The sequence below is a fragment of the Vibrio sp. EA2 genome (genome assembly GCF_033042495.1).
Classification (GTDB): Bacteria; Pseudomonadota; Gammaproteobacteria; order Enterobacterales; family Vibrionaceae; genus Vibrio.
The window spans coordinates 288,358-346,028 of sequence record NZ_JAWLID010000002.1 but is presented as its reverse complement, the minus strand read 5'-3'; the positions used below and the strand labels follow the sequence as shown (position 1 = coordinate 346,028).

Below are 57,671 nucleotides of genomic sequence, written 5' to 3'. Positions count from 1 at the left end.
ATTTACCTTCACCAAACGCGAGCGACAGCTCGTTAACAGAAAGGTTAAACCCTTTGTTAAACAAAGTATCGATGTGAGGTAACAGGCTGTTAATTTCTTGCTCACTCAACACGGCTGAGTTCTGATAAATCGCCATAATCTTATCGAACGATTGGCTATCTACATCTGCAATGGAAAAATCGAGCTTAAAGTTGTCAACATCCGTACCATCTGTCAAACGCATGGTTTGCGCTGCAAGATTAAACTGGCTATTCAGCTTCTCCCCCGCCTCATCCGTCGCAGTGTTTCCACTGTAGTTCGCATTTTCAATTAAAAATACTGGGGTCATGGCAGCGTCAACCACATCCAGCTTCTCTAAAGAAAAGGCCTGCTCGCCTAACCAGTAGCCTTTAACTTGCTTACCTTTGCCCTGCCCGGTTAAACCGTTCAAATGCAGTTCATCACCATTGACGAAATCAACCTGAACATAAGGGACAGAAACCTGGTAATTGAGATCGCCCAAAACCGTCACGTTACCGGATACTTTCGCCGGACTCGTCGAGATCGAAAGATCTTCGGCTTCATTTCGATAATGCCAACTATCTAAGTTGAGTGTAAATGCGGTATTACCATTGAGCTGAGTCTGACTACGTAAAGTAAGCGGCACAAAGTCGCTCTCTACTAATTTTGAATCCGCAGTAAGACTTGTCAGCCCATGACTCACATCGCTGGTTACGTCAAAGGTTGTTGGCACGTTGTCACGAATTAGTTGTGTCTTTAACTCAGGGTCAACCACCGTATATCGGGTTAACACAACCGAAGACAGGTACCCGCGTTGGTACTCAATCACTTCTCCTTTGATCATTTCATCGTTCATATTAGCGATACCATCTTCAATGATGGACTGACCAATTTGACCAACTGCAAGTGGCCAACAGAGCGCGAGTGAAATTGCACCGCCAATGGCGCCAAGTTTTTTCAGATTTTGCATAACGTCACTTTCTAGGTATTTGTATTCAGTCTAACCCAAACCCTTGGTGGATAAAACATTGAGATAAATCAGACTATTGATGCTTATTCTAGACCATTAATCAGGAATCATACTCAGCTCGCACTCATTCAATAGTTTTATTGATAAGGTTTTCTCGGAGAAGTTTTAATCGGAGCTCAAATACCTGTGAATCGCTACGCTGTATTGTGTCTCGACAACAACCCAATCAGTGCTGAACAGTTTCGATTGGAGCTGTCTGCTTTCGCGAGCAAATTTGATATTTTTTCTGTTGAATCCATTGAAGAAGCACAAAGTGCACTTGAATATCTCGAACAACAGAATCAGACGGTCGCACTCGTCATTGCCAGCCACCATGCTCATTTTAACGGCGTGGATTTTCTGATTGGCCTTGACCGGGCACCACATACCGAGAGCGCGCGAAAAATCCTCATCAGCTGCTCCTCAGATATCCAAGCGATCCTGACTGCCGTCAATGAAGGTCGACTAGACCACTGTCTAACCAAGCCCCTCCCAGATAAGGTTTTATTTAATACCGTTCAAAAGGAGCTAACGCAGTTTATTTTACGCTACTGTCATGAGGACTTGCTTGGCTATAGTCAGGTACTGGATCAGCATAAATTGCTTCGAGCCCACATTGAAAATCAGATGCAGAAATATCAAGCGGGATTTCTGCATGACGACTACCATGAAATGCCAGATGAAGAGCTTGCAGAGCAGGTCATTTCTGCCTTACAGCAGTTTTTCAAACACAGTGACGATACCCACGCTTGCCGAACCTACTCACCAGAGCATCTATTGACCGTTGAAGGTGAACCCAATAACTTTCTCTGGTTTATTACCAACGGAGACGTTGCGCTATATAAGAAAGACGAGCAAGGCGTTCAACGAGAAGTCGTTCGCTATACAAAAGGTAATATTGTCGGCAGTATGTCATTCGTAACGGGTGAAAACTCCTTTTCTACTGCCCTGACATTATCCAAGACGGAAGTGATCAAACTCGACCGGAAGGTATTCCACAGTGTCATGCAGAGTGATTCTAATCTACTGCCGCTATTCACCAATTTGCTACTTCGCCACTTTAATCGACGTTTGCAACGCAGTATTAATACCAAGCTGCAACTGCAAAAAACGCTTGAATCGTTAGAATCGGCGCATCAGCAATTAATAGAGCGAGAGAAAATGGCGATGCTTGGTCAGTTGGTTGCGGGTGTTGCCCATGAGCTCAATAATCCTATTGCAGCGATTTTAAGAGGGGTAGAAAACCTCACTCACACCCTCGAACATTTACTCACCGAACTTCCGGCTCACGATGTACAGAGCAAGGGCATACAACTGCTGTCTCAAGCACAAAACGCTAAGCCTGCCTCTACCGCGGAATTAAGAGCACGAGTGAAACAACTCAGCCCTACCCTGCCCGATCGCACATTAGCCAAAAAAATCGTGAACTTGGGCTTAGAGTCAGAAAGAGAGTTACTGACCCAGTTAGCGAAAAAACAAGCGAGTGCTTGTCAAATACTGGGCACGCTGGAGCAATATCATAAAGCAGGTGCTTCACTACGTTCCATCAACGTATGCGCAGCTCGCATCGCCGACATGGTAAAGAGCTTAAAGGGTTATGCGCGCGCCGACGATGAAAGCATGCATTACGCTGATATACACGAAGGGATTGAGGACACTCTTGTTATCTTTGAAAACAAGTTAAAAGTTCACCAAGTCGCAACCGACTACGAAAAGTTACCTCATATTCTTTGCCAGCCTATCGCTTTGCAGCAGGTTTGGACTAACCTGGTTTCGAACGCGATTGACGCTTTTCCAGATAAAGGCGTGTTAAAAATCCAGACAAGGCTGGTAGAAAAGGATAACAAGCGATATGCCGTTATTTCATTCGAAGATAATGGATGCGGCATTCCAGAATCACAAAAGACGTCGATTTTTGAACTCAACTTTACGACCAAAAAAGAAGGCAATTTTGGCTTGGGGATCGGGCTATCTATCTGCCAACAAATCGTCACCGCTCACCACGGGTGGATTGAAGTTGAATCAGAACTCAACAAGTACACTCGTATGACAGTCTGGCTGCCAGTCATCGAAGAAGGAGATGAAATATGACAAAGTATCTGATTTTATGTGTCGATGACGAAAGAGAAGTCTTGGATAGTGTGTTGCAAGATTTGGCTCCCTTCGAAGAACACTTCACTTTAGAAGGCGCAGAATCCGTCACTGAAGCAAGACAAGTTATCGAAGACATGGCGGAAGAAGAGGTAAAGCTCGCGCTCATCTTATGTGATCATATTATGCCGGAGCAAACCGGGATCAGCTTTTTAATCGAGCTGAGCCAGAATGCCGACGCCAAAAGTGCGCGCAAAGTATTACTAACCGGTCAGGCTGGGCTGGAAGACACCGTTGAAGCCATCAATCATGATAGCTTGGATTATTACATTGCCAAACCTTGGAAAGGAGATGAACTCAGACAGGTCATTTTGTCCCAACTGACTGCATTCGTGATTGAAAATGATGAAGATTTATTGTCTTGGACGACCATTCTCGACTCAGAAGCCATTCTCAATGCAATGGCAGAGCGTAGAGCCAGTTTTGGCGAGTAAATATAAGTAACCAGAGAGCGCCACACGAAAGACATGGCGCATTTTTTGCTTAAACCAAACAGCAATGAGTTAATTGACAAAACATCGACACATTTATGTTGGTCGTAGACCTTTCTTTTGATTATGATGTCGGACAAATTAGATTACGGTTCAAGTGCTTGCTTGAATTCATGGAAAAATAAACAAGGTTTATCGTTAGTTATGCGTAAGACACTATTAGCCACAGCCCTATTGTTAGCATCAAGCCACGCCCTAGCTGCAAACGGCAATACGCCAGCAACTATGAGCAACTTTAGCTACGACTACTTCGAAGCTCGTATTGGCGCAAGCCCGGTGACATTTGGTGCTGGCGTTAGCAAATCAATTCACCCAAATGCACACGTCGTGGCTCGAATCGATTCTGAGTTTGAAAGCGACTTTGATTCTGCTGCGGGTTTTGGTTTTCATTCACCGCTTAATAACTGGGCAGACCTAACTGGCGAAATGCTAATGCGTGTTGTCCAACCATCTCACTCAAGCAGCACTGATGTGGGTATGGAACTAAACCTAGGCGTTCGTCAATGGTTGGGACCTCAATTAGAAGTGGGTGGTAAAGTTGGCTACGTTTCTATTGATGATAACGACGACTGGATGGGCGCGGCCTATGCACGTTTCCACTCAACTGAGTTGTTCTCTCTAGGTGCAGAAGCGCGTATTAACGACTTCTACGGCGATCAAGTGATGTTCACTACACGCTTCAAGTTCTAATAAGCACAAGCGAAAAACAAAAACCGAGGCATTAGCCTCGGTTTTTTATTTGGTAGAAATAACTCACTCTAATAAAGTGCTCAAAAGTATCAACACCCCTTTTCTACTTTTGACGCTTACTTTTACGAATCGCTAACGCCAAACAAAAGTCAATCACTGCGCGGATCCGTCACCTTAATCACACAGTTCCAATAACTGCTTTTTTCGTGGCTCTTGAATAAGCTTCCAGTGTACTCCATCAGTAGCACCAGCAAACTTCCACAGCAGTTTAACATCGACATCGTTGCCGTAAGCCTGTCTTACTTTATTGAACACTTCTACAGGTCCGAGTTCCAAAAATGCTTCAACATCATCAACGCCGGCCTTTTTCACCATGCGTTCAAGCGTAAGTTGCATATTAGGCAGATCTCTCAGCCGTCTACTCGCGGACGATTTTTGGTATTTGCGTTCCTTAACTGACTTCTCAATTGACTTTTGCAACAGTTCATCCAATCCAGAGAAACCGGATTCGAATAGTTCTGTTACATCGTAATAATTAACGGTTGCCGTCGTTTGTCTTTTGACGTGCTTATATTTTTCACAATTTAGTTGTATCAGCGCTTCGTCTAGCCCATTACCACCGCGTAAATAGCAGCAGTCATTGCTAACAAGAGCGAACATAGCGTCATCGCAAAATAAACCGATGCCACCAAACATGGAACGTTTCTGATATTGACTAAAATTGCGTACGTATTTAAAAAAAGCTTGGTCTGTCATGTCCATTGACCTCTTTAATCTGAATAAATTACCCCGATTAGCGATGTCACCAGATGAACAGCAGCTTGTAGCGAATTATAAAATGTCGATTTGTTGGCGATATATTTGTGAGTTGTGCTTACCAACTCACCCAATCATACTTAACGCAGAAAAATAAGTTAGGACTTAAGTCACATATAAAAAAGTATAAATCCCTCATACGTGATTGATTTCACAGTTATCTCTCTTTTAGTGGTATTTTTTTGACACCTTTCTGCCGCAAGTACTATTTCATCATGATACATACGGCAATTATGAAGACAGAGTACGCATTTCATTGATAATCCGCGTAATGTAAAGGTACACTGTACCAAAGATTATAAGTACAACGTCATAATGGAACACCTATCATTTTTTTGGCTACCAAATAATAAAGATAAGCTTTTAAAAGCACTAGAATCCGAATTCGCCCAATTGGTAGAGCAATCGATCACTATCGGTAAAATTTCATTACCTCCGATACCTGATGCCGTGCTCAAAATTCAGCAGTTGTGCCAAGAAGAAAGCACAACTATCGCTGATGTTGCCCACTGTTTATTAGAAGACCCAGGATTAGCCGCGGTTGTGGTTCGGGTCGCAAATTCGGTGATTTTCAATCGTAGAAACATTACCTGCAACGATCTAACCACTGCGGTCTCACGTTTAGGCATTCTTCGAGTACGTGACATTGTTACTGCTCAGGCAATTGAGCAAATGAAACACTCACTAAACCTAACCAAAGAATGTAACCAGATAATGGTGAAAAGTGCAGCGGTATCCCGTGAGCTTGGTGCCGTGATGGTGTTAATTGTACAAGAGTTCCGCAAGCACGATCCCGTGACTTATGGCCACCTTGAACAAGAGAAAGCGTTGTTAGTCGGCTTGCTAGCAGATATTGGTCTGTTTTGCCTTATTAATGAATACAATATGTACATCGAAAGAGGCAATTACTTAGACCAAGATATCGCATTACAAATCTTCCAAACTCGATGCTCTGCGACCAGTAAAATGGTGTTAGAACGCTGGGGATTCGATGACGATTACAAAGAAGTTTCATCGAACGAAAAATTCGTAACATCACGCCCAGATGTCAGTTATTTAGACATTGCCAGAATTGCACATCACTTATTGATGTTTCGGAGTCAAGATGAGCGAATTAACGAACATGAAGTGGAATTCAATCTGACGGGTGCAGAAATCCTATATGACCTCAGTAATATGAGTGACCAGGACTTCCATCAGGAAATGAGCACGGTTTTGACAGCCAGCGGCTTGTAGACCTGTTTTTTTATATTAAATGTCATTCACAGTTATGGTGTCACTCAAGGTTGGGTGAACGGTTATCTGTGGCAAATTTTAGGCTTACCTCACTAAGGAATAATGGAGTTTTATGTTCTCAGGGATGCTTTTCATTTTTGCCCCACTCGTTGTCGGGTACTTAATTCCTATTTCTCGCGACACTTTACTCGAGAAGATTAACAAATCTACGTCTTACCTTATTTACGTCATCCTGTCGTTGATGGGGTTAAGCTTGGCAGCGCTGGATAACCTGGGCAGCAATTTACAAAGCATTCTGCTTTATGCGAGCACTTTCTTCATCTGTTTAAGCGTGTGTAACCTTTTAGCATTGCCTCTTGTCGATAAGATAATTCCTCTCAAAACCGATCAAAGCCACAGTAAGTTACCTCTTTCTTCTATGGCTTTGGAGTCAGCAAAACTGATCCTGGTCGTCGGCGGTGGCTTAGTCGCCGGTTTAATTCTTCCGATTGATCTGTCCTGGGTAGACACAGCAAGCGAGTGGATACTGTTCCTCTTACTGTTCTTTATTGGTATTCAATTACGCAACAGTGGCCTTACACTCAGACAGATTTTGTTAAACAAGCAAGGTATGGCCATCGCTGCCGTTATCATTGTTACTTGTATGCTTGGTGGCGTAATCGCTTCATTTGTCCTGGATCTTCCCCTATACAAAGCGTTGGCCATGGCATCTGGATTTGGTTGGTACTCATTGGCAGGTATTTTGATGGGAGACGCGTTTGGTCCAGTATTTGGCGGTGCCTCTTTCCTGCTCGAACTAACGCGCGAATTGGTAGCCTTAGTTGCCATCCCACTCTTTATCCGCCGTTACCCATGTACCGCTATTGGCTATGCTGGCGCAACAGCAATGGACTTCACTTTGCCAGTCATCCAGACAACGGGGGGCGTACGCTGTGTACCCGTTGCCATTGTTAGTGGCTTTATCTTAAGCTTGCTCGTACCAGTGATGATGCTTTTCTTTGTATCACTTGCTAGCTAGATCGCAGGTTTTGTCTTTAACATCCATTACAATACGGCAAAAATTTAAAAACCTAATTAACGTTGCAGTCGTCGATATACAAACGACACCTTAATTCGCAATTTGAATCAACAGCCCAAGATGCTTTTTGCACAATACAAATTAAGGCTCATTCATTACTGGTGAGATTCAACGTTAATTAAAGAATAACGATTAGAAGGAAGAAGAATGAAACGCTTTGTCGTTGCAGCGCTCCTCGCTACAAGCTCAACTTTTACGTTTGCCGCTGACCAACAATGTCTGGCCAATAAGTACGATGGCTATGTCGATGCTTCTCTACAGTGGTATCAAGATCTCGTTGACCTGACCGTTGCTCAGTACCCTGAACTTGATGATGTAAGTCAGTGGTTCCTAGATGGTCGTAAGCACCACTTTGAGCTCAACCGTGAAGCGGTACACTATTTTCTTAAGAATGACCCTAGCCGCGTAGCAACCGAGCAACCTATCGAAGCATGGTTAAAGCTCGAGCAGCACGACGTCAAACAACTGGCTAGTCGCAGTGACAAGCTGGGTGAAGCAGCACAAAAAACATTTAGTGACCGCCAATCAACCAATCATGAGAAGAACTACGACCTTCGTTCTGCTTTCGCAGATCTTCTAAGCCACCCTCAGAAAATTGACTCAGCGCTTAATAAGTACAATCAGTCAATTGAGAAGCTCGAAAAACAACAATGTGAATAATTGTCTATTTGCGAATAATCCGACAGTATCGGTTCCAAGGCTTGGCCTCAGAGCACTAGAAATCTGAGACAAGCCTTAAAGTGTTGCATCGAGTTAGGTCTCCTTCATAAATGGTCAAAAATGACCTATAACAGGCTATTACTAACATGCGACTATTAAGAGACCTGGCTGCTTAAGGATATTTGCCTATGACCAAACTTTCATTTCATCAACATGGTCTTGCATAATTAAAACGGGACTTTGAAGCCGTTTTGGTTTAGATTGTGCCGCTCGCATTACCCAAATTACTACAAATGATTCTTTGCTATGGTTAAGGAACAAAAAACCGCTGACGTTAGTTTTGAGAGCTTGCTGAAGATCTTCACTGTCCCTGAAGGTCCGGACTCGACGTTAACAAAAATTGAAGAGGGGCTCTCTCGAAACCTGAATCAATTTCTTCGTGAACACATCGTGGCAGAAGAAAAGCCTTTACGTGAAATAGAGAAAGACTTTTCTTCTGCTCAGATTCCTGAGCAACCCGAGTTTGTGTCAGACCATACCGAGCACTTGCTAGACACGTTGGTGGCGCACTCGGTTCATACTTCAGCACCAAGCTTCATCGGTCATATGACATCGGCACTGCCTTACTTTTTAATGCCGTTGTCTAAGATAATGATTGCGCTTAACCAAAACTTGGTGAAAATCGAAACGTCGAAAGCGTTTACACCACTAGAGCGACAAGTGCTAGGCATGCTGCACCGCTTAATCTACGCTCAGTCGAATCGGTTTTATGACCAATGGATGCACAGTGCCAACCATTCTCTTGGCGCGTTTTGTTCTGGTGGCACAATCGCTAACATCACTGCCCTTTGGGTTGCCCGAAATAAGGCACTAAAGGCGAACGGTGACTTTAACGGCGTAGAGAAAGAAGGCCTATTCAAAGCCATGAAACATTACGGCTATGAAGGTTTAGCTATCTTGGTTTCTGAACGTGGCCACTACTCACTTAAGAAATCGGCAGATGTATTGGGATTGGGTCAGGAAGGCCTGGTCGCAGTAAAAACAGACGCAAATAACCGAATCGTTGTCGATGATCTCAAAGAAAAAATCGTCGAACTGGAAAAGCAAAATATTAAGCCAATAGCTGTCGTTGGCGTGGCAGGTACGACCGAAACTGGTAATGTTGATCCGCTAACTCAGATAGCTGAAGTTTGTCAGCAGCACGATTGTCATTTCCATGTCGATGCAGCTTGGGGTGGTGCCACATTAATGTCTAATCATCACCGACATCTACTGAATGGTGTTGAGCTTGCTGACTCAGTGACGATTGACGCACATAAGCAGCTTTATATCCCTATGGGTGCGGGCATGGTTCTGTTTAAAGATCCGGATGCTATGCGATCCATCGAGCACCACGCTCAGTATATCTTGCGTAAAGGTTCTAAAGATTTAGGTAGCCATACCCTAGAAGGCTCTCGCTCGGGTATGGCGATGTTAGTGTATGCGGCAATGCACATTATTAGTCGACCAGGCTATGAGCTGTTAATCGATCAAAGTATAGAGAAAGCACGCTACTTCGCGGATTTAATTAACAAACAGGACGATTTTGAACTGGTTTCTGAGCCGGAGCTATGCTTACTCACCTACCGCTACTTACCACCACACATCCGTGAGGCGCTAGAGCAAGCACAAGGTACGCAGAAAGAGCAATTGAATGAATTAATCAACCAGCTCACTCAGTTTATTCAAAAGCGTCAACGCGAAACCGGTAAGTCATTTGTTTCTCGTACCACGCTTAACCCGGAACAATGGGATCGCCTGAGCACTATCGTCTTCCGGGTAGTTCTGGCAAACCCGCTGACCTCGACCGACATCTTTGATGCTGTTTTGGACGAGCAAAGAGTTATTGCGCAACAAGCACCAAATTTAAACGCGAAAATCCAAGAATTAGTTTCTAAGATTTTGGCTTCTTGACGATAATAACGGGTTACATGAACTTGAAAATTTCTTTCTTTTTAATGTAACTCACTAATCATTATTGACTAACCAGAGTTACAAATCTCAAATTCCCCATTCATTTCTGTAGTTTTCAGAAAATTTTGTTTGAGGTTTGTCAAATTCTCACTAAATAGTAACCGTAATTGGTTTAGTCGAATTAAGGATAAGGTTTATACTGAATCTATGGCGCTGGTAGCTTTCGTTAACGCCCCTCACTACCGAGAAACCCATGGGTTTCTATCCGTTAACAGAGCCAGCGAGTTGTTCTCTATACCCTCGTGAACACTATGAATACATTAGAAAAAATTCAAAAAAATCTGGAGAATTTCAGTAAATCTGAGCGCAAAGTTGCAGAAGTAATTATGGCGTCTCCACAAACTGCTATTCACTCGAGTATTGCCACGTTAGCTAAAATGGCCGACGTAAGTGAACCCACTGTAAACCGCTTCTGTCGTCGACTGGATACAAAAGGCTTTCCAGATTTTAAACTTCACTTGGCACAGAGCTTGGCTAACGGTACTCCGTATGTAAACCGTAACGTCGAAGAAGACGATGGTCCTGATGCGTACACGCATAAGATTTTCGAATCTACGATGGCTTGCCTGGATGTAGCGAAAAACAGCCTGGATGCGATGCAAATTAATCGTGCTGTCGATTTGCTGACTCAAGCGAAGCGTATTTCTTTCTTTGGCTTAGGTGCATCCTCTGCGGTTGCCCGAGACGCACAAAACAAATTTATTCGCTTTAATATTCCAATCACTTGCTTTGAAGATATCGTCATGCAACGCATGAGCTGTATTAATTGCAGTGATAATGATGTGATTGTTTTGATCTCTCATACTGGCCGTACTAAAAGCCAGGTCGAAATTGCGAACCTTGCTCGTGAAAATGGCGCTACGGTGATTGCGATTACAGCGAAAGACTCGCCGTTAGAAAAGGCAAGTTCTTTGGCGATTACGCTCGATATTCCTGAAGATACGGACGTATACATGCCAATGGCTAGCCGCGTTGTACAGATGACGGTGATCGATGTATTGGCAACAGGCTTTACGCTTCGTCGAGGTACGGGCTTCCGTGAAAACCTCAAACGAGTGAAAGACGCACTAAAAGACAGTCGCTACGATAAACTCAGTCAGTACTAATTATGGTTATAAGGGGAGCAATTCAGCTCCCTTTATTATTCCCTGTTCCCTAATATTCATAAACGCTTTATTCATCTACGCTTGTCAGATCCGTTCTTGATTCCAGCACCTCGACAGAGCCAGCTTGCGGAACACCTTTCACATCAACGTTGTCACTGCAATCACATACTTGTTTAAGAATGTAGACAAGACGCTCCTGATTCAGAGGTAATGGATTCCCCTTAATCGCAACAGACTTAAGTGCATCACTCGCTACCTGCTCAAACGAAGTCTGACACACGCCAAATTGTCCAAGAGAAGGTAATTCTAACTTATCAAGTACCATTTTCACCCAAAGCACGCCATCATGTTCATGCGCATTTGTACGACCTGTAACAAGCTGGGCAAGCTTTCTATACCGGTTAATCACGTCGGTTCTGCCCGCTGTTTTCGCGACGTTGATATTCTCTTGCATCACATGTGGCGCTAAACGCGCGGTTATCACGCTATGAGGTGCGTTAAGCTTTCCACCGAGTGCCGAAGCCAGGCCATGCGCAGCACCAAGTTTTGCATTAGTGATAGCCATACCACCGAGCAAAGCCGCAAAGGACAAATCAGATCGTGCTTTATGGTCGTTATGTTTACACCCTGCGATGACTGAGCGACTTAACCGGCGCAAGCCTTCTTCACACACCATATCTGTTAACGGGTTTGGCTCACCACACACATAGGCTTCCATTAAATGGGTAAACGCGTCCATTGCACCACGCCCAGAGGTGTATGGATCCGTGTCATAAGTTAACGTCGGGTCGACAATCGCAACGTCCGCGAGCATATCCGGGCTTCTAAGGCTGACTTTCACTTTATCTTGCCCAGATTTTAATACCGCATTTCGAGTCACTTCAGACCCCGTACTTGCGGTAGTTGGAATCGCGATAAAATGCAGAGGTTTTGCCTTTAGCGGTACATTTCTGCCAACGACTTCAACATAGTCATAAACATTGCCATGGTTAGGAATAATAGCCGCTAGCGCTTTCCCCATATCAAGCACGCTACCTCCACCAATAGCAATAACCATATCAGGCTTAAATTTTCGGCCCAGTACCGCGGTCTCCTCCACCATGGTGATATTTGGCTCACCAGTAATCGCGACATGCTGATATCGCATACTCTGTGCTTTGAGGTAATTAAGAATCGGCATTGCCCTTTGCTTGTCCTGGCCTGTGACCAACAATACGCTGTAGCCGAATTGGTTGATGATGGATAACGAAGACTGTAAAGCACCTTCACCGAAAATAATCCTGGTTGCAGTCATGAACTGAAACATACACTTCCTCCTACAAACAATAACTGCCAATAGATTGCTACGATTTACAGTAAAAAAAGTTGACCAATTCCACCTTGCCATCAATAACCCTATAAAACATATGCTTTTATGCGGTAGTTCACATAGTGAATATAAGAAGATTTTTTGTTCAATAGTTTTAGCCTATGAAACCAAGAGGCAATTGCTACTTTATTTCCGTATTTGGATCGGGCATAGTTAGCCAAGTGAAAGAGAGCCACTTAACCAACGCGTTTTTGTCTGCTTTCAAAAAAGAATAGATTTAGGAGAAATTAAAATTATGTTCGTTGTTATCTTCGGTCGCCCAGCATGTCCTTACTGTGTTCGTGCAAAAGAGCATGCAGAAACGCTAAAAGCAAAACGTGATGACTTTAACTACCGTTACGTTGATATTCACGCTGAAGGCATCTCTAAAGCAGACCTTGAGAAAACAGTAGGCAAACCAGTTGCAACTGTTCCTCAAATCTTCATCGACCAAGAGCACATTGGTGGTTGTGATGAGTTTGAAGCTTACGCGAAAGAGCACCTAGGTCTATTCGACGTAGCGTAATAACAAACTAGAATTTCTTAAAAGCCGCTTCATATTGCGGCTTTTTTATTAGTTTTCATAGAGTTATTTCCCTAAGTCAACTAATGGAAAAACATAAAAAAATTCACTTATCTTTTTGCTATATTTAGTTACAATTCCCCACTCTAATCTTTCTTGGCACACACTATACCGAGCCACACAGTGAACATAGACGTCGTATATCTTCTCGAACAAAACCCTATCCTTCTAATCTTCGTCGTATTAGCCATCGGCCTTGCCTTCGGAAAAATCCGATTTGGTAAATTACAACTAGGTAACTCCATCGGAGTTCTCATCACTTCACTTATCATGGGCCACTTGGGCTTCTCTTTTAATGCTGAAGCGTTAACTATTGGATTTATGCTATTTATCTACTGCGTAGGTATTGAAGCAGGTCCCAACTTCTTTGGTATCTTTTTTAGAGATGGTAAGCATTACTTTATTCTCAGCATGACCGTTCTAGTTACCGCGGTCTGTTTAACTTATGGATTAAGCCACTATTTTGGGCTCGATTTCGGGCTTTCAGCAGGTATGATGGCGGGCGCATTAACCGCAACCCCTGTACTTGTGGGTGCACAAGATGCACTTAACTCAGGTTTGGCAACGATACCACGCAACATGGACTTTTCTCTGGTATTAGAAAATTTATCCGTTGGTTACGCAATGGCTTATCTGATCGGCTTGATCAGCATGATCATGTTCGCCAAGCTGTTGCCAAGGCTGCAGAAACAAAACCTGTCTGACTCAGCACAACAAATCGCTCAAGAGCGTGGTCTGGGTAATTCAGGGCAACGAAAAGTCTACCTGCCGATCATTCGTGCGTATAGAGTGGGGCCAGAATTGGTCGACTGGACTGACGGTAAAAACCTCCGTGAACTGGGCATCTACCGCCAAACAGGCTGTTACATTGAGCGAATTCGCCGTAATGGTATTCTCGCCCACCCTGATGGTGACGCCATCCTCCAAGAAGGCGATGAAATTGCACTGGTTGGTTTCCCGGATAGCCACGCTCGACTGGATTCCAGTTTCCGCAACGGCAAAGAAGTCTTTGATCGCAACTTGCTGGACTTGCGCATTGTTGAAGAAGAAATCGTGGTAAAAAGTGACGCGATAGCTGGTAAACGTCTATCCGATCTTAACTTGTCTGAGTTTGGCTGTTTCCTGAACCGAGTCGTACGCGCGCAGATTGAAATGCCAATGGATTTAGACATCGTGCTTGCTAAAGGTGACGTCCTTCAGGTCAGTGGGGAAAAGAGTCGAGTGCATGGTCTTGCGGAGAAAATCGGTTTCATATCGATCCATAGTCAAATGGCCGATCTACTGGCATTTTGTAGCTTCTTCATTCTTGGCATTATGTTTGGCCTGGTCACAATGACCTTTGGCCAGGTGTCATTCAGCTTGGGTAATGCGGTAGGCTTACTGCTTTCCGGTATTACCTTGGGATTCTTGCGTGCCAACCACCCTACTTTCGGTTATGTACCACAAGGAGCGCTGAACATGGTTAAAGACCTTGGTTTAATGTTCTTTATGGTAGGTATTGGTCTAAGCGCCGGTGGAAAAATGTTCGAGCATCTGACGCAGGTAGGTCCGAAAGTCATTGGCTTAGCCTTTATTGTCAGTGTGGTTCCTGTGGCACTGGCGTATGTAGTTGGCGCTTACGTCCTCAAAATGAACCGAGCATTGCTTTTCGGTGCCATTATTGGTGCTCGCACGTGTGCGCCAGCCATGGATGTGGTTAACGACTATGCGAAGTCGACCATTCCGGCACTTGGTTACGCAGGTACATACGCAATTGCGAACATCTTAATGACATTAGCGGGTACGATTCTCATCATATTGAGTTAATTAGGCAAACATCAAACATAAAAAAGGCGCTCAATGAGCGCCTTTTTTACTATATAAATTTTAGAAACGACCTAAACAATAGCCATTAGATTTGGATGAAATCTGCTTCTACTGCTGGGTTTACGTCTGCTTCGTAATCCACACCGTCAACACCAAAGCCGAATAGCTTCAGGAACTCTTCTTTATACTCGACGTAGTCCGTTAGCTCTTTTAGGTTTTCAGATGTAATTTGTGGCCATAGGTCACGACAGTGTTGCTGGATGTCTTCACGAAGTTCCCAGTCGTCCAGACGAAGACGGTTCATGTCGTCCACCTCTGCCGCAGAGCCATCTTCTTTGTAAAGACGTTGGCTGAACATACGGTAGATCTGTTCCATACAACCTTCGTGTACGCCCTCTTCGCGCATCTTCTTGAATACCATTGCAATGTACAGTGGCATTACAGGAATGGCAGAACTTGCCTGAGTCACAACAGATTTAAGAACTGCAACGTTCGCGCTGCCGCCGTTTTCTGCTAGTTTCTCATTTAGCGCTGTTGCAGCACGATCCAGATCCATTTTCGCTTTACCTAGCGCGCCATCCCAGTAGATTGGCCAAGTTAGCTCAGTACCGATGTAGCTGTATGCAACTGTTTTACAACCATCAGCCAGTACACCCGCTTCAGAAAGTGCGTTGATCCAAAGTTCCCAGTCTTCACCGCCCATTACGGTTACTGTGTCTTTGATCTCTTCTTCTGTTGCAGGCTCAACACTCGCTTCGATGATCACGTCTTTGTTGGTATCAACCGCGGTAGAAGTGTAAGTTTCACCGATTGGTTTTAGAGATGAACGAATTAGTTCACCCGTTTCTGGTAATTTACGTACTGGAGAAGCCAGTGAGTAAACCACCATATCAACCTGACCCAAGTCTTCTTTGATCAGCTCGATTGTTTTCTCTTTTGCTTCGTTTGAGAAAGCATCGCCGTTCAGGCTTTTCGCGTACAGACCTTCTTCACGTGCCAACTTTTCGAAAGCAGCAGCGTTGTAGAAACCTGCAGTGCCTGGCTTCTTCTCTGTGCCTTCTTTTTCAAAGAACACACCGATAGTTGACGCACCGCCACCAAATGCCGCAGCGATACGAGAAGATAGACCGTAGCCACTTGAAGCACCCACAACAAGAACGCGCTTTGGTGCGTTTTCAATTGGGCCTTGCGCTTTCGTGTAAGCAATTTGTTCTTTTACATTTGCTTCACAACCAACAGGGTGCGTTGTAGTACAGATAAATCCACGAATTCTAGGTTTGATGATCATATTCAACTTCCTTTAAAAAACCTTGTAAGGATAAAAGTTTCGCTCGGCGTTCGCATCTAATTTCTGTAAAAATGCTTCGAAAATGCAAGTGGTTGGAGCACTCTACTCTCATTTTTGAACGAGCTAAACAAAAAAGCACCTCAAAGAGGTGCTTTCATCGATAACTCAATTCGCTCGTTAAGCGGCTGAATTAAGATGTGACTTTTTTGGCGCATCCGTACGAAGTTCCGAAAAGTCGTGGCTAAAGTGGTCGACTTGAATCGCCTTGTAGCGTAATTTGTCTGCAGCTTTAATCTTATCAACTTCTTCCTGAGTTAAAACGTCAGCTTCTAGCGCTTGTTGTAAACGATCATTCAGCAGACCTTTACGAGCAACCTTACCATCTTTAACGCCCTTGATAAGCTTACGCTCTAAAGGTTTGATATCGTACATCGCTAGGAAAGCTTTCTCCATCAAACCGATATTGTCATCTTCTGCTTTACCTACATAGCATAGATGTGTCAAGCGATCACGCTGTGCACCAGGCGTCATCATCGCCTCTGCAATGCGCATGCTCAGCTCATCGCTAGGCTTGTTGAAGTGGTTGCCCAATGGGAATAGCAGCCCCTTAAGTACTCCACCAACGTATTTCACTGGGAAGTTAGTATAAGCTTCGTTTAGTGACTTAGCCGCATTGTACAAACAGTGCTGAACTGCGTAGTGGACGAAGTCTAGATCGCCTTGCTGACGGCCTTCATCTTCGTATTTCTTAAGTGCTGCTGATGCCATGTATAGGAAACTCAGACCATCACCTAAACGAGCCGAGATCATCTCTTTACGCTTCAGATCGCCACCTAGTGTCAACATAGCGAAGTCTGCACTTACAGCTAGATCTCGGCTTAGACGCGTGATGTCTTTGTAGTACTTCTTCGTTGGACCGCTCATTTCCGCTTTGATAAAGCGAGAACCTGTTAGTGCAGCACCCAATGCGCCAAATGTATTTCCGGTTGCATGCTTGATGTGTTTGAACAACAAGTCATCAAATTCTTTTGCGCCCTGCTCTGTATCTGGGTTTGCTGCGGCTTCCATCTCTTTTAGGACGTATGGATGACAACGCGTCGCACCTTGACCAAAGATCATTAGGTTACGAGTCAGGATGTTTGCCCCTTCTACAGTAATCGCAACTGGGATACCAACGTAGTGTTTCGCCAAGTAGTTCATTGGGCCATCTTGGATAGCGCGACCTGCGTGAATATCAAATGAGTCATTTAGAAGTGTACGTGCCATCTCAGTCATATGATATTTAGCAATAGCGGTTACGATACCCGGCTTCTCTTTCATGTCTAACGATGTGGTTGTCAGTGTACGTGTCGCTTCAAGCAGGTAGGTTAAGCCACCGATACGACCCATCGCTTCTGCCACACCTTCGAATTTGCCGATAGACATGCCAAACTGTTTACGCACGTATGCATAGGCACCTGTCGTTCTTGTCGTCAAGTGTCCAATAGCCGCGCCAAGTGCTGGCAATGAGATACCTCGACCCGCAGACAGACACTCAACCAGCATGCGCCAGCCTTTACCTGCGTAATCAGCACCACCAATCAACCAGTCCATAGGGATAAAGACATCTTCACCACGCGTTGGACCATTCATGAACGCTGAACCTAGTGGGTCGTGACGTTCACCAATTTCAACACCTTCGTGATCGGCAGGAATCAGCGCACAAGTAATGCCAACATCTTTCTTGTCGCCAAGCAAGCCGTCAGGATCCTGTAGTTTAAATGCCAAACCAAGAACCGTAGCAACCGGTGCTAGAGTAATGTAGCGTTTGTTCCAGCTAAGGCGAACACCAAGGACTTCTTCACCTTTGTGGTTGCCGTAACAAACGACACCCTGATCGGGAATGCCGCCCGCATCAGAACCTGCTTCCGGGCCAGTAAGCGCGAAACATGGAATATCAGTACCGTCAGCAAGACGAGGCAACCAGTAATCTTTTTGCTCTTGTGTACCATAGTGAGATAGAAGCTCACCTGGACCCAATGAGTTTGGTACCATTACCGATACAGCCGCACTGATGCTTCGGGTCGCAATGCTCGAAACAATCGTCGAGTTAGCAAGTGATGAAAACTCACGACCGCCATATTCCTTAGAAATAATCAGAGACAAAAAACGCTCTTTACGCAAAAACTCCCATACTTCTGGAGATAAATCTCGATCATCTTTAACGATCTTTTGATCATCAAGCATTTCAAGTAGCGTTTCGAGTTCATTATCCATAAAGGCTTGCTCTTCTGCTGTTAGCGTCGGAGTTGGATAATGGTGTAGGGTTTCAAAATTTGGTTTGCCGGAAAATAGCTCTGCGTCCCACCATACGCTACCTGCTTCCATTGCTTCTTTTTCCGTGCTGGACAGCGGAGGTAGTACTTTTTTAAACATCTTAAATGCTGGGTCACTAATCCATTTTCTTCGTAGAGAGCACATTGTTCAGATCCTTTTGTTCACGTCACCGTTTACGGCATTAATTTATTATTGGTTTAACTGTAAGCTTACTTGGTCTGGTCTATTACTTCGCTGACATACCTGCTGACAAGTAAGGAATTAACAAGTCGACGACCGACTTAATATCGGCTTCTTGACCGAATTTACTTTCCGCAAGCTCTGATAGTGCTTGACTGGATGCCATCGTGAAAACACACGTTCCCAGCGTGAAATGTAATCGCCAGAACAGTAGCTCTTCCGTTAGCTCTGGGTTTGCTTTCATGATAGAGGCAGTAAATAATTTCAATACTTCTTCGTAACGAGTGGTGATGAACCAACGCAAATGCCCTTGCACGTCCGTATAGCCTCGACCTAGTAACAGCATAAATAACGCGGTGCCATTTGGTCTGACTTCATTAAGTGTACTTAGTGGCAATCTTAGCGATTCAAACACTTCTTCCATTGTGTAGCTATCGCGTGTATTCAGCTCGATAAGAGAGGTTTTGATACTCGGCATCAACGCTTCTAAGTATCGGTCTAAAACTGCTCTAACCAGCGTCTTCTTATCGCCAAAGTGGTAATTTACCGATGCAAGGTTTACATTCGCTCTGCCAGTAATGGTTCTCAGTGATGTATCATTGAACCCATACTCTGCAAACAACCCTTCTGCGACATTGAGTATTTTTTCTTTTGTTGAAGTTCTCGGGGCCATTTTAATCACTCGTATTAAACAACTGTTTAAAATATACCTCCAAACAGTCAGGTTAACAAATGATTAACATCACATTTTCAAAATATATTCTTTCACTGACATTACCTAACGCTTTAAAAGCATAACTGTCGAACAAGGTTGTTCCCGTATGCACACGTTAAACACCAGGAGCGGAGATAATTCGGTGGCGTGCAGGAAACAACGGCAGGTGATACTCCCCAGAAATACAATAACTTAAATAGTCACCTCAAAATACTTGACCCGTCAGGAAAATAATTTTCAAAAAAATGGAACTGTTCGGTAAAAGCCAGGTCTGAATATATGTAACAACTAGGGCATTATAAGTTTCACTGGCCGTCAAACTTTTCCATCTGATTGTTACGTTGCTGCTTTTTTCTTATTAACTCCTATGTTTGTATCCGCCCAGTCAACATTTCGACTGGGCTTTTTTTCGTCTGTCACTTTTCTTCAGTACTTCGCTTTTCTGGCTTACAGACATAAAAAAACCTCCCATTTGGGAGGTTTTTCATTTACTTACGCGCTGCTTACGCTTGTGCCTTTTTTGGCAAAGATAGGTGCAGTAACACGTAGCCAAGTATTGCAGCTGTCGTTGACCCCATCAAAATACCCAACCTTGCGTAGGTATCGAACTCTGGACTCACATTTCCGAATGCGAGTGACGAGATAAAGATAGACATCGTAAAGCCAATACCACAAAGCACAGAAACCGCAAAGATATGTTTGAAACTGATACCTTCCGGTAGTTTCGCCACGCCAAGTTTCACTGCTGCCCAACTGAAGCTAAAAATACCCAGAGGCTTACCAAGCAGTAGACCAAGCGCGATACCCAATGGCAGCATTGAAGTTAGGCCAGATAGAGACACGCCTTCTAACGAAATACCTGCGTTTGCAAATGCAAACAGCGGAAGAATACCAAACGCCACGTATGGATGAAGTGCATGCTCCATATGTTTAAGCGGAGAATGTTCCCCCGGCTTACCTTGCAGCGGGATAGCAAAACCGATTACGACACCGGCAAGCGTCGCGTGAACACCTGACTTAAGTACGGCAAACCAAAGGATCGCACCGACAATCATATATGGTGTTAGTTTTGTCACCTTCTTGGCGTTTAATACGAACAGAACACCGGTCATGACGAAGCCAACTAACAATGCCATTGTCGATAGATCGCCTGTATAAAACAGAGCAATGATGACAACAACCCCTAAGTCATCGATGATCGCCAAAGCGAGCAGGAATACTTTGAGACTAACCGGGACCCTTTTACCCAGAAGTGCCATGATACCTAACGCAAATGCGATATCGGTTGCCGCTGGAATTGCCCAGCCAGAGACCGCTTCCGCGTCACTCGCATTAAATGCAACGTAAATAAGCGCAGGAGCCAGCATGCCACCTACCGCTGCAATTGCTGGGAAGATAGCTGTTTCTTTTGATTTCAACGCACCTTCAAGTAACTCGCGTTTAACTTCAAGACCGATTAATAGGAAAAATACCGCCATCAGGCCGTCATTGATCCAGTGAGACACTGACATGCCTAAAACATAAGTATGCAGAATAGATTGATAAGATTCGCCCAGAGGTGTGTTCGCAATGGTCATCGCAATCGCCGCTGCAATTACGAGAAGAATGCCTCCTGCGGATTCCATTTTGAAAAAGTCACGAATGACATCGTTCATACATTAACCCTTATATTTATTATCTTAATAAACGATAGACAAAGAATGATATGAGTTTATAGCCGTCAGATACTTTAGAATAATCGCTTGTGCAGAGTATAAACTTCGTTATTTCCGATGTTTAATTTGCAACACATCGTATTTTCCAATAGTAACTTTATGGTCATTACGTCTAATTGCATATCGCTTCTTTGCTATTTATTAATCAGTATTACTCACAATCCAGCATAACATGATTAAAACACTTATGATAAACGTCTGGAAACATCAAAGCTGAATACCAAACTATAGGCGTAAAAAAGCCACCTATATGGTGGCTGCATAAATAAAAACGCATTGTCGATAACTGAACGCTAATAGCCAGTCAATTGCATAAATCCCCACGCCTCATTAGAGCCAGATGCTGTGGTAGGGCCTTCCCAATAAGGAATGACAAACGGCAACCACATGCTGGTGTTAACAACACGTGTCGTCAGGTTAATATCGTATTCTGGTACGTTAATGAGCCATTGTAATGGGAGTCGTTTACCGTTCGATAAACTGGTCACTTGTATTGGTTGAATCACAACCTCTTTCTCTGTCAGGTTAATCACTTGACCAGAGCGTGTAGATAAGGTGCCAAATATGTGGGGCATTTGACCATGGTGACGATAGCGGCTGACCGTTAACGCTCTGCCATCATCTAAATTGAACGTAAACCAGTCCCAACCTTGTTGCCCGGCTCCGATTAACCCACTACCCCACTCTTTTTGTGTCCAGGCAGAGCCCGAAACGGGAATCCGTTGGCCATCAATATTCAAATGGCCTTTTACATTAAGAAAAGGCGCACTAAAACTAAATGAGGCAACCGACTGCAAAGCGTGTTTAACCTGGAAACCTCTATCACCGTTAACAACAAAAGGTCCGTTCGTCTGCGTATTAAGGTCAACGCTGAATTCATCTGTCGCGACGACGAGCTTGCCAGGAAAAGGGGTCGAGCCAAGTGAGCGCCAGTTCCAGTTGTCTATCCATAAACTAAATGGACGATTTTGCATCCCAGCCTGACCTATGCCACCTCGCGCAACACGCTGCTCCTTCCATACCTGGGTTCCATGACTGATAACGATATGTGAGATATACAACTGCGGATTTTGCCAGCCTCTTGTTTCACGTTCATCTGTCGCGACTCGAAAGTAGCTCCACTGAACGTTATAAACTCCACCATTCTTACCTTGCAGCTTGGCAAAGTAATTCCACCATTCGTGCTGGTAGTCTGGGTGAAACTTAAAATCTTCTGGCAGTGAGACATGTTTATCAGGTAAAACCGGTTCGAAGATAGTGTTGTTATCTCTGACCAGGATCGAGTTAGTTTCAGTTTCCTGAGTGACGGTTTCTTCTGGCCAAAATGGCGAGTAAACAAAGCCTATCAACAGAGTCACTGCAGCAATAAACAAACCCGTGGCTAAGAAGCGCTTTTTGGAACTCTTTTTTACCACTACAACGCATCCCTTAATGACTTCATCGGTGTACTTTTAATCATTCGAATTACAGGCAAAGCACCTGCTGCCATGATGGCCAGCATTGCCCATGCAATCGTCTTAGCGTATTCCCACGGGATTGTTTGTAATTCCAGTGACCAGCCAAAAGATTGCCTGATAATAATATCCACAATCACATGAGCTAATGCCCAACCAAGAGGCACTGCGATCAACGCCGATATCGCCCCGAACGCGAAGAGCTGTAAGCCGCCAAGTAAAACAAGTTCTTTACCTGACACGCCCATACATCTCAGTAGGGAGAAGTGGCGCTGCCTAGAAAGCTCACCTGCCAAGGTCGCAAAGAAGAGACCGAAAACCGCGATGATAAGAGTAATGTTACCCAGAGTACCTGCGATAGCAAACGTATGATCAAAAACACGCATTGCTTGGCTATAAATATTACTGTCATCAAAAATGCGGTCCTGAGATAAGCGGAACACATTTTCTAACCGGTTTTTCAGTCCTTCACCATTGACGTCATCTTCAAGAACGACGCCAAGCCCCACGTTCCCCGTACCTGCAAAAGCATACAGCCAGTTTCGGTGAGACATCATTACTTGGTTATAGGGGTTGCCGTAATCATAATAGACACCCGCAACTTGCCAGCCTTCACCAAGTGGCGCATGAAGATCAATAACATCACCGGGCCGAATATCAAGCTTCAATGCCATGGATTCGCTAACCATAATACTTTTGCCATGATGTAACTGATACCAGTAACTAGGCACACCCAGCTTAACCGTTAGGGAATCGAGTTCCCCTTCAGAAGCACCAGTGCTCACAACCTGCAGAACGCCCTTATCTGTAGGTAGATCTTTTTCCCAGCGCCACCACACAGAGTTCACTTCAGGCTGCTGTTGTAGCCAACCACTCATACGTGCCGCATTATTATTGTTCGGGTAAACATAGATGTCCGCCGCCAAACGTTGGTTCAGCCATTTGTCGGTCGTATCTCTGAAACTTCCTACCATGGTTTCAACACCGATGTTCGCTGCGAGTGCAAGCATAAAAGCCATGCTCGCAACCCCACGGTAACTCATACTAGCTGCAGCATCAGCGAAGAACCACCGGACACGTACCCAACGTAGCGAGTAGGAAAAACTTTGAAATAGATGCCACATGATAAATGGCATCAGGAGCGCAACACTTAACATCATCAGAGCGACGATGGTAAAGCCAATCTCCTGAGTTTTCGGCGCTTGGTATACGGCGACCGCGGCAACACAGAAAGCACACGCAGCCAATGCCTGCCAAGAGAACTCACGGCCAGCAAAACGCATCAGAGAAAGACGAGAGGATAAGCGAATTGGTTGTGATTTAAGTAGCCTTATCAGCGGCCACAAACACGAAATTAGCGCCCCCATCGCTGACATAATTAAGCTGTATATGCTTGACTTCCATGACCAACCGATAGATAAACCGACGTTAGCGTCATACAAATCGCTTAAACTTGCCGATACTGTTGGAATGAGTTCATTTGCGAGTATGACACCCAAAAAGTTGCCACATGCCCAAGCGACCGTCACGAGAATAGACAGTTCAAGTAATAAAGCTTGCGCAAGTTGAGTTCCGCTTACCCCCGCTTGACGTAATATCCCTACTAAACGTTGTCGCTGAATCAGCGACAAAGACATGGCTTGATAAAAGATAAACAGTCCAACTAAAAACGATAGCATTCCCATCGCCGTTAAGTTCATATGGAATGCTTTCGTCAGAGATTCTAGTTCGTTGCGGGTATTGTGAGTCAGTGTCATACCGTTTGGCAGCATCTTTTTCAATGCGGACAGCTTCTCTTCGGACATATCACCGCATAAGATAGAAGACAAACCAGCGCTGCGCTTCAACATGCGCAGTAAAGAGATATCCGTGATCAACCTCGTGCCTGAAAGCAGACTGTTTTGATCAACTTGAAGCGGCCCTAGACGGCCACCATCGTTCATCTCAATAAAGTCACCATCTTGCCAATTCATGTAAGAAGCCAAGTCTTGACTGATCAAGATAGGATAAGGAGGCTTCATAATTGACAGAATCGGCATGTCCCCTAATGACTTTCCTTGCTGGAGGGGGATCATAGCTACCGGGTCAATACCAACCAGCATCAGATTCATCTCTGACCTAGCGTCTAAATGGATCACATCAAACGGGGCACATTGATTGAAGCCTGCGCGTCGCAGCTGGATATAGAAACCCTGAGGAACTTTATTAGCGGAGTGCTTGGTACTGATTCGATAAGGTAACGGATTAGAGAAAAGTCTCTCACCCGTTGTATAGCTCTGTTTTGCATGCTGGTTAATCGAGGTAACGCCAACCAGAAGAGATACGCCTAAAGTTAAACCTAACCAGACGAGAATAATTTGCAGTGGGTAACGACGGTAATGACCGAGTAGTGCCTTAACTACGGGCCATAACATGCAGTTGTCCCCCTTGAAGTCGGATTTTACCTTCCATATGGTCAGCCACCTTCTCACTATGGGTTACCAGCAACAATGTGCAATTCAGTTGGCGAGCAAGCGTGGTTAATAAACGCATCACCGCTTCGGCATTTCGTTCATCCAAACTTCCGGTTGGCTCATCCGCCAACAAAATTTGCGGTTCCATGTAGAGAGCTCGTGCAATCGCCGCACGCTGTTGCTGACCACCAGACACTTCTTCGGGATAACGTCCAAGAAGAGGCATTAAGTCCAGTGCAGAAAGTATCTGACGCCACAAACCTTGATCTTCAGGTAAGCCTTTTAACTGGCGGCAAAAACGAATGTTATCCGCAATGTTAAGGGTTGGAAGCAGGTTGAATTGCTGGAAGATATTGCCGATATTGTTTCTACGATAGAGCGTTCTTAAATGCTCGGGAGCATCATGCATCGCAAAACCGACAAATTGGATTTCTCCAGAATCTACCGTATCAAGGCCAGCAATCAAATTGAGTAAGGTACTTTTGCCTGAACCACTCTCCCCCATGAGAGCGACTTGCTCACCACGTTGTAATGTTAATTCTGCCCCTTGTAAAACTGGGTGAAACTCTCCCCCATCTACATAGCCTTTACATAGGTCTGACAGTCTTAACATTAATATAGCCGCTCAACAGGTATTTAAAATCGGGGTATGAATCTACACTAAAATCGGACCAGTAGGAAGTATTTTGAATACTAGGTCACATTATCACATCGCAAATGCAACTCGATTCAAGTTATCAAACTATTTTTATTGAAATCAAAAGAAAATTCGTCTCACAAACCAGCCCTTTTTACTTTGGTGTACTTAACTCCCAATCAGGTTTTTCATCCACTTTTTACTTCTCATTCGTGGTAAGGAAATCGTCCACTTCACGACTTCCTCCGTTAAAAAGAGTAAATACACCCATTGCGGTTCCCAACCAAGGTAGATGGCCGCAAAGGCTGCGAGAGGGATACCAATCACCCACTGCGCCAGCACATCCTGATACAGGCAGAACTTAACATCGCCCCCCGCACGCAAAACACCAACAATAACCATCATAGGGATGGAGCGTAGGACAACACCAATCGCCAGAATCATCATAAATTGCTCAGACAAATGGCGTGTTTCTGGCGTCAAAGCGCTGAATGCATTCAATATCCACTGGTTTGAAACCAGTAAAATTAGGGCAACCATCACTGCGATCAACAGATTCAAGATCACCGTTGCCCAAGCCTGATAATAAACGGGATCAAAATTCTTTGCGCCTAACTGGTTACCTACCAAAACTGCAGCTGCATTCGATAAACCTATCATCATAGCCAAGGCTATCGATTCAACGGGGGTCATGACTGAGAGAGCCGCTAAACCTTGCACACCTGCTTGCCCCATAATGGCGTGATAAACAAACAACCCACCAGCCCAAGCCAGAAAATTAAACGTCGTTGGTAAAGACAAGCTGAGAAAACGCGTGATTTTTTCTAACACTAATCCCGCGCGGATGTCATTCCACCCAAATGCAAGAATGTGTTTCTTTGCCCATAAATATCCGAATAGACAGCTCACTTCGATCGCACCGCTGATCACAGTTGCAATAGCCGCCCCGGTAATGCCAAGGGCAGGAAAACCAAGGTGACCGAAAATTAACACCCAGTTCAACAATACGTTCGATACAATTCCAATACCGCTGAAGAAGGTACTTAAGCCCGGTTGGTGCATCGCTCGTAAGCCAACAGCCATACTGGCAACACAAGCCACAGCGAACATACTTGCGGATGAAACCACTAAATAGTTTGCCCCGAGATCAATCACCTGCTGAGAATCTGTGGTTAGGCTCATGATGGGATCAGGAAAGATCACGAATAGTAAAACCGCCATCGCTGCAAACACCATTGCTATTACCCACGTCAGGGATGTACTTTCCCTTACGCCCGCTTTGTCTCCGGCTCCCCAGTATTGAGCGGTTAACAATGCACCACCCGTCGTGACGCCGACTAACATAATGGTGGTGACAAATGTGGCACGAGCAGCCACTCCAACGGCGGCAATTTCAGCCTCACCAAGCTGCCCAAGCATTAATACGTCAACCAGACTACGACTGGAAAACATGATGCTCTGCAGAGTGATAGGAAGTGCTATCGCGAACAAACGGCGTAAGAACGCCTTATCAGCGTGAATTGAGAGTTGAGAAAAAAACGACACGAGCACTCCAGCGACAACTTATTGATAGAATGGGGAAAGTGTCTCATGATTATACCTAGTGACGATTATTCCACCAGCAATAAAAGGATAAAGAATGAAAAAGGTGTTGGTACTGGGCGCGTCTGGCTATATTGGCTCCCAACTTCTTCCCCGCTTGCTCGACAAGGGTTACAGTGTCACTGCAGCAGCGCGACATATTGATTATCTGGAGTCACGAGCCCGACCTCACCCTAACCTCACTCTAAAATATCTGGATTTGGCCGACGCTGAAGCAACGTTATCGGTTGTGAATGATTTTGATTTGGTGTTTTTTCTGGTTCACGGAATGGCTCAGGGCGATGACTTTGTCGAATACGAGCTTAATCTTGCCCTGAACTTCAAACTCGCCTTAGAAAGAAGCACGGTCAAACACGTCATTTATCTGAGTGCCATTCAGCCGCAAACCGGTAACTCTCGTCATCTAGCCGCGCGAAAAGCAACCGGGAAAATCATTCGCCAGTCTGGCGTGCCAGTCACGGAATTGCGTGCCGGCGTGATTATTGGCCCAGGCTCTGCCGCGTTTGAGATAATGCGTGACTTCGTTTATAACCTGCCCGTTTTAATCACTCCTAAATGGGTCGACTCCAAAGCTAACCCGATAGCCCTTGCGAACCTCAATCATTACTTACTCTCGCTTGCAGCAGAGCGACCACCGAAAGAAAGCCAAATTTACGAAGTTGGAGGACCAGACACCCTTAGCTATCGAGAACAATTTCAAGTGATTTGCCAGGCGACCAATAAGCCATACCGATTGTGGTCAACTCCTCTACTCACCCCAAGAATGGCATCTTACTGGCTGGGACTCATCACTTCCGTTCCATCGAGTATTGGTAAGGCATTGCTTGCTGGATTAGAGCACGATTACATTGCAGATTCCGCGGCTATTGAAGCGAGATTTCCGCAAGAGATGATCAGTTACGAACAAGCGGTCACAGAGGCTATTGAGCACGAGGGTACGTTTGTTCGCAGTAATGTATGGGGTTTCGAACCCGCGGCGTTAAAACGTTGGCAACCCGGATATGGTTATTTTCCCAAGCAGGCCGGAGCCAACATTAGAACCAAAGCGTCTGCAGAATCTTTATGGAAAGTTGCCCAGAAAATAGGTAGCCAGGAGAAAGGGTACTACTTTGCGAATATTCTATGGCGCACTCGTGAATGGCTGGATATCTTTTTTGGCGGCGGAAAACCCGTTCGAGTCTCACCTCCCGGACCAGATCTTAACGTTGGTGATTTTATTGATTCGTGGAAAGTCATCCGGTGTGAAGAAAACCAGTTTTTATCTCTGTTTTTCGGAATGAAAGGGCCTGGACTCGGACGGTTAGAAATTAGTATCAAGGACGAAGGCGAAGAACGGGAGCTGGACATTACCGCGTGGTGGCACCCACAAGGCTTTCTGGGGCTGCTTTACTGGTTTGCCATGATGCCTGCGCATCTGTTCATTTTTAATGGCATGGTGAAAGCGATGGCTAGCCAAGCGGAGAAAGACCAGGGCCGCTAGGCTACCATATTTTATATGTGTCACAAGCGATGAAGAAAAATCAGCGAAGCATAGCAGTCGTTTCCACTGCTTCTTCTTCCGTTTCTTCCGGCTCATCTTCTGGTAACTTGTGTGCTATTCCGGCGTGACAATCTATGCACGATTGTTCGCGGGACTCCATCATTTGATGTCGACGAGCCGTCGTACGGCCTTGTGCTTCAAAATCCATTCGGTCGACTTGATGACAGTATTTGCACTGCTTAGACTTATTGGCGACGAACTCCTCGGTCACTCTCGCCGCCAGTCTAGGCCGGTGCTCTGACTCAAAGTTTTCCAGCGTGATGTCTCCTTTCAATTTATGGAAGATATCCGCCGTCGCGGTGATTTTAACCATCATTTTCGGAATAAACTCTCTCGGAACATGACAGTCACTGCATGTTGCGGCGATCACACCCTTTGAGTTTTTGTAGTGTATCGACTCTTGGTATTCCTCCACAATCGTATCCATCCCAATGTGGCATCCAAAACAAAAGTCGTTGGTATTTGAATAATTCATAACGCCATGGTAAGCACCTAGCGCACCCACGCCCAAAATAAACGCGACTACACCACCGAGAGGGATGCCGAGCATCCACTTTTTGTTAGGTCGACTCCACCATCCCATATCGTTTGCCCCACTTGTCAGTTATTGGAAACTCGCGTAGTACTCAGACAGTGCAACCAAATCGTCTTCACTTAACGCCTGGACAGCACTATCCATTTTTTTATCCACTGAGCGTGCTCCACTATGGAACTGCTTGAGCGTAGTCAACAGGTAGCCTTTTTGCTGACCAGCCAGAATAGAGGTTTCGTCTAATGGATCGCTCCCACCATCAATATGGCAACTGTCACAGTTTTTCTCGTGAATCATTTTTCCTTTATCAGCCAGTGACTGATCGAAATCTTGCTTCGCGCGCACAAACGAAAGTTGCGAGTAGTGGGCAGCTAACTGTTCCACCTCCTCTTCAGAAAGCGCTTTGACAATTGTCGCCATATCACCGCTTTTGCTCGTGTCACCATAAACGTGCTTGACCGTTGCAGCAGGCCTTCCTTCTCCGTATTGCAACATTTGATCAATAAAATTAAATTCCGGCAAGCCGGCGATAGAAGGAATATTGGTATTTGTCGATACTCCACCCGGTCCATGACATGCCTCACATTCCAAACGCTCAATTAACTCTGGAGCCGAAGCTTGTACTGCAGAAACTAGGAGAAAGTTTGTTGTAATCAACGTCAACGCTTGGGTTATTTTTGTCAAAGAAGAACACATAGGCTGCGATTCCTAAACTTAAATATTTATTGAAAGACCATGAGACCTAGGCGGCTGTTTCTGAGGTTTGCTAGAAAGAAAACGGAATAACCACGACGATTTTCACGTACGCTAACGACTAAACCACTGCTTCTTTATAAACAATTCCGATATCAACCAGTCCAAAATAACATCTCATTCACATACAACATACATATTAGACCACGCTCTTATAATTTGCTGATCTTAGAACTGCAAATATTAACCTTATTTTTTATAAGTCATTGTTATGCATAATAAAACAACAAAATCCATAGCATTCAATACCTTGAGTAACATCACAACATGCAAAAAATCGGTTTAGAAAGCGGTGAAGCACGGAATTATGTCTATACTGATAACAGTCAGTGGTAGAGTGGAATGTTAATTTTGTCCTGTCGTTGTCCACCCTCCCCAAAAGATAACTAACAAGAATAAAGCAACCCACTTTATTTATTCTCGTTATATCAAGAGCCAAAAATTCAATAAGTTGTATCTAACTCAGTCCTACTTTTATTGATATCTATTAGGTGAAAGCGAGAGGGAAAATGAACAATATAAAATCACTTTTCATCACAACCCTTGCCATGTTAATGGCCGCATGTGGTCCAGGCGGTAGCAATGATCAAAATACCCCTCCGCCAGATGTCAGCTCATTCAGCGTCGACATTGAGACACCGATGCTTGTGCCCTCCGACAGTGGTACCGAAACAAAGTTGGTGGTTGACTTTAACGTTTTAGACGGTGCCGGGCGTGACTACACGTTCGACACAGATAAAGACTTTAGAATCGCGGTATTGAAAGCGATGCCAGCCCGCAGTGATGTGGAAGACATTAACGACCCTGCATATGACTATAACGGACGCAACGGCAATACTTTTTGGAAGAGTTTCCATCACTCTAGCAGCGATTTGACTAACCGAGCTTCAATGGAAAATGTTTGGGACGGTCAACTAGAACAAACCGACAACGGCTATCGCTATACCTTTGCAATTCCTGATATTTTGAAAGTCGCTGATCCATATCCTGCTGACTCTGCGGATAATGATGGATATATAAGTTGGGATGAGAATAAATTACACCGAATCGTTTTCGCTTATGGCGATCAGGAGATCGGTTTTACTCATGTCTATGAATGGGTGCCAGGAACTAGTTCCGAGGACACCGTTTCGAGAAATGTCATTGAAGATGGTACCTGTGCAAATTGTCATATGAACGAGCCGCTTCATCACGGACCGGGTTATCGCTCAATTGACAATAACATCGCGGTATGTACTTCTTGTCACAACGACAGTAACCCTGGCGCAGCACCAGCTCGCCGACCTCTCGCCGCTGTCGTACACCAATATCACGGTAACGTGTTTAAACTTGGTAGTAACAGAAGTGACCTTACGACTTATAAACAGCCAGTGGATGACGCAGATCAGTTAGTTACCGATATAGACGGCTTAGTCGTTGAAGGCAGCCCTTTCCCACAAGATGCGCGCAACTGTACTACGTGCCACTCTTCTGACACAGCTAAAGCATCTGACGCAAACAACTGGTTTGAACACCCAACTCAGGTCGCGTGTGAAACCTGTCACTTGTTCCGTGATCGCGGAGCTCATGCAAATCAAGTGGGTACGGCTTGGATTCGAGACGGTTCTCCACAAAATACCTGTACAGGATGCCACCGCCCTTATGAGCGTGATGAAAATGGTGATCCAATCATTGGTGAAGACGCAAGCCGTAGCGCTAAAACGGTTCATATGATGCGTTTAGCGAACCTTTCAACCGCAAGAGAAACGTTAGATATCGAGATTGAACAGGCTCGTTTTATTGATGACAGCTTTGAAGTTCAAGTTCGCATTATGAAAGACGGCGTGGGTATAAGCACGATGGCCGACGTTAATCCATACATTAATAATGACGACCACTTCTACCTTCTAATTAACTGGGATAATGGCGACGGCCCTATATTGTCGTATACAAGCCCGTTAACGTTCTCGTCACCATCGCCGCTGCCAACCGTTGCTCTGGACATGAATGGAGACGGATCGATTGGTGATGGCTGTGTTGCTGAAGGCAACGGTATGTTCACTTGTCAGAAAGACTTGAGCAGTTCTGATGTCAAACCAACCAGCACCTCGAAACTGACTGTCAGCATTGCAGAGGTGCCTCTATGTGCAGACAGAAGAGAAGGCGTACTCAGTGAGTGTGTCAACTTTACTGGTATTGATCTAATCAAGAGCCCATTCATGATTGCAGCAAATAACACGTCAGCAGCGTTTGACATCGGTGGTGTAGAAATTGCTCATGACCTTCCTGTGGGCGCAGATATTGAGAGCTGTAACGGTTGTCATGAAGACTTGGCAATCCACAAAACCTCTCATGCGGCGACTGATTTCCAGCAATGTAAAAATTGCCATAACTCAGAACGTCCATCTTTCTATACTGGCATACCAGCAGATCTGAAATACCACGTACACTCCTATCATGCGTTTGGCTCTCATCGCAATGGCGAAGTGGTCTTCCCGGGAGCAATTAACAATTGTGAAGCTTGCCATACATCGTCTCAATTTAACCTGCCAAGTCAGGAGAATACACGACCGTCATTGGCGATGAATACAGCAGGAGACACTAAATATTACAGTCCAGCTCTCGTGGCCTGTGGTGCATGTCACCTTGAATCAGCGCTCGCTGACGCCGATCCTGAAACTGTCGCAGGTGACGCAATCCTGAGTCACATGCTGAATAACGGCGCGGTCTTTGGTGCTGATACTGCACAAGAAGCCATGGGATCTGAGCAATGTTCGACATGTCACGCTATCGGGCAATCTCAGGGCGTAGATAAGGTTCACAAGGTATATGACTACCGTTGAAAACGTCATTGATCTTAAGTAATTGACGATTAAGGATGAAAAAAGGAATTGTTATGAAAGCAATCATTCAGCGGTGGTTAGTGGTACTCATACTCGGGTTTGGAGTGATCTCTTCGGTAAACTCAGAAGACGTCACCGAGCCCGAGGCGGAGCCGGAAACAGCAACCTTATCGAGAGAAGAGATACAGACCATACTGGATACGAAATTTTCAGAAGGAAAGTACTCACGTCGTGGTCCGGATGGCTGTTTACGATGCCATGATGATACGTCCGATAAGCCTGCATCCGGTATTTTCGATAACGTTCATGGTAAGTCGGCCAACATTCACGGGCCAATGAACGACAAACAGTGTGAAGCGTGTCATGGCCCAGCCAACAACCATGAGCGTAATCCACGTAAAGGGCAAGTTCGGGAACCAATGATCACCTTTGGCCCTAACTCCCCTGTTCCAGTCGAAAAACAAAATAGTGTCTGCTTATCTTGTCACCAAGACGCTAAGCGCTCGACATGGCACAGTAGTGAGCACGCTTTTGAAGGCCTGTCCTGTTCAAGTTGTCACCAGTTGCACCAAAAGGACGACCCTATGATGGTGGCTGAGTTGCAAGCGGATAAATGTACCGATTGTCACATCAAAGCCAAATCGGACATTCACAAGCGTAGCAGTCACCCTGTACTTAATGGCGTGATGACCTGTTCGAACTGTCACAACCCACATCAGACAGCCAACGAAGCAAGTCTCAACTGGTCATCTATCAATGACACTTGTTTCGAGTGTCACGCGGAAAAACGCGGTCCAAACCTATGGGAGCATGAACCTGTTACGGAAGATTGTACAGCCTGTCACTCTCCTCACGGTTCGGTCAATAAAGCTATGTTAAATAAACGTCTGCCAATGTTATGTCAGGATTGTCACCGCGTTCCCCACGCTAACGTTGCGATGCCTGAAAACGACTTGAAGGTTCGTGGTGGTAGCTGTATGAACTGCCATACTCAAGTGCACGGTTCTAATCACCCACGCGGTCAGACGCTAAGATACTAAGGAGGGTGGCATGAAACTTTCAAAAATCTGTATTGCTATATCCCTTGCTTTATCTCTACAAGTACACGCAGAGGATTACTCACTGCAAAATTCTCAAGAGGCGGATACTCGCCGCTGGAATTGTACTGACTGCAGTAGCGACGGAACCTGGAGTGGCGAAGTGGGTGTGGGGATCGGTTACCTTGATAACGACGGTTCAACACGATTCTATAACTGGAACCCACCGCTTCATGGCACAACATCAGACAACAAACATCTGAACGGTAGCTTGAGCGCCGATATTGAGCGCTATGAAGACGATGGATTCTATAATCGCTTTCTCATTGATGATCTGGGACTGCAGCGCTTCTTGCTACAGTGGGAAATCGGAGAGTTTGATGGTTTCCGTTTAGCAGCAAGTTACAGTGAGACGCCTTACTACTGGAATCGCTCATCATTAAGCGCTTATGATGGCAGTGCGGGTTTACTCACTAGTGGCGATTTAACGAAATATGAGCACGAAGTGACACGAGAAACCTTCAAGTTTGAGCTCAAGTACACACCTAAGACGCCTTGGCAGCCCTATGCATCCATGAAGCATGAGCGTAAAGAAGGCACCACTTCACTCTATTCAGCAACAATACCAAGCTATGGTTCTGGTCCCGGATTTATTCCTAAAGCGGTCGATCATGAAACACTGAATACTGAAGTGGGTTTGAGTTATGTTGAAGACCTGTGGTTAGTTGATGTGGCTTATCGTGGTTCTTTCTTCCGTAATGACATGTCAGCGCTCTATTATGGCGACATCACCAACCCTTACGCGAATCAACTTTCTTACGAGCCAGACAACGATTTCCATCAGTTTGCTGTATCAGGTAATTATCGCTTAAATCAACAAACCTTTAATGGACGTATCTTATGGTCACAAGCCACATCTGAAGGCGGATTACTGCCATTTTCGTTGTCCCCTTCTAACTCAGACACCTTCCACGGAGAAACCAACACTTGGCAGGTTAGCGCGGATTATCACAACAAACTTTCACGCGAGACAGCATTGAAAGTGTCTGCTGATTATTCCGACAAAGACGATAGGTCTGATAGACACGATGTCGTCGGTGCAACACGTGACAGTTATGACCGCTCCAAAACCAAACTGGAAGCGGCGGTCACTCATCGCCTCAATCAAGATATCCGATTAAATGCCGGATATGACTATACTCACGACAAACGGGAGTATGCTGATCGTAAAAGTATCGATGAACAAAGTGTGTATATTGGTGCGCGTTATCGTCCGGAAGCACCATGGCAATTGGGCGGTAAGTTATCCTACTTATTCCGTGACGGCTCAAGTTGGCGTAATTCAAGCAGTGACTCACCAAACTTACGACAGTTCTACCTAGCCGATAAAGACCGGATAGAGTTGCGTGGAGACGGTAGCTACGACGTATCAACAGATGTACAACTCCTCGCGGAATTCTGGTACGGCAATGATGATTATGACAAACCTGACATTGGCATGAGTGAAGGTGAAGACTACGGTTATGACCTGAGTGTCAACTTCAACCTATCTGAGGGTCTGAGCGGACACGTATTCTATAACCAACAAATCATTCGTTCAGAACAGCAGCATGCGAATTCTGATGTCGTCGGTTGGAATCGATACAAAACAAAACTAAAAGATGATGTCACCACCGTTGGTTTTGGCGTCAGCAAAGATGGACTACTTGAAGATAAACTCACGCTTTCCCTTGACTACAGTTATAGCCAGGCGGACAGCAAGTCGTCGACAACGTCCAGCGGCTATCAATACCCGGATAATGAATACAAATCTTCGCGTCTTGAAGGTGTTGCGGATTATGAAATATCAGACAACCAAAACGTTCAACTCAATATTCGCTACGAAGACTACTCCGAAGAGGATTACCTATTTGATAATGAAGTGAACAACATGGGTGACGTTCTTCAGGACTATGACGGTATTTATGGCGGCGTAGTCTGGAAGTACCGCTTCTAGTCGGTGTTAGCTTCAAAAAAAAAAGCATCAGATACATTGCGGATCTGATGCTTTTTATTTATCAAAGCGAATAAATTACGCTTGGAAACTTAGCGGAATTTCGGCTAGCTGATTGCCTTCGTTAGCAGGAAAGATTAGGTATTCACCGTGATATTTCACCATCGATTTGTAATCTGTAACCTTATGCACCATAAAGCCCGCTTGCGATGCTTTTTCGACGAACTCAGCATGGTTACCGCGCACAAACCAACTCATTGGTTTAACCAGTAACTCACCATCAAAACAGCTTTCACACTGATCGGCACAAAGTGCTAATGAGTTTTGACCTTCGGTAAAAATCTGAACCTTACCACATCCCACTAATTGCTCAGAGGTAGACACTTCCCAGCCCGCTTGCTCCATGACATCCAAAAAGGCTTCAATATTAGCGTCTTTAATCGCTTTGGCTTCTTCTCCTTCAGGGAAGAACTGTGCGTAATAGGCTGAGATACGTTTAAAGATAAACAACAAGCCCGAATCGTTCCCTTTTGAACGCCCCGCTTTTTGCCAACGAGTCAGGTCATCGCCCACCACTCGGCCAAATTTTTGCGATTTCAGTGCTTTTGTTACCCAACGTACCAAGTAATGGTTATTAGCCACAGGCGCATTCGCCAGCTTACCTGAGCGATGTTCCGCGTCCAAATCTGCCAACGCAGAGTTAACCAGGTTCTGAATTTCTTTGGTGTAATCCGACATTACGCCTTTCTTCCTAAAGTCCAATAAAACAGTGCAGACAGCACTGAACAAGCAAACATAACAATAATCATAGGCCAAGCCACTCCGCCAGGAAGAGCCGCCACGAACGCACCAACCAGCGACCCCATACCGAATCTTAAAGTCCCGGCTAGTGACGATGCAGTACCAGCCATTGACGGGTAACCACTTAAAAGTAGTGCCATTGCGTTACTGCCAATCGTCGATAACGTCCCGATGAAGAGTACAACAAAAGGTACTGTTCCCCACAAGTCTAAATCCAGCATCCAGCTCACCAGCAAACCAATGCCCGCTAAAAGCTGCACAGAGAGACCAAAGCGAAGCATCGCATGCGAACCTACTTTTTTCACCAAGCGGCCGTTAATGCTGGTCATGATGATCATCGCAACAATATTCAAACCAAACAGGTAGCCAAAGTAATCAGGTCGAACACCGTATATATCAATATAGACAAATGAGCCCGCGGTAAGGAAAGCAAACATTCCAGAGAATGAAAATGCGCCAGCTAACATCAGGCCCAGCGCTTCTGAACTAGAACACAAACGAGCGTAGTTTCTTAGTGTGGTACGAAAGCGTAAAGGTTGACGATTTTCTGGTTTCAATGTTTCCGGGATCTTCCAAAATACGAGAGAAATGACCACAACGGCAAATATCGCCAGAATCCAGAAGATCGATCGCCATCCAAACCAGATCGCAAAGTGCCCGCCAATCATCGGCGCAACTAGCGGCGCGATTGTGATCACCAGAGTGACAAATGACATTGTACGGGCAAAGTCCTCACGGTCAAACATGTCGCGAACCACCGCCTGGATGATTACCGCCGCCGCTGCACCAGCAAAGCCTTGCGCGGTACGAACATAAGTAAGCGCGTCGATACCATTAGTGGTCGCACTTACGACGGCCGCCAAACCAAAGAACAACACACCCAAAATCAGAACAGGCCTACGTCCGAAACTGTCTGAAAGCGGTCCATGGATTAACTGCCCGATCGCAAAACCCGCGGTATATGCCGTTAACGTAATTTGTACTGCACCTGGCGTTACACCAAGATCTTTCGCAATGGCAGGCATCGCAGGCAAGTACATATCAATGGCAAGCGGTGTCAGTGCGCCAATCGCCCCAAGAACGATGAATAGTAAAAAGGAGAGTTGGGATTGCGGAGCACTTTGAGCTTTTTCTGTCATTCTTTTACCTCTAGTTATGTCCTGAGCACTCACACCCTGTTATGGGCGCCGTGATCGTTGAAGCCTCTCATATCGTCGATAATAGAAGTAACGGCAACTCCACAATCTCGATTACAAGGTTCAAAAGGACGAATGGATACCAAAGTGCTGCAAACGACTCGAACAATAAAGCGTATGATAACGATTCAAATTCATACGCCGTCGATGATAATAAGGCGATGAATAATGGAACTCACTCCATCATTACTTCACCACACCGGATATTTTACGAGAAAAGTCAGTATCTTAGATAAACGAACCTCAGTTAATAACTTGAGGTTAGACATTGACTAAAATTGTCTGGCACTAAATCTATTTGGTAGGAGCCGCCATTCTGAGCGATTTCCTACCAAAAAACCAGTTCCCAATAGGAACTAAATAATTTCCTAGAGCTATGATTAATTCCAGATTGAATCAATTTCATCTTGAGTCAAATAACGGTAATCACCCGGTTCGAGTGCTTCGTCCAGCTCGATAGAACCGATGCGTTCACGATGTAAATACTCAACTTTGTTACCGAGTGCAGCAAACATGCGTTTCACTTGGTGGTATTTACCTTCAACGATGGTTAACAACAGCTCATTTTCAGCTTCATTCACTATCTCTAGCTGAGCCGGTAACGTTGCATCCTGTTCATTACGCAGCATGATGCCTTCAGCCAGTTTCTCTGCATAATCAGGCTCGATAGCGTCAACCAGCCAAACGCGGTAGGTTTTCTCACATTTGTGTTTTGGCGAAGTGATACGGTGTGACCATTTACCATCATCGGTAATGAGCACCAGACCGGTAGTGTCAACGTCAAGACGACCAGCAAAATGCAGATTCTCGATTTTTGGCTCATCTAACAACATGAATGCGGTTTGATTGAAGCCATCTTCATGTGAACAAACGAAATCAGCAGGTTTGTACAACATAATGTAACGTGGCCCCGGCGCTGCAACTACGCGGTCTTCCCACATGACTTCCGCACCTTCCGGTACTTTAAATGATCCACTTTTTTGAATGTCACCATCGACGGTCACTTCACCACTTTTGATGATCTTTGTTGCCTGCTTGCGCGTCGCGCCCAGAGCGTCACACAAATATTTATCTAAACGCATGAATACCTCATTGAATTATACCCAAATGCTCTCCGAATCGTGGTTCTAAGATCACTTGGGTATAAAAGTCAGGTATTATAACGTTCCTGGTTGGAATAGTTGAGCAATTTCACATTTTTTCATGTATACACTTCGTCCCTATCAAGCTGACTCTGTAAAAGCGGTCATTCATTACTTTCGTAAACACTCGACACCTGCCGTGATTGTGTTGCCAACTGGTGCGGGCAAAAGCCTGGTGATTGCCGAGCTCGCTCGCCTGGCTAAGGGGCGAGTTCTGGTGCTGGCTCATGTTAAAGAGCTGGTCGAGCAAAACCATGCGAAGTACGAAGGTTATGATTTAAAAGGATCTATTTTCTCTGCTGGTCTTGGTCGCAAAGAAACCGACCAGCAAGTCGTATTCGCTTCCGTCCAGTCGGTGGTAAGAAACTTAGATGCCTTCAAAAACCAGTTCTCACTACTGGTTATCGACGAATGCCACCGCGTACCCGATGATAAAAACAGTAGCTATCAGAAGGTGATTACTCATTTGCGCGAGCTTAATCCGGGTATTAAGGTACTCGGTCTTACCGCCACACCCTATCGTTTGGGCATGGGTTGGATTTATCAGTACCATACTCGCGGGCAGGTCCGCACAGAAGAACCTCGTTTCTTCCGCGACTGCATCTTTGAGTTACCGATTCGATACTTGCTCGATGAAAACTTCCTGACGCCAGCACGCATGATGGACGCACCAGTTTTGTCCTACGACTTTTCGCAGCTTAAACCCACTAATACCGGGCGCTACAAAGAAGCGGAAATGGACATGGTGATCGACAAAGCAAAACGCGCTACGCCGCAAATCGTCGAACAAATCATTCAGTACGCAAAAGACCGACATGGAGTGATGATTTTTGCCGCCACGGTTCGTCATGCACAGGAGATTCATGGCTTATTACCTGAAGGCCAAACTGAAATTGTCATTGGTGATACGCCAACGCCAGAGCGTGACACCATTATTCAAGCGTTCAAAAACCGTGAAATCAAGTATCTGGTTAACGTATCAGTATTAACCACCGGGTTTGATGCACCGCATGTTGATCTGATTGCCATTTTGCGTCCGACAGAATCAGTCAGTTTGTATCAGCAAATCGTTGGCCGCGGGCTACGTCTGTCAGAAGGTAAGTCCGAATGTTTGGTTCTGGATTACGCAGGCAACAGTTACGATTTGTATCAGCCAGAAGTTGGCGATCCCAAACCCGACTCCACCAGCGAGATCATTACCATTCCCTGCCCTGCTTGTGGTTTTAATAACAACTTCTGGGGCAAATTGGATAGCAATGGCTTTTTGCTGGAACACTTCGGCCGCCGTTGCCAGGGTTACTTCGAAGATGAAGACACGGGTGAACGTGAGCATTGCGGTTACCGATTCAGAGCAAAATATTGTGGAGAATGTGGTGCGGATAACGACATCGCTGCGCGTATCTGCCATGAATGTGATAACACATTAGTCGATCCGGACAAAAAGTTGAAAGAAGCGCTAAACCTGAAAGACGCGTTGATATTCGAGTGCACGGAGATGGACTTGTCTGTCTTCAAATCCAAAGACGGCAAGTCTCAGCTGAAAGTCACCTACTCTGGAGAAACGTATCAGGGTGAAGGTAACGCCTTAGTTCATGAGTTCTGGTCTCTCACGACTAAAAAGCAAAAACAGAACTTCAAAGATCAATTCGTTCGCCCTCACCTCGCGGACAAGCATCGCCCGTTTGAAGAAGCGTCCCCTACTCGAGTCGTGGCAAATCAGCACCGATTTCGCTTACCGCAATTTGTGATTGCCAGAAAATCAGGGCGTTTTTGGAAACTGCGTGACAAAATTTTTGATGATGAACTGAAGTAGCGTTTACCAACTCGAGCGATTCATTTCAATGCTGGTAACCCGTGGACCTTTCGACTTTCTGGCAGACAGGTTCACCTTCTATTCATATACCACTGCCTATAATTCTGCCAATTCTTCTGAAAAGGTTTTATTATGAACAAATCAACGAATTCTCAGCGTGTTGCGATGTTTTTAAGTTTGCTTCCGATGGTAATTTCGGCACCTACGTTCGCACAACAAAAGGATCTGTTGGCATCACAAGATGGCCATGCGATTGTGCAGGATGTCATAAAACCTGGCACCGAGATTGAATTTGATGAAGACCAGGATGAGGTCTACCGCGCGGTGCAAAACGGTGATATTCGACCATTCTCCGAACTCTACGCAACGGTCGAAAAAGACTTATATGGTCGTATTATTAAAGTCGAACTCGAAGAAGATAATCATGCGTGGGTTTACGAATTAAAAATCCTCTTTGACAGCAACGTCCTAAAAGTTGAGTACGATGCAGCAACATTAGAAATGCTTGAAGTGAAAGGTCGTAACTTCAATAAAGCGCTGAAACCACAGCAACAAATAAATGAATAAAAGAAGCCACTATGAAAATACTTGTTGTCGAAGATGATCCTCGCATTGGTGAGCAAATTATCGAGACGTTGGAAAACACTGGCTGGGTACCTGAACTCTCTCAAGATGGGATTGACGCGCTATATCGTGCGACAACAGAAGAGTGGGATGCCATCGTTTTAGATCTCGGCCTGCCTAAGATGGATGGCTTATCAGTATTGAAAGGCATCCGAGATGAAAACATTAACACACCTGTCGTTATTCTTAGTGCCCGAGACGCACTGACTGAACGTGTAGAAGGCCTTAATGCCGGTGCCGATGATTATCTCACCAAGCCCTTTGAGATGGTTGAGTTAATCGCCCGTATTCGTGCCCAGCTTCGCCGAGCCTCAGGCAATGCTTCCCCTGTCATGCAAGTTGGCGACCTAAGCCTGGATACCCGAACATCTAAAGTGATGTGGAAAGGCGAGCCTGTGAGCTTAACAGCCCTTGAATATAAAGTGGTTGCCTACTTTGTGCATAATCCAGACAAAGTGATTTCAAGAACAGAGCTGGTCGAACACATTTACAAACAAGACTTTGACCGAGACTCAAACACCATTGAGGTCTTTATTGGCCGTATCCGTAAGAAAATTGCACCTAAAATCATCAAAACCGTCCGAGGCTTAGGGTACCAATTGAATGCCAAATAAATATCGACTGCCGCTATATCCGTTAAAACGGCTTAGTATCAAGAGCCGACTGGTGTTGGCGGCCGTTGTTTGGTTAACCGCAATGATTCTTGCTGCTGGTGTCACCATCCCAACTCAGGTTTATAACTACATGGTGGACGACACTCGCTCCCAGCTGAGCGTTTTTATGGACGAGATCGCCGCGCAGTTAGAAATCGACAAAACTGGTCACTTATCTCTCGCGGCACAACTTTCTGACCCGCGATTTAGCAGACCTTATAGTGGTTTGTACTGGAGCGCTTCGACCAAAACTCACCTCGAACGTTCTCGCTCCTTATGGGACAAAAGAATTGAATATAAAGAGCTCGATCAAAATGCATACGGTGCGCGCGATGAGAAGCTGATTACGTTGGAAAAGGTACTGTATTTGCCGGATTATAACGGCCCCATTCATGTGGTTGTCGGCATTGATGAAGCCCCCATCAAAAATACACTTCAGACCTTAATCGGACAATTGTGGCTAATTTTAGGCTTGTTATTTGCTGGTGTGCTTACCGTTATTTTGGTGCAGATAGCATGGTCTTTAAGCCCTCTGACTAAATTACAGAAAGAGCTCGCCGAGCTTAAGTCAGGAAACAAAACCAGCCTGGAAGAAACCTACCCTAAAGAGATTTCGCCCTTAATCGACGATCTTAACGCGCTACTGTTTCACTATCAGGAGCTTCTAGAACGAGCACGAAACCACGCTGGGAACTTATCTCATGCGCTCAAGACACCGCTATCTGTGCTGAAAAACGAAGTCCGTACTCTGGCTCCAACCGTCCAGTCCCGGTTGGATGAACCTCTGAATCAAATTCAATCACACATTGATTACCACTTAGGGCGAGCAAGAATGGCGGGTTCGATGAATATCCTCTCCGTCAAAGCCAATCCAGCACAGCGAGTCGATGCCATTGCGATGGCCTTTGATAAAGTTTACGCCCAACGTGACATCACTTTGGTCAATGAGCTCGACTCTGAATTAAACGTTGCAGTAGAAAAAAGTGATCTTGACGAGATGTTAGGCAACCTACTTGAGAACAGCTACAAGTGGGCAAACCGTATGATCCGTGTCTACTCCACGCAAGATAAAGACAATATCCGTCTGATCATCGAGGACGACGGCCCAGGAATCCCTAAAGCGCAATTAAATCAGGTTATTCAAAGAGGGTTTCGCCTGGACGAAGAAACCCCAGGGTCGGGATTGGGGTTAAATATAGTGAGTGAAATGGCACATAGCTATCGTGGAAAGCTGGCGCTCGAAGGGAGTAAAATGGGTGGCCTGAAAGCGACACTTATCTTGCAGAGAAGTCGCACATAAACGTATTAATAGCCAGCTTATTTCGCACGGAGTAAACTCGGCAAAACGGTGAAAATAAAAGCAAGCGGCACGTTTTTTGAGCGACATAGTTACAGCGCCCCTCTCAGAGCGCTTTTATTCACTTGTTTTTGTTGATTTAGATACAATTTGGGTTGCTGAACTTCGAGTGGAATGATAGTATCCGCGCTCGCTTGAACAGTTCCTGTTTCAAGCCTTACCACAAACAACAAGGTCGCATTGTTGATTGTGAAAAATTTATTTTACTAATTTGAGAGTAAATACTATGAAATTCGAAGCAGTAGTACGTACTGAACTAGGTAAAGGTGCGAGCCGCCGCCTACGTCACGCTGGCAAATTCCCTGCAGTTGTATACGGCGGTGAAGAAGCAGCAGTAGCTATCGTTCTTAACCACGACGACGTTGTTAACCAAATGGACAAGCCTGAGTTCTACGAAGGTCTAGTTCTAGTTATCGATGGCAAAGAAGTTAAAGTTAAGCCACAAGACGTTCAACGTCACGCGTTCAAGCCAAAAGTTGAACACATGGACTTCATCCGTATCTAATTCCCTACCAAGGAATTACTCGGATTAAATCCAAACCTTTTGCATAAAAAGATAATCGGACTTACCAACCGAGACATCTAAAAAATTTCAAAACCCCGGAGACTTACCACCTCCGGGGTTTTACTATTTTAGGCCCATGCTCAGCCTCTTAATAATCAACCGCTACCTTGCCCCGCATAAATCGTACTAACTGTCTGTTTCTTGATTGAGAAAGTTAAAGAAAAATACAAAATTTCACGCTTACCTGTTCTACATCTCAAAATATGCACTTAATCCCACACAAATAAAGTGCACTTCTATTAACCTCCTCACAAAAACAACCTAAATAAAACACAAATTTAACCCTAAAAACCGTTCCTGTTTATTTGTAGACGACGCTTGCAGGCTGACTAACTCACTGATTTGATACAAGTATAAATAAGACCCTGATCACTAAACTTTCACATTAATTCCGTATATTGCACGCCGTAACAATAACAAAATCACAAACAAAGGTTCCCCTTATGCAATTCTCCAAATCTCTCTTAGTACTCTCAGTCGGCGCGGTTTTAGCAGGATGTGGTTCAGACAGCGACAGTATTTCCATCACTTGTGAAACCGCTGATTCCTGTACAAAATTCACCGTTCTGCATACGAATGACAACCATGGTCGTTTTTGGCATAACGATGATGGCGAATACGGCATGGCTGCACGCCACACTTTAATCCAAACTATTCGTGCAGAAGTGGAAGCAAACGGTGGTGAATCCATTCTCCTGTCTGGTGGTGATATTAACACCGGTGTACCAGAGTCAGACATGCAAAATGCGAAGCCCGATTTTATCGGCATGAACCTTATCGGCTATGACGCAATGGCAGTCGGTAACCACGAATTTGATAACGCACTCGATATCCTGGACATGCAGACTGAGCTGGCAGACTTCCCTATGCTGGCAGCCAACATCTATAAGAAAGATACTGATGGCAATGTGACTGATGAGCGTTACTTTGCACCTTACAAAGTGTTCACGATCAACGGCCTAAATGTGGCGGTTGTTGGTCTTACGACAAAAGATACGGCAAAGCTGGTTAACCCAGACAACGTGGCGGACATCCACTTCGCAGATCCTCAAGACGAAATTAAGAAAGTTCTTCAAGAAATAGAAGACAACGAAAATGTTGATCTTGTTTTCGCCACGACCCACATGGGCCACTATCACGATGGCAACCATGGCAGTGAAGCACCTGGCGATGTACTGCTGGCTCGCTCTCTTGAAGAAGGTCAGTTAGATGCGATCATCGGTGGTCACTCGCAAAACCCTGTTTGTATGGAACCAGGCACCAACGAGTATGCGGATTTCAATCCGGGCGATGACTGTACGCCAGACCAACAGAATGGCACTTACATCATGCAAGCGCATGAGTGGGGTAAATATGTAGGTCGCGCTGATTTTGAATACTTCGACGGCAAACTGCACCTCGCCAACTACGCATTGATTCCAGTAAACCTACTCGATGAAAACGACGAAGTGATTGGTGAATATTTCCAACCAGACGCGACTGTCCAAGAAACGCTGCGTACCTACCAAGAGCAAGGACAAGAGCTACTTGATGTTGTTGTCTCTAGCACCGACGGAAAACTGGAAGGCGACCGCAGCGTTGTACGCTCTCAGCAAACTAACTTAGGTCACCTTCTGGGCGAAGCGTACCGCACATACAACCTGGTGAATGCCGACTTTGGCGTAATGAACTCTGGTGGTGTGCGTGACTCGATTCAGGCGGGTGATATTACTTACCGCGACGTCCTGACTGTACAACCATTTGGTAACTTCGTTACTAAAGCGACAATGACAGGTCAAGAAGTACAAGATTACTTAGATGTTGTTGCGACAAAATCTGCAGGCTCTGGGGCTTACGCGCAGCTGGATAACATTACACTGGATGTCGATTGTGACGCAGGTTCTGTATCAGTCACTGACATTAATGGTAAAGGTTTTGACTTGGACGCAACTTATACCTTCTCAGTAATCAGCTTTAGTGCCGCTGGTGGTGACGACTACCCAGTTATTGAGGTTGAATCGACCCAAATGACCGATGCTGCTGTATTACGAGAGTTCTTTGTTAATAACCCGCAAATTTCAGCGGATAACTATGAAAAGAACTTGGACAACATCCAATACTTCAGCAACAGCCAAAGCGTAACAGGTTGCCCAGCAACAAGTGGCTAATCTCTTGATTTTATAATAAACCATAGATAAATGAAGGGTATTTTCGTACCTCCGTTTCTTGCTCAAATAACCGGAGCCTCCCAGCTCCGGTTATTTTCTTTTCCATAAATTGCTGATAATTCTCCACCTTCACAAACTGTTCAAAAAATGTTCATTTGTATTGTTGACGCCCCTGTGTTGGGCTTCTATGTTTGATAAGGTCTTTCGAATATATAGGCTCGTTAATTAACTTTTCCGGACAAATTTACCGGGAGTGAGAGCGAGTGTAAGAAAGATGCGAATGGCGTTGCAAACACTGCTCTCAAACAATTTGTCTTTGGACTTCAAACTAAGGTGACTCGCCTCAACGCGTACACCAATGAGCAGCGATTCTGGACGCCAATGTGTGTCAAATGCTGCCATCGAGTTCTGGAGGTCAAAAATGAAACGAGCCAGCAATAGCTACCGACTTCAAATGATTAAAGAAGTGGTCACCCGTAGAGAGCGAGAAGCCTGTACGGATCCTATGGCTAAATACATTCATAGAATGATGGATGAAAATCCGACAAGTAAATTAGATGTTGAGCTCAACCATCGATTTGCAGGTAATCACTTCGACGAACAAGCAGGAGGTTGGGTTAGCGATACTTGGTCCATGAAAATGAAATAGCGCCAGACTGCGGTGAAGACTGGATAGGATCTTCCCGGCTCACAAGATGTTAACGCGGGCCGGGAATAAACGCTTTAAAACCAAGCTTTCAAAGCGGTTCTTGTTAAAACAAATAGAGCTTTTTAAAACAAATCTTGTTGCGGTGACACGTCTTCTGCAGGCTGCTCAGCCTTACCTTTACCGGCTAACATCTTTCTTCTGTACCGCTGACGACATAGCTTAATCACATAAAGCTGCTGGGCAGGTGTGTACTTCTGCCAATTAAATCGTTCATCTCTATTGCGCATACACCCTTTGCAGTAACCTTTTTCATCAGCACTACAAATACCGACACAAGGGCTGGGGACGGTAAAAAACTCCAATTGCTCCATGCTAAAACCGTTCTTTCGTTGTGAATATCAAAAACGACTCAAATACGACAATACATTGCTGTTACCCGCAGGTAAACTGCGTTATGTCAGAGTCATACGAAACTATTACCGTATGCTGACAAAAAACAGTGTTTTATTAACTACACTTCTTCTCGTTTTTTATAACGGAGTCTATTAAATGAAGCTTAGTCTAAAAACGTTAGTTGCTGCAATTTCCCTTCCTGTTCTGATGACGGCATGTGCAAGCAACGGTGATAATGTGAAAGAAATAACGGCTCAAGACTTACAGCACCACAATTGGGAGCTGGTTCAGATCGATGGTAAAGACATCGAACTTACCGAACGTCAAAAAGCACCTCGCCTGGAAATTGGTGAAAACCTAACAGCTAACGGCATTGCTGGCTGTAATAACTTCTTCGGCCAGGCTGAACTAAAAGACAACCAACTGCGCATCGAAAAAATGGGCATGACCATGAAGATGTGTGTTGGCGATATCATGAATGTCGAACAAGCGATGTCAGCAACACTCTCCGATTGGAGTGACATCACACTAACGAAAGATGGTCTGGTTCTTAAAAACTCTGAACACGAATTGACATTTACACTGCGTGACTGGATGAACTAATCCAATACAGCAAGTAAAGTGATATGAAGAAGGCAGCCTACGTCGGGCTGCTTTTTTGCTTTCAACCACTTAAAAAGAGCTTGTTTCATTCTTTAGCCTCAATCTATATTCCGCATTAATACATTCATTTGAAAGAATTTATCCCTTCGCTCGGTCTCTCTTATTCTTGAAAGGTACTGACCTTCTATTTTCTCTAATTGACATCACATTGATGGTAATTCTATAACTCAATGCGTTAACCCCGCGGGTATTCACGTTGATAATAATAATAGATAGCTTACTATCCATGTAAGAGATTGAATTTTATAAGCCTTATCGAACTCGTCGAAGTCAGAATAAATTAACCAAAAGCGGATAATGTATGAAGAAGCTACTGAGCACCATCGGCATTTTAGCCACAACTTTCGCTACCAGTGCGTTTGCTGAAGATTGGCAAACCATCGAAAAACAAGCTAATGGACAATCCGTCTACTTTCATGCCTGGGGAGGCAGCCAAGAGATCAACCGCTATATCCAATGGGCAGGAAAAGAACTGAAGTCGCGCTATAACGTGACGCTCAATCATGTCAAAGTCACCGATATTTCTGAAACCACGACTCGATTGATCGCTGAAAAAGCGGCTGGAAAAAACACTGGCGGCAGCGTCGATATGGTTTGGATCAACGGTGAAAACTTCAAATCGATGAAAGACAACCAGCTTCTGTTTGGTCCGTTTGTTGATACATTGCCAAACTGGCAATACGTAGACAAAACGTTACCTGTCGAGGTGGACTTCTCTGAGCCAACCGACGGACTAGAAGCACCGTGGGGTGTGGGTCAGTTAGTCTTCATCCACGATACGGAAAAGTTGAATAACCCTCCTCACTCTTTTGCAGAGATGCTCAGTTATGCCAAAGCATTTCCTAATCGTCTGACCTACCCACGTCCACCCGAATTCCACGGTACGAGCTTCCTCAAAGCAATGCTGATCGAACTGACTGATAATGATCCAGCATTACAACAGCCAGTCAGCGCCGAGTCATTTGAACAAATCACGCAGCCGTTATGGCAATACTTAGATAAGTTCCACAAGGTAGCCTGGCGAGGTGGTAATCAGTTCCCTGCTGGCACGGCAGAAACGCTGCAGTTACTTGACGATGGTCAGATTGATTTAGCCATTACGTTCAACCCAAATGCCGTTTTTTCTGCACAAGCGAGCGGCACTCTTGCTGAGACAACGAAAGCTTTTGCCATGGACGCTGGTGCGCTATCCAATATCCACTTTCTGGCCATCCCATGGAATGCAAATGCCAGTGCTGGTGCGCAAGTTGCGATAAACTTTTTACTAAGCCCGGAGGCACAGTCTCGTAAAGGCGACATTAATATCTGGGGTGATCCTTCCGTGCTAAGTAGTGAGTATTTGACAGGGTCAGCGAAGAATACTCAACAATTTAAATCGATCAGTGAACCACACCCAAGCTGGCAAAACGCGCTAGAACAAGCGTGGTTAAAACGTTACGGAAGTTAGTACAGACAAATGTTAAGAGCGCTGTATTTAGTTATTATCGCGGTTTGTATTTTCCCCACCATCCCTGGCTTACTTGGGGTGGTGGTTTCTGCGCTCGGCTACATACCTCCTATCGGACTGACCCAGTTCTCGTTAAGTGGCTTTGATGCCGTATTTGCTTGGCAAGGAGTATGGACCTCTATCGGACTCACGCTCTACTCTGCTATTTTAAGCAGTTATTTGGCGTGCTTGATCGCGTTTGCCATTTTACAATCGGCCTGGAATAGTCAGTTTTGGCGAAAAGTAGAGGTTTTCCTTTCGCCTTTATTAGCCATGCCCCACGTTGCTTTTGCTATCGGCTTTGCCTTTCTGTTCGCTCCGACAGGCATGGGGGTCCGTGTTGCTACTCAATTTTTTGGCTTTGACCCAAACGCCCAAACAGTGAATGATTTAGCGTTGCTGATTAAAGATCCGCATGCGCTTGGCTTAATCATTATGCTGGCGCTAAAAGAGACCCCTTTCCTGCTGCTGATGAGCATTCCTATTTTGCAACAACTGAACGTAGATAAGATTGAAAAAGTTAGCCACTCTATGGGGTACAGTACCGCACAAACCTGGTGGAAATGCATTTTCCCACAATGGTTAGCAAAACTAAGATTCCCCATGCTGGCGGTGATTGCTTATAGCTTATCGGTTGTCGATATTGCTCTGATCATCGGCCCAACCAATCCTCCGACTTTTGCTGTGTTGGTTTGGCAATGGTTTAATGACCCAGATTTGGCGCTTTTGCCAAGAGCAGCTTCTGGGGCCGTGATTTTATTTGCCATTGCCACTGGGTTAATTGGCTTCACACGACTTGTTGAGTGGGTCATTACCAAAGGCGTTAAACGTTGGCAATACTCCGGCCGATCAGGACTCAGTTTGCCTGGAAAAACGCTGTTCTCCCTGATCACATTACTTACGTTTGTTATCGTCCCCTTAATGGTGCTTTGGAGTTTTGCGCAGCGCTGGCAGTTTCCGGATCTCTTACCCAGTCGTTACACCCTTCGCTTTTGGCAATATGAATGGGATAGTATTTTAGGCACGATAGAACAAAGCATCATCATCGCGGTGATTAGTGCTTCCATTGCTTTAATTTTGGCGTTAATTGCCCACGAGTATAGGCTTCGACATCGCTGGCAGGTACCGGACTACGTTATCGCCATCCCGATGCTAATTCCACAATTGTCCGTGCTTTTTGGCATACAGGTCGCTACCTTGTACTTTAACAGCAACGCTTACTTTTTCTGGGTTTGCTGGGCACACGTCTTCTTTGCGTTTCCGTTTGTCTACTTATCGCTGGACGGTCCCTGGCGTAGCTTCAATAACGGCTTAACTCGTGTTGCCCTTAGCTTGGGCAAAACACCGCTACAAACCTGGCTTAAAATAAAACTTCCAATCCTGCTGCCTGCCATTGTTTTTGCCTGGGCTGTAGGTATCAGCGTCAGCTTAGCTCAATATCTGCCGACATTGGTTCTAGGCGCGGGCCGAATCAGTACCATCACAACAGAAGCGGTAGCGCTTTCCAGCGGTTTCGACCGGAGGGTCACGGCAATTTACGCGATTTGCCAGGCGTTGCTGCCATTAATGTTCTTCTCTTTTGCTATTTTGCTTAACCGTTTAAACGGTAAATATCACCGACTTTCAATGAAAGGTTTACTTAACCATGAGTCTTTGTCTCGAAAACCTCGCCATCCGTAAAAACAATGGTGACTCGCTTTTCTCCGGATTTAATATCACCGTAGAGAAAGGCGAAATTGTGACCCTGATGGGACCAAGCGGCTGCGGTAAATCTACTCTGCTAGATGCCATCGCCGGACATCTCTCCAATGAGTTCTATTATTCAGGCTCGATGAAACTCAATGATGAAACGCTTGATTCGCTTCCTGCGCACAAGCGCAAAGTAGGAATCCTGTTTCAGGACGATATGTTGTTCCCTCACTTAACAATATGGGAAAATCTAGCCTTCGCACTACCCAATTCTATCAAAGGTAACGCAAGAAAAGAGCGCGCGATGCAAGCCTTGAAGAATATCTCTTTGCTCAAAATTGCCAACTCTTTCCCTGATCAGGTTTCGGGTGGGCAACGAGCCCGTATTGCACTAACACGTATGTTGCTTGCACAACCTAAAGCAGCGCTTTTAGATGAGCCTTTTAGCAAGCTCGATAAAGACCTAAGAGTTCAATTTCGCCACTGGGTAGTGGAGCAACTTCAGCAAGCTAATATACCGACAATAATGGTCACTCACGGCGAAGACGACATTCCCGAAGGAAGTCGCTGTATCAACTGGCCATGGGAGACTGAGAATGCTTGATCGTTTCAGTATCAAAATCATTAGGTGGCCACTGACTCAGAGTGCGCGATTGGTTGATAAATTTGGCGTCACCGCAAATCAAACCACCCTGTTTGGTTTTGCCCTTGGTTGTTGCGCCCTACCCGCTTTAATCACTGAGCACTATTATTTAGCTCTGGCTTTAATTGTGCTCAATCGCTTCTGTGATGGGCTCGATGGTGCACTAGCGAGAATTCAGGGGATTACCGACGCTGGTGGCTTTCTCGATATCAGCTTAGATTTTCTGTTTTATTCGCTGATTCCTTTCGGCTTTGTGCTCGCCAATCCCGAACAAAATGCCATTGCTGGTGCCTTTTTAATTTTCTCGTTTGTCGGGACAGGCAGTAGCTTCCTAGCCTTTGCGATTCTGGCCAGTAAACAGGGTATCGATAATCCGGTTTATAAACACAAATCGCTTTACTATATGAGTGGCTTAACGGAAGGCACGGAAACCATTGGTGCGTTTATCGCGTTTTGTCTTTTTCCTCAGCATTTTGCCTTGATTGCCTATTTATTTGGTGCAGCCTGCTGGTTTACGACCTTCACCCGTATCTATTCCGGTTTCCATACACTTAAAGGGCATTAACACGGTTTGGCAATGCCCGTTGTGTTGAAAATTTTTGAGACAAAGTGCCGTTAAGTGGCTGTTTTATAAAATATCTAAGCACAGTCTAAAATGGGGGTATATACTCTTTGGGTACAGAAACCATTTGGAGGTTATATGAAAAAATACGTCAAGCTAGGCATGCTGATCACAATTTCCGTCGTCGCGCTGGGAGGCTGTACTTCTCCTAACCCGTACGGTGATGCATATGGCTCGGCAGACACGCGTAAAGTTCAGCAGGTTTACTACGGAACGGTGGAAAAAGTTGAACCAGTGACCATTGATGCCTCTACACAATCCAACGCCATCGGGACAATCGCTGGCGCAGCCATCGGTGGTATATTAGGTTCAAAAGTCGGTGGCGGTTCGGGCTCTGACATCGCAGCCATTGGTGGTGGTCTGTTAGGTGGTTATGCGGGTAGTAAAACCGCCGAAGCAACCGCGAAACGAAACGGTGTCAACCTAACCATTCGCATGGAGGATGGAAAAATCATCTCTATCGTTCAAGAAGCGAACCCAAATATGATGTTCCAGCCAGGCCAGGCGGTGCAAATTAACATGTATGGCAGTGAAGCTCGGGTCGTACCTCGCTAACCTGCGTACATTTAATCGGCGGCCATGGCTCCGGAATTCTGATTAGAATTGATAATCCGCGCAAGCATACGCAAGCAACTCGTATGCTTGCGCGTTTGTTTTGAAACCAAATTTGATCGACGTCAATGGAACATCAAACTTCCAGTTTTTTCGATGTATAAATGACATCAGGTTGTTAGCATAGCTTCACTCAGATATCTTTGGAATCGCTATGTCTCCTACGGTCGATCACGTTTTACTTAACATCGCATTAAATCTCAGCTCTAATCGCTCCCATGATCAACAGTATCAAAGCCTTATCGATGGTGTCGCGCAAGTCTTCCCATGTGATGCCACCTGTCTGTTTATCTTCGATGAAGATGGCTTCCTCACACCCGTTGCGGTAAAAGGATTATCAAGCTCTGTACTCGGGCGGCGCTATTTCCCTAAGGCTCACCCTCGACTAGACGCCATTATCCAAAGTCGGGATCCGGTTCGATTCGATGCTCACTGCCCGCTGCCTGATCCCTTTGATGGTACTTTGCTGACGGAGGATCAATGCATTGATGTGCATGACTGTATGGGATTTAGCTTATATGTCGAAGGACAGCTGGTCGGTGCCCTGACCATAGACGCCCTTGCCGTTGGCGCATTTGACGATCTCGACCCGGTGACTATCGAAACCTTCGCTGCATTGGCTGCGGCAACGCTGCGTAATATCGCTCAGCTTAAGGTACTTAAAGCACAGAACCAAAAACAGAAGAATGTTACCCAAACACTGATCCAACAAGCACGCTCACAAAAAGGCGAAATGGTTGGCTTAAGCCCGCAAATCAACCAACTACGTAACAACATCGCCACCGTAGCTCAATCCGACTACGCGGTACTAATAACGGGTGAAACAGGTACGGGTAAAGAGCTCGTGGCACACTCCGTACACGCACAATCACACCGCAGTGATAAGCCAATGATCTACGTAAACTGTGCAGCCCTTCCTGAAGGGCTGGCAGAGAGTGAACTGTTTGGCCATGTCAAAGGCGCATTTACGGGAGCCAATAGCCACCGCGCTGGTAAGTTTGAACTGGCAGACGGCGGAACGATTTTCCTTGATGAGGTGGGCGAACTACCTTTGATTTTGCAGGCAAAATTGCTGCGCGTGATTCAACAAGGCGAGCTGCAACGTGTGGGTAGTGACCAGCATTTGATGGTCAACGTGCGCATCATCGCCGCGACCAATAGACAACTAGAAAAAGAGGTCGAAGCTGGTACCTTCCGAGCCGATCTTTTCCACCGTTTAAATGTTTTCCCAATCCAGGTACCACCGCTTCGTTCGCGAGATGGTGACATCCCCGTGTTAGCGGGCTACCTACTGGAAAAAGTACGCCAACAATTCAACGCACCAAACCTGCATGTCCACCCTAAGGTCTTGGCCCAACTGGAATCGTCGCCGTGGCATGGTAACGTGCGTGAGCTTGAACACTCGTTAACGCGAGCAGCGCTGCACGCCATTCAACAAGGTGCTAGCACCATCATGCTGAACCACTTTGACGCCTCACTGATATTAGATGATGTAAAAAGCACATCAAATTATCTTCCTAAAGAGAGTCAGCCCATGCGAGAGTTAGTAGAAGGCTATCAGCGTGATTTGATTGAACATGCTCTAAGCCAATCTGGTGGAGTTTGGGCAAAAGCGGCGCAGTTTTTACAAATGGATCGCGGTAACTTATATCGAATGGGGAAAAAGCTTGGGATCAATAACTAACCAACCTCAGCAGTGTGATGTAATAATAACATCACACTTGTTGTATTAATTACATCGTCAGCCGTTACAAAAAACAACAAAATCAATATAAATCAATAAGATAAAAACTGGCACGCATTCTGCTCTCTAGTGTTCAACGACATGACTATTAAAACAATCACTGGAGAACCCAATATGTTCTGTATTCAATGTGAACAGACAATTCAAACCCCTGCTGTTAAAGGTTGTTCTTTTGCACAAGGTATGTGCGGTAAAACGTCTGAAGTATCGGATTTGCAAGACGTACTGGTTTATACACTGCAAGGGGTTTCGTTTTGGGCATCAAAAGCACTTGAATTCAATATCATTCATGATGATATCAACCAATGGGCTCCAAAAGCCTTCTTCTCTACGTTGACTAACGTAAACTTTGACCCTGAACGTATCCTCGAACTGACGTCTCAAGCCGCGGAGTACAAAGCACTGTTAAAAGAGCAAGTGATGTCAGCTGCAACTTTGGCAGATACTGAAGTGGCTAATACTCCTGCCGTAGCAAACTTTGAGCTGCCAAACAGTGCTGAAGCGATCCTGGCACTTGCTCCTCAAGTTGCCGTTAACCGCGGTAAAGACCAGGTACACGAGGATGTGATCGGCTTACGTCTGCTTTGCCTGTACGGTCTAAAAGGCGCGGCTGCATACATGGAGCATGCGCGTGTTCTTGAGCAAACCAACAACGACATCTATGCTGAATACCATGAAATCATGGCGTGGTTAGGAACCGATCCTGAAGATCTTGGCGCACTGCTAGATTGCTCTATGAGTATCGGCCTAATGAACTACAAAGTCATGGAAATGCTCGACCAAGGTGAAACCTCAACCTTTGGTCACCCAGAGCCAACCACCGTTAACGTTAAACCAGTCAAAGGTAAATGTATTCTGGTGTCAGGTCACGACTTACATGACCTGGAAAAAATCCTGCAACAGACCGAAGGCAAAAACATCAACGTTTACACCAACGGTGAAATGCTGCCCGCTCACGGCTACCCTGAACTGAAAAAGTACCCTCATCTGGTAGGTAACTACGGCAGTGCTTGGCAAAACCAACAGAAAGAATTCGCGAACTTCCCTGGCGCTATCGTAATGACCTCTAACTGCCTGCTGAACCCAGATGTCGGTCAATATGCAGATCGCTTATTCACACGCAGTATTGTTGGCTGGCCTGGCGTCGCTCACATCGAAGGTGACGACTTCAGCCAAGTGATTGAATGTGCCCAAGCACAAGACGGTTTCCAACATAATGAAATCGAACACCACATCACGGTGGGCTTTGGTCGTAATGCACTAATGAACGCGGCTCCTGCGGTTATCGACCAAGTAAAACAAGGTAACATCAAACACTTCTTCCTTGTCGGTGGTTGTGACGGTGATAAAGCAGAACGCAGCTACTACACCGATTTCACGGCAGAAGCGCCGGAAGATACGCTAATCCTTACACTAGCGTGTGGTAAGTTCCGCTTTAACAAAAATACTTTTGGCGATATCAATGGTATCCCTCGCCTATTGGATGTTGGCCAATGTAATGATGCTTACTCAGCGATCCAACTTGCACTGGCACTGGCGAAAGAGTTTGACTGTGACATCAATGAGCTGCCACTGACACTTGTGCTTTCCTGGTTTGAACAAAAAGCGATCGTTATCTTGCTGACGCTATTCGCATTAGGAGTAAAAGGCATTTACACCGGTCCTACTGCACCAGCTTTCCTAACACCAAACCTAATCGAAATCATCCAAGAGAAGTTCGATATGCGTAGCATTGGCAATGTACAGGATGATCTAAAAACTATCCTGGCAGCCTAATAGCGTTGCTTTACGCGCCTCCTTAACTGGGGGCGCTTCTATCTATTTAGCTTACCAAATAGCCACAACCAAAGAGATTGTTATGTTTTTTGAATGGCAAGGCAACCAACCCGTCACGCTCCGTTGTATCGACAAGTACTTTGAAACACACGATACCGTCAGCATTAAGTTGGCCGAGTTAACTGAGTCACTTCTGTTTCAATTTAAACCCGGACAGTTTATTAACCTGGGCGTCGAAATTGATGGAAAAATGGAGTTTCGTGCCTATTCAATCAGCTCTGTTACTGAAGATGATCACCTTCAGCTCACCATCAAACGCGTAGCGGGCGGTAAAGTCTCTAACTACATAGTCGACTCACTTCTACTTGGCGATACCGTCCAGGCACTGCCACCAGCCGGTGAGTTTAACTGTATCGACCACCCACCCGTTGTACAGGACGGAAAAACAAAAGCGCTGCTCATCAGTGCAGGTTGCGGTGTTACACCTGTGTTTTCGATGGCTAAACACTGGTTGAGCAATCAAAATGAAAACGATATCAACGTGGATATCGAGTTTCTACATATTGCACGCAGCCCTGCAGAAACGATTTACTATGATCAGCTAGAAACGTTCGATACTGTGTATCCTAATTTTCATTTAAAGCTGTTACTGAAAAATCGCGAAGGTACTTCACATCCACAAGGTCGTTTGAATGCAGATTGGTTACAAGGGCTCGTTCCAGACCTCAAACAGCGCACGGTTTACCTTTGTGGCCCAAACCAGTTCATGCAAGATGTTCACGCATATTTGAAAGAACTTGGTTTTGATATGGCGAACTTCTATCAAGAGAGCTTTACACCAGCAGCCAACGAAACAGTAACCAATGAGCCTGATGGTGTGTCCAATAAATCAGTCAGTGTCTGCGTCCCTGACTTTGGTCACAACCTAGATGCACAAAAAGGTCAGGTACTGGCCGATGTTCTCGAAGAAGCAGGTCTACCGCTCATTGTAGCTTGTCGCAGCGGCATTTGTGGATCTTGTAAGTGCAAGGTTGGTAAAGGTAGCGTCTCTTCCACCAGCCAGGAAACATTG

47 protein-coding genes (2 of these 47 only partly in view) are annotated in these 57,671 nt (G+C 45.3%); 30 read left to right on the top strand and 17 right to left on the bottom strand.

Annotated features, from left to right (window positions below):
- Nucleotides 1-970: the 5' portion of a DUF945 family protein gene (locus tag RXX31_RS05880; protein WP_317588161.1), read on the bottom strand. Its footprint begins 296 nt before the window's first position; the window shows 970 of its 1,266 coding nt (coding positions 1-970); its start codon is at nucleotides 968-970; the stop codon falls past the left edge of the window.
- Between the two features lie 186 nt (nucleotides 971-1,156).
- On the opposite strand from RXX31_RS05880, the gene RXX31_RS05875 reads away from it, so the two are divergent.
- The 3 genes from RXX31_RS05875 to RXX31_RS05865 all read left to right on the top strand — a co-directional run bounded on the left by RXX31_RS05875 (nucleotide 1,157) and on the right by RXX31_RS05865 (nucleotide 4,341).
- Nucleotides 1,157-3,100: an ATP-binding protein gene (locus RXX31_RS05875; RefSeq protein WP_317588160.1), complete on the top strand. Its 1,944-nt coding sequence runs from the start codon at nucleotides 1,157-1,159 to the stop codon at nucleotides 3,098-3,100.
- Nucleotides 3,097-3,594 carry a response regulator gene (locus tag RXX31_RS05870; RefSeq protein ID WP_317588159.1) on the top strand — a complete coding sequence of 166 codons (498 nt, stop codon included), beginning with the start codon at nucleotides 3,097-3,099 and terminating at the stop codon, nucleotides 3,592-3,594. Before RXX31_RS05875 ends, RXX31_RS05870 begins: the two co-directional genes overlap by 4 nt.
- Before the next feature lie 201 nt (nucleotides 3,595-3,795).
- Nucleotides 3,796-4,341: a hypothetical protein gene (locus RXX31_RS05865; RefSeq protein WP_237315522.1), complete on the top strand. Its 546-nt coding sequence runs from the start codon at nucleotides 3,796-3,798 to the stop codon at nucleotides 4,339-4,341.
- A gap of 174 nt (nucleotides 4,342-4,515) precedes the next feature.
- Here RXX31_RS05865 and RXX31_RS05860 read toward each other — a convergent pair whose 3' ends face one another.
- Nucleotides 4,516-5,103, bottom strand: coding sequence for a TfoX/Sxy family DNA transformation protein (locus tag RXX31_RS05860; protein WP_317588158.1), 588 nt, complete (start codon nucleotides 5,101-5,103; stop codon nucleotides 4,516-4,518).
- A gap of 369 nt (nucleotides 5,104-5,472) precedes the next feature.
- On the opposite strand from RXX31_RS05860, the gene RXX31_RS05855 reads away from it, so the two are divergent.
- The 5 genes from RXX31_RS05855 to RXX31_RS05835 all read left to right on the top strand — a co-directional run bounded on the left by RXX31_RS05855 (nucleotide 5,473) and on the right by RXX31_RS05835 (nucleotide 11,250).
- The gene (locus tag RXX31_RS05855) at nucleotides 5,473-6,393 is read left to right on the top strand and encodes an HDOD domain-containing protein (RefSeq protein ID WP_317588157.1); all 921 of its coding nucleotides are present in this window, start codon (nucleotides 5,473-5,475) and stop codon (nucleotides 6,391-6,393) included.
- A gap of 112 nt (nucleotides 6,394-6,505) precedes the next feature.
- A complete protein-coding gene (locus RXX31_RS05850; RefSeq protein WP_317588156.1) occupies nucleotides 6,506-7,411 on the top strand; it encodes a lysine exporter LysO family protein in 906 nt (301 codons plus the stop codon).
- 207 nt (nucleotides 7,412-7,618) lie between these two features.
- The gene (locus RXX31_RS05845; protein ID WP_317588155.1) at nucleotides 7,619-8,131 is read left to right on the top strand and encodes a hypothetical protein; all 513 of its coding nucleotides are present in this window, start codon (nucleotides 7,619-7,621) and stop codon (nucleotides 8,129-8,131) included.
- A gap of 306 nt (nucleotides 8,132-8,437) precedes the next feature.
- On the top strand, nucleotides 8,438-10,084 hold the full coding sequence (gene panP, locus RXX31_RS05840) for a pyridoxal-dependent aspartate 1-decarboxylase PanP (protein WP_317588154.1): 1,647 nt from the start codon (nucleotides 8,438-8,440) through the stop codon (nucleotides 10,082-10,084).
- A gap of 311 nt (nucleotides 10,085-10,395) precedes the next feature.
- The gene (locus RXX31_RS05835) at nucleotides 10,396-11,250 is read left to right on the top strand and encodes a MurR/RpiR family transcriptional regulator (RefSeq protein WP_264901916.1); all 855 of its coding nucleotides are present in this window, start codon (nucleotides 10,396-10,398) and stop codon (nucleotides 11,248-11,250) included.
- 67 nt (nucleotides 11,251-11,317) lie between these two features.
- On the opposite strand, the gene RXX31_RS05830 is transcribed toward RXX31_RS05835, so the two are convergent.
- Nucleotides 11,318-12,556 (bottom strand): iron-containing alcohol dehydrogenase, encoded by a 1,239-nt coding sequence (locus tag RXX31_RS05830; RefSeq protein ID WP_317588153.1) that lies wholly within the window; start codon nucleotides 12,554-12,556, stop codon nucleotides 11,318-11,320.
- Nucleotides 12,557-12,854: 298 nt separating this feature from the next.
- Between RXX31_RS05830 and RXX31_RS05825 the strand changes: the two genes are divergently transcribed.
- Both RXX31_RS05825 and RXX31_RS05820 read left to right on the top strand, forming a co-directional pair.
- The gene (locus RXX31_RS05825) at nucleotides 12,855-13,124 is read left to right on the top strand and encodes a GrxA family glutaredoxin (RefSeq protein ID WP_014231567.1); all 270 of its coding nucleotides are present in this window, start codon (nucleotides 12,855-12,857) and stop codon (nucleotides 13,122-13,124) included.
- Nucleotides 13,125-13,304: 180 nt separating this feature from the next.
- Nucleotides 13,305-14,987 (top strand): aspartate:alanine antiporter, encoded by a 1,683-nt coding sequence (locus tag RXX31_RS05820; protein WP_317588152.1) that lies wholly within the window; start codon nucleotides 13,305-13,307, stop codon nucleotides 14,985-14,987.
- 85 nt (nucleotides 14,988-15,072) lie between these two features.
- On the opposite strand, the gene fabV is transcribed toward RXX31_RS05820, so the two are convergent.
- The 8 genes from fabV to RXX31_RS05780 all read right to left on the bottom strand — a co-directional run bounded on the left by fabV (nucleotide 15,073) and on the right by RXX31_RS05780 (nucleotide 27,290).
- Nucleotides 15,073-16,275, bottom strand: a complete 1,203-nt coding sequence (gene fabV, locus RXX31_RS05815) for an enoyl-ACP reductase FabV (protein ID WP_317588151.1) — start codon at nucleotides 16,273-16,275, stop codon at nucleotides 15,073-15,075.
- A gap of 177 nt (nucleotides 16,276-16,452) precedes the next feature.
- Nucleotides 16,453-18,735 carry an acyl-CoA dehydrogenase gene (locus tag RXX31_RS05810; protein WP_317588150.1) on the bottom strand — a complete coding sequence of 761 codons (2,283 nt, stop codon included), beginning with the start codon at nucleotides 18,733-18,735 and terminating at the stop codon, nucleotides 16,453-16,455.
- Nucleotides 18,736-18,817: 82 nt separating this feature from the next.
- The gene (locus RXX31_RS05805; protein WP_317588149.1) at nucleotides 18,818-19,444 is read right to left on the bottom strand and encodes a TetR/AcrR family transcriptional regulator; all 627 of its coding nucleotides are present in this window, start codon (nucleotides 19,442-19,444) and stop codon (nucleotides 18,818-18,820) included.
- 545 nt (nucleotides 19,445-19,989) lie between these two features.
- Nucleotides 19,990-21,141: a Na+/H+ antiporter NhaA gene (gene nhaA / locus RXX31_RS05800; RefSeq protein ID WP_317588148.1), complete on the bottom strand. Its 1,152-nt coding sequence runs from the start codon at nucleotides 21,139-21,141 to the stop codon at nucleotides 19,990-19,992.
- A gap of 353 nt (nucleotides 21,142-21,494) precedes the next feature.
- Nucleotides 21,495-22,616 carry a lipocalin-like domain-containing protein gene (locus RXX31_RS05795; RefSeq protein ID WP_317588147.1) on the bottom strand — a complete coding sequence of 374 codons (1,122 nt, stop codon included), beginning with the start codon at nucleotides 22,614-22,616 and terminating at the stop codon, nucleotides 21,495-21,497.
- Nucleotides 22,616-25,069 (bottom strand): ABC transporter permease, encoded by a 2,454-nt coding sequence (locus tag RXX31_RS05790; RefSeq protein WP_317588146.1) that lies wholly within the window; start codon nucleotides 25,067-25,069, stop codon nucleotides 22,616-22,618. The genes RXX31_RS05795 and RXX31_RS05790 overlap by 1 nt, the downstream gene beginning before the upstream one ends.
- Nucleotides 25,050-25,721, bottom strand: a complete 672-nt coding sequence (locus RXX31_RS05785) for an ABC transporter ATP-binding protein (protein ID WP_317588145.1) — start codon at nucleotides 25,719-25,721, stop codon at nucleotides 25,050-25,052. The genes RXX31_RS05790 and RXX31_RS05785 overlap by 20 nt, the downstream gene beginning before the upstream one ends.
- Nucleotides 25,722-25,913: 192 nt before the next feature.
- Nucleotides 25,914-27,290, bottom strand: a complete 1,377-nt coding sequence (locus RXX31_RS05780; RefSeq protein WP_317588144.1) for an MATE family efflux transporter — start codon at nucleotides 27,288-27,290, stop codon at nucleotides 25,914-25,916.
- A 94-nt stretch (nucleotides 27,291-27,384) separates the two neighbouring features.
- Here RXX31_RS05780 and RXX31_RS05775 point away from each other — a divergent pair, with 94 nt between their 5' ends.
- Nucleotides 27,385-28,827 carry a DUF2867 domain-containing protein gene (locus tag RXX31_RS05775; protein ID WP_317588143.1) on the top strand — a complete coding sequence of 481 codons (1,443 nt, stop codon included), beginning with the start codon at nucleotides 27,385-27,387 and terminating at the stop codon, nucleotides 28,825-28,827.
- A gap of 40 nt (nucleotides 28,828-28,867) precedes the next feature.
- Here RXX31_RS05775 and RXX31_RS05770 read toward each other — a convergent pair whose 3' ends face one another.
- On the bottom strand, nucleotides 28,868-29,470 hold the full coding sequence (locus RXX31_RS05770) for a NapC/NirT family cytochrome c (protein ID WP_317588142.1): 603 nt from the start codon (nucleotides 29,468-29,470) through the stop codon (nucleotides 28,868-28,870).
- Nucleotides 29,471-29,491: 21 nt separating this feature from the next.
- Nucleotides 29,492-30,115, bottom strand: a complete 624-nt coding sequence (locus RXX31_RS05765) for a c-type cytochrome (protein WP_317588141.1) — start codon at nucleotides 30,113-30,115, stop codon at nucleotides 29,492-29,494.
- Nucleotides 30,116-30,681: 566 nt separating this feature from the next.
- Between RXX31_RS05765 and RXX31_RS05760 the strand changes: the two genes are divergently transcribed.
- Genes RXX31_RS05760 through RXX31_RS05750 form a run of 3 tightly spaced genes read left to right on the top strand, consistent with a single transcriptional unit; the run spans nucleotide 30,682 to nucleotide 36,027 of the window.
- Entirely contained in the window at nucleotides 30,682-32,994 is a 2,313-nt protein-coding gene (locus tag RXX31_RS05760) for an OmcA/MtrC family decaheme c-type cytochrome (RefSeq protein ID WP_317588140.1), read from the top strand.
- A 53-nt stretch (nucleotides 32,995-33,047) separates the two neighbouring features.
- Nucleotides 33,048-34,034 carry a DmsE family decaheme c-type cytochrome gene (locus RXX31_RS05755; protein ID WP_317588139.1) on the top strand — a complete coding sequence of 329 codons (987 nt, stop codon included), beginning with the start codon at nucleotides 33,048-33,050 and terminating at the stop codon, nucleotides 34,032-34,034.
- A gap of 10 nt (nucleotides 34,035-34,044) precedes the next feature.
- A complete protein-coding gene (locus RXX31_RS05750) occupies nucleotides 34,045-36,027 on the top strand; it encodes an MtrB/PioB family decaheme-associated outer membrane protein (RefSeq protein ID WP_317588138.1) in 1,983 nt (660 codons plus the stop codon).
- 75 nt (nucleotides 36,028-36,102) lie between these two features.
- Here RXX31_RS05750 and RXX31_RS05745 read toward each other — a convergent pair whose 3' ends face one another.
- The 3 genes from RXX31_RS05745 to rsuA form a co-directional block, all read right to left on the bottom strand.
- A complete protein-coding gene (locus RXX31_RS05745; RefSeq protein WP_317588137.1) occupies nucleotides 36,103-36,762 on the bottom strand; it encodes a DUF2913 family protein in 660 nt (219 codons plus the stop codon).
- Nucleotides 36,762-37,964 carry a Bcr/CflA family multidrug efflux MFS transporter gene (locus RXX31_RS05740; RefSeq protein ID WP_317588136.1) on the bottom strand — a complete coding sequence of 401 codons (1,203 nt, stop codon included), beginning with the start codon at nucleotides 37,962-37,964 and terminating at the stop codon, nucleotides 36,762-36,764. The genes RXX31_RS05745 and RXX31_RS05740 overlap by 1 nt, the downstream gene beginning before the upstream one ends.
- 437 nt (nucleotides 37,965-38,401) lie before the next feature.
- Nucleotides 38,402-39,103: a 16S rRNA pseudouridine(516) synthase RsuA gene (gene rsuA / locus RXX31_RS05735; RefSeq protein ID WP_317588135.1), complete on the bottom strand. Its 702-nt coding sequence runs from the start codon at nucleotides 39,101-39,103 to the stop codon at nucleotides 38,402-38,404.
- 121 nt (nucleotides 39,104-39,224) lie between these two features.
- Between rsuA and RXX31_RS05730 the strand changes: the two genes are divergently transcribed.
- From RXX31_RS05730 to RXX31_RS05700, 7 genes are all read left to right on the top strand, one after another.
- Nucleotides 39,225-40,976 carry a DEAD/DEAH box helicase gene (locus RXX31_RS05730; protein ID WP_317588134.1) on the top strand — a complete coding sequence of 584 codons (1,752 nt, stop codon included), beginning with the start codon at nucleotides 39,225-39,227 and terminating at the stop codon, nucleotides 40,974-40,976.
- A gap of 132 nt (nucleotides 40,977-41,108) precedes the next feature.
- On the top strand, nucleotides 41,109-41,543 hold the full coding sequence (locus RXX31_RS05725; protein WP_317588133.1) for a PepSY domain-containing protein: 435 nt from the start codon (nucleotides 41,109-41,111) through the stop codon (nucleotides 41,541-41,543).
- An 11-nt stretch (nucleotides 41,544-41,554) separates the two neighbouring features.
- A complete protein-coding gene (locus tag RXX31_RS05720) occupies nucleotides 41,555-42,214 on the top strand; it encodes a response regulator transcription factor (protein ID WP_317588132.1) in 660 nt (219 codons plus the stop codon).
- A complete protein-coding gene (locus tag RXX31_RS05715) occupies nucleotides 42,204-43,553 on the top strand; it encodes an ATP-binding protein (RefSeq protein WP_317588131.1) in 1,350 nt (449 codons plus the stop codon). Before RXX31_RS05720 ends, RXX31_RS05715 begins: the two co-directional genes overlap by 11 nt.
- Before the next feature lie 283 nt (nucleotides 43,554-43,836).
- Entirely contained in the window at nucleotides 43,837-44,115 is a 279-nt protein-coding gene (rplY, locus tag RXX31_RS05710; protein ID WP_098415395.1) for a 50S ribosomal protein L25, read from the top strand.
- Between the two features lie 503 nt (nucleotides 44,116-44,618).
- Entirely contained in the window at nucleotides 44,619-46,322 is a 1,704-nt protein-coding gene (gene ushA / locus RXX31_RS05705; RefSeq protein WP_317588130.1) for a bifunctional UDP-sugar hydrolase/5'-nucleotidase UshA, read from the top strand.
- A 421-nt stretch (nucleotides 46,323-46,743) separates the two neighbouring features.
- Nucleotides 46,744-46,971, top strand: a complete 228-nt coding sequence (locus RXX31_RS05700; RefSeq protein WP_317588129.1) for a hypothetical protein — start codon at nucleotides 46,744-46,746, stop codon at nucleotides 46,969-46,971.
- A 122-nt stretch (nucleotides 46,972-47,093) separates the two neighbouring features.
- On the opposite strand, the gene RXX31_RS05695 is transcribed toward RXX31_RS05700, so the two are convergent.
- Nucleotides 47,094-47,342 (bottom strand): DUF1289 domain-containing protein, encoded by a 249-nt coding sequence (locus RXX31_RS05695; protein WP_317588128.1) that lies wholly within the window; start codon nucleotides 47,340-47,342, stop codon nucleotides 47,094-47,096.
- Between the two features lie 178 nt (nucleotides 47,343-47,520).
- On the opposite strand from RXX31_RS05695, the gene RXX31_RS05690 reads away from it, so the two are divergent.
- The 9 genes from RXX31_RS05690 to RXX31_RS05650 all read left to right on the top strand — a co-directional run.
- Nucleotides 47,521-47,967 (top strand): META domain-containing protein, encoded by a 447-nt coding sequence (locus tag RXX31_RS05690; RefSeq protein WP_317588127.1) that lies wholly within the window; start codon nucleotides 47,521-47,523, stop codon nucleotides 47,965-47,967.
- Nucleotides 47,968-48,328: 361 nt separating this feature from the next.
- On the top strand, nucleotides 48,329-49,474 hold the full coding sequence (locus RXX31_RS05685) for an ABC transporter substrate-binding protein (protein WP_317588126.1): 1,146 nt from the start codon (nucleotides 48,329-48,331) through the stop codon (nucleotides 49,472-49,474).
- Between the two features lie 9 nt (nucleotides 49,475-49,483).
- Nucleotides 49,484-51,193: a thiamine ABC transporter permease gene (locus tag RXX31_RS05680; protein ID WP_317588125.1), complete on the top strand. Its 1,710-nt coding sequence runs from the start codon at nucleotides 49,484-49,486 to the stop codon at nucleotides 51,191-51,193.
- Nucleotides 51,159-51,806, top strand: coding sequence for an ATP-binding cassette domain-containing protein (locus RXX31_RS05675; protein ID WP_317588124.1), 648 nt, complete (start codon nucleotides 51,159-51,161; stop codon nucleotides 51,804-51,806). The genes RXX31_RS05680 and RXX31_RS05675 overlap by 35 nt, the downstream gene beginning before the upstream one ends.
- Nucleotides 51,799-52,410, top strand: a complete 612-nt coding sequence (locus RXX31_RS05670; RefSeq protein WP_317588123.1) for a CDP-alcohol phosphatidyltransferase family protein — start codon at nucleotides 51,799-51,801, stop codon at nucleotides 52,408-52,410. The genes RXX31_RS05675 and RXX31_RS05670 overlap by 8 nt, the downstream gene beginning before the upstream one ends.
- Before the next feature lie 135 nt (nucleotides 52,411-52,545).
- A complete protein-coding gene (locus RXX31_RS05665) occupies nucleotides 52,546-53,022 on the top strand; it encodes a glycine zipper 2TM domain-containing protein (protein ID WP_317588122.1) in 477 nt (158 codons plus the stop codon).
- A 211-nt stretch (nucleotides 53,023-53,233) separates the two neighbouring features.
- Nucleotides 53,234-54,763: a nitric oxide reductase transcriptional regulator NorR gene (gene norR / locus RXX31_RS05660; protein ID WP_317588121.1), complete on the top strand. Its 1,530-nt coding sequence runs from the start codon at nucleotides 53,234-53,236 to the stop codon at nucleotides 54,761-54,763.
- 174 nt (nucleotides 54,764-54,937) lie between these two features.
- Nucleotides 54,938-56,599 (top strand): hydroxylamine reductase, encoded by a 1,662-nt coding sequence (gene hcp / locus RXX31_RS05655; RefSeq protein ID WP_317588120.1) that lies wholly within the window; start codon nucleotides 54,938-54,940, stop codon nucleotides 56,597-56,599.
- An 82-nt stretch (nucleotides 56,600-56,681) separates the two neighbouring features.
- A protein-coding gene (locus RXX31_RS05650; protein ID WP_317588119.1) for a hybrid-cluster NAD(P)-dependent oxidoreductase crosses the window boundary here: on the top strand, nucleotides 56,682-57,671 show its 5' portion. The gene runs 81 nt beyond the window's last position; the window shows 990 of its 1,071 coding nt (coding positions 1-990); its start codon is at nucleotides 56,682-56,684; its stop codon lies off the right edge, out of view.

What these genes read in the sequence shown, in the direction of transcription:
- RXX31_RS05870 (WP_317588159.1), top strand. Translation starts at nt 3,097, where the DNA reads ATGACAAAGTATCTGATTTTATGTGTCGATGACGAAAGAGAAGTCTTG.
- RXX31_RS05865 (WP_237315522.1), top strand. Translation starts at nt 3,796, where the DNA reads ATGCGTAAGACACTATTAGCCACAGCCCTATTGTTAGCATCAAGCCAC.
- RXX31_RS05860 (WP_317588158.1), bottom strand. Translation starts at nt 5,103, where the DNA reads ATGGACATGACAGACCAAGCTTTTTTTAAATACGTACGCAATTTTAGT.
- RXX31_RS05855 (WP_317588157.1), top strand. Translation starts at nt 5,473, where the DNA reads ATGGAACACCTATCATTTTTTTGGCTACCAAATAATAAAGATAAGCTT.
- RXX31_RS05850 (WP_317588156.1), top strand. Translation starts at nt 6,506, where the DNA reads ATGTTCTCAGGGATGCTTTTCATTTTTGCCCCACTCGTTGTCGGGTAC.
- RXX31_RS05845 (WP_317588155.1), top strand. Translation starts at nt 7,619, where the DNA reads ATGAAACGCTTTGTCGTTGCAGCGCTCCTCGCTACAAGCTCAACTTTT.
- panP (WP_317588154.1), top strand. Translation starts at nt 8,438, where the DNA reads ATGGTTAAGGAACAAAAAACCGCTGACGTTAGTTTTGAGAGCTTGCTG.
- RXX31_RS05835 (WP_264901916.1), top strand. Translation starts at nt 10,396, where the DNA reads ATGAATACATTAGAAAAAATTCAAAAAAATCTGGAGAATTTCAGTAAA.
- RXX31_RS05830 (WP_317588153.1), bottom strand. Translation starts at nt 12,556, where the DNA reads ATGTTTCAGTTCATGACTGCAACCAGGATTATTTTCGGTGAAGGTGCT.
- RXX31_RS05825 (WP_014231567.1), top strand. Translation starts at nt 12,855, where the DNA reads ATGTTCGTTGTTATCTTCGGTCGCCCAGCATGTCCTTACTGTGTTCGT.
- fabV (WP_317588151.1), bottom strand. Translation starts at nt 16,275, where the DNA reads ATGATCATCAAACCTAGAATTCGTGGATTTATCTGTACTACAACGCAC.
- RXX31_RS05810 (WP_317588150.1), bottom strand. Translation starts at nt 18,735, where the DNA reads ATGTGCTCTCTACGAAGAAAATGGATTAGTGACCCAGCATTTAAGATG.
- RXX31_RS05805 (WP_317588149.1), bottom strand. Translation starts at nt 19,444, where the DNA reads ATGGCCCCGAGAACTTCAACAAAAGAAAAAATACTCAATGTCGCAGAA.
- nhaA (WP_317588148.1), bottom strand. Translation starts at nt 21,141, where the DNA reads ATGAACGATGTCATTCGTGACTTTTTCAAAATGGAATCCGCAGGAGGC.
- RXX31_RS05790 (WP_317588146.1), bottom strand. Translation starts at nt 25,069, where the DNA reads ATGTTATGGCCCGTAGTTAAGGCACTACTCGGTCATTACCGTCGTTAC.
- RXX31_RS05785 (WP_317588145.1), bottom strand. Translation starts at nt 25,721, where the DNA reads ATGTTAAGACTGTCAGACCTATGTAAAGGCTATGTAGATGGGGGAGAG.
- RXX31_RS05775 (WP_317588143.1), top strand. Translation starts at nt 27,385, where the DNA reads ATGAAAAAGGTGTTGGTACTGGGCGCGTCTGGCTATATTGGCTCCCAA.
- RXX31_RS05770 (WP_317588142.1), bottom strand. Translation starts at nt 29,470, where the DNA reads ATGGGATGGTGGAGTCGACCTAACAAAAAGTGGATGCTCGGCATCCCT.
- RXX31_RS05765 (WP_317588141.1), bottom strand. Translation starts at nt 30,115, where the DNA reads ATGTGTTCTTCTTTGACAAAAATAACCCAAGCGTTGACGTTGATTACA.
- RXX31_RS05760 (WP_317588140.1), top strand. Translation starts at nt 30,682, where the DNA reads ATGAACAATATAAAATCACTTTTCATCACAACCCTTGCCATGTTAATG.
- RXX31_RS05755 (WP_317588139.1), top strand. Translation starts at nt 33,048, where the DNA reads ATGAAAGCAATCATTCAGCGGTGGTTAGTGGTACTCATACTCGGGTTT.
- RXX31_RS05750 (WP_317588138.1), top strand. Translation starts at nt 34,045, where the DNA reads ATGAAACTTTCAAAAATCTGTATTGCTATATCCCTTGCTTTATCTCTA.
- RXX31_RS05745 (WP_317588137.1), bottom strand. Translation starts at nt 36,762, where the DNA reads ATGTCGGATTACACCAAAGAAATTCAGAACCTGGTTAACTCTGCGTTG.
- RXX31_RS05740 (WP_317588136.1), bottom strand. Translation starts at nt 37,964, where the DNA reads ATGACAGAAAAAGCTCAAAGTGCTCCGCAATCCCAACTCTCCTTTTTA.
- rsuA (WP_317588135.1), bottom strand. Translation starts at nt 39,103, where the DNA reads ATGCGTTTAGATAAATATTTGTGTGACGCTCTGGGCGCGACGCGCAAG.
- RXX31_RS05730 (WP_317588134.1), top strand. Translation starts at nt 39,225, where the DNA reads ATGTATACACTTCGTCCCTATCAAGCTGACTCTGTAAAAGCGGTCATT.
- RXX31_RS05725 (WP_317588133.1), top strand. Translation starts at nt 41,109, where the DNA reads ATGAACAAATCAACGAATTCTCAGCGTGTTGCGATGTTTTTAAGTTTG.
- RXX31_RS05720 (WP_317588132.1), top strand. Translation starts at nt 41,555, where the DNA reads ATGAAAATACTTGTTGTCGAAGATGATCCTCGCATTGGTGAGCAAATT.
- RXX31_RS05715 (WP_317588131.1), top strand. Translation starts at nt 42,204, where the DNA reads ATGCCAAATAAATATCGACTGCCGCTATATCCGTTAAAACGGCTTAGT.
- rplY (WP_098415395.1), top strand. Translation starts at nt 43,837, where the DNA reads ATGAAATTCGAAGCAGTAGTACGTACTGAACTAGGTAAAGGTGCGAGC.
- ushA (WP_317588130.1), top strand. Translation starts at nt 44,619, where the DNA reads ATGCAATTCTCCAAATCTCTCTTAGTACTCTCAGTCGGCGCGGTTTTA.
- RXX31_RS05700 (WP_317588129.1), top strand. Translation starts at nt 46,744, where the DNA reads ATGAAACGAGCCAGCAATAGCTACCGACTTCAAATGATTAAAGAAGTG.
- RXX31_RS05695 (WP_317588128.1), bottom strand. Translation starts at nt 47,342, where the DNA reads ATGGAGCAATTGGAGTTTTTTACCGTCCCCAGCCCTTGTGTCGGTATT.
- RXX31_RS05690 (WP_317588127.1), top strand. Translation starts at nt 47,521, where the DNA reads ATGAAGCTTAGTCTAAAAACGTTAGTTGCTGCAATTTCCCTTCCTGTT.
- RXX31_RS05685 (WP_317588126.1), top strand. Translation starts at nt 48,329, where the DNA reads ATGAAGAAGCTACTGAGCACCATCGGCATTTTAGCCACAACTTTCGCT.
- RXX31_RS05680 (WP_317588125.1), top strand. Translation starts at nt 49,484, where the DNA reads ATGTTAAGAGCGCTGTATTTAGTTATTATCGCGGTTTGTATTTTCCCC.
- RXX31_RS05675 (WP_317588124.1), top strand. Translation starts at nt 51,159, where the DNA reads ATGAGTCTTTGTCTCGAAAACCTCGCCATCCGTAAAAACAATGGTGAC.
- RXX31_RS05670 (WP_317588123.1), top strand. Translation starts at nt 51,799, where the DNA reads ATGCTTGATCGTTTCAGTATCAAAATCATTAGGTGGCCACTGACTCAG.
- RXX31_RS05665 (WP_317588122.1), top strand. Translation starts at nt 52,546, where the DNA reads ATGAAAAAATACGTCAAGCTAGGCATGCTGATCACAATTTCCGTCGTC.
- norR (WP_317588121.1), top strand. Translation starts at nt 53,234, where the DNA reads ATGTCTCCTACGGTCGATCACGTTTTACTTAACATCGCATTAAATCTC.
- hcp (WP_317588120.1), top strand. Translation starts at nt 54,938, where the DNA reads ATGTTCTGTATTCAATGTGAACAGACAATTCAAACCCCTGCTGTTAAA.